Below are 56,562 nucleotides of genomic sequence, written 5' to 3'. Positions count from 1 at the left end.
CTCGGCCAAGCTCAAGCACACCCAGGCATGCCTCGAGGATGTGGTCTATGACGGCAGCCGCGGCCTTGACCAGCGGCTGGTCGCCACCCTGGCCAGTTGCGACTGGATCCGCAATGCTCAGAGCCTCATCCTGACCGGGGCGACCGGTGCCGGCAAGTCCTGGCTGGCCTGTGCGTTTGCCCAGCAGGCCTGTCGGCAGGGATTCTCTGCGCTCTATCTGCGGGTGCCGCGACTGTTCGAGGAACTACAGATCGCCCACGGCGACGGGAGCTTCACCCGCCGCCTGGCGCAGCTCGCGCGCATCGACGTCCTGGTGCTGGACGACTGGGGCCTACAGGAGCCTTCTGAAAGCGCCCGCGGCGATCTGCTTGAAGTTCTGGACGATCGCGTCGGTACCCGGTCAACCATCGTGACCAGCCAGCTCCCGATCGAACATTGGCACCAGTGGTTGAATGATCCGACGCTGGCTGACGCCATCCTGGACCGGCTGGTCCACCAGGCACACAAGGTGCCGCTCAAAGGCGAATCCATGCGCAAGCGCACGTCAACCGACGCCAAGAAACGGGCATCGTGATCACCTACGCTACAATCTCCTGACCGCGCAGTACCACCTTCCTTCCCTGATCACGTTCGCCGAAACCGCTGATCACCTTCACCGAAATCCGCACGCAGTTCGTCGAAGCAAGGACGATCGCCCCTTTATCGAGTCCTTCTTCCGGAACCTCGCAGGCCGTGGTTTTCAGCGTCTGTCCAACACGACGGGGGCGAAGTCCCTCGACAGAAAGGGCCGCGAGCCCGAAGGCGTCGCGCTGGCCAGTCGCTTCCAGTACGAGTATGCCGAGGAGCTTCTTGGTGTTCTGATCGCCAACTATAACGTTACCCCTCACCGCGGGATCGGCAACCGTACGCCGCTCCAATATGCCGCCTTCCTGGCCCAGCATTCGGGGGCGGCGTTACGCCGGGTGGACCCCGCTGCCATGGAAGGCCTTTTCAGCGTTAGAAGACGCTGTGTCGTCAGGGGAAGCGCAGCGATGGGGCGCGCACCTTATGTCACCTTCTACTATGGTCGTTACAGTAACGAGGTACTTCAGAACCGCCAAGACTTGGTGGGAAGCGAAATATGGGTGATCTCCCATCAAGAGGACGATTGTCGCGTTGCTCTCGCCTCGACGCTCGATGGGACCACCCTGGGTGTCTTGAGGGCAGCTCCACCATGGAACTTTTCCCCGCATAGCCTTGCGGTCCGAGCGGCGATCTGCAGAGCGTGGGCGCGAGGGCAGTTCGAAATGCCCTCCGGCGGCGATGCGATTGAAGCGTTCATTCAGTACGTAGAAAATCAGCCTCACAAGAAGCTGCCCGTGCACCCAGCGTACCTGGAGGCACGGCGCATACTGGCGGCCGCCTCAGAAACCTCGATCGGTGATGTGATGCTCGACGCAGCTCTTCAGCGCTCGGGCCGTGCTGAGGGATCGGAAGCAAGGCAACCTACTGCCATCTCGCCGAGCAAGCCAAGGCCAGACCAAAACGGCAGCAGCGCTAAGGCGCAGGATCGGAGTGTCGATTTACCACCGCCTCGCATGGCACGATCGGAGTAATTCGTGACCTTCTCTCTGCCCGAACGAATCGATCCACGACATTGCATTGTGACTAAGCAATACGCCGTCTACACGCCTCCCATGCACGCAATGATCGAACAGGTCGGCGAGTGGATCGATCAGCAGCGTCCTGGCGGGTATATCTATGGCGCATCCCGGCTAGGCAAGTCCCGATGCGTGCAGTGGTATGTCGGCAAGGTTCTGGAGGAGCGCTTCAGCTGCGTTGTGCCGCTGGTGATTTGGAGCCGACGACCCGATATTCACTCCAGCGAGGCGGCGTTCTGGCACCAAATCCTGATGGCGTCGCACTTTGAGTTTGTCGATCCTGCGAAGGCACCGAAGAAGGTGGAGAGGCTAAGCGAATGACTTGTATGGCCACCTAAAGCTGCCACAGGACGCCAAGGTGTTTCTGGAGCCCGGGTCGAGCAGCTGGACGCGGGCTTGGCTCGGTTGTGGGATGCTGTGCTGGTGTCGGATAGTTTCTTCCCGGCCTTTCAGAGTCGTTCCAATCGCATACGGCGCCTTCTATCGGCCGAGCAGCGCCTGCAGTGTTCGCAGGCAGTGACGAATGCCCGTACTGCGGTCCACATGGCCCCCCGGCGGTCGGTGCCCCCGCTGTGCGCGCCGGCAACTCCCGAGGCGCAAGCGAGGATGATGACAAGAACATAACGCGAGTCGAGGGCGCGACGTCCCCTTCGAGCTGCAAGATAAACGGGCCACCCATTGGTGACCCGTCCGCTATCGATGGAAAGCTGTGGCCTAGCGCGCAACACCTTCCGCAGACCGTGCGCCCTCGGTATAAGCGTCGCGCTCGGCAATGCGGCCGCCGTCGGTGTACGGATCGCGCGGGCGGTGGACTTGTCCCTGCGCTTCGTACGATGCATCGATCACGATGGGCGTCTGGCCTGCGACGGCCGTGGCGGCGATTACGAGCAAGGCAGTACCGGCGGCGAACTGGACGAAAGATTTCTTCATGGCGATTCTCGGAAGTTGAATGTTGTTTCTGGCAAAGCCTGGCTTAGGCTACGCATGCGACATGGAAAACAAATTGCGCGCGGATTACAGGTCGGTCATGGAATCCGGCGCCAGGAAAATTTCCTGTCGCGAGCGCGAAGGGAAGGGGGGCGGAGCGCCGTATATAGAATGTCCACCGCACCAAGAGATCGGAGATCTGGTCATGGCTGATATCGATAGTTGGTTTGAAAATGCAAGAAAAGTAACGCATGAGGCATCGAAAAATCTGGATCTTTCTGGTATCCAGCGGCAGATTGGGCGCGAGCCAACGCAGATGGTTATCGCCGCGCGCCACGACATCTGGCGTGCTGTCGCCTGCGCGGCTCTAGCCTCGCTGCTTGCATTCACTGCGATCGAGCGTCTGGCCGGCAGCCTGCTCGACAAGCCGCAGCCAACTTGGGTAGCCGCCCCATCCGCCGCTTCGCCGTTCAGCCTTCTGATCGGGAAATGATGAGATCGCGTACGCTTCGTTTGTCGCTTTCGACGCTAGCCGGTGCGCTGTTGGGTGTACTGGTCGCTATCACAGGCATCTATTTCACCCACGCGAACGAGGACTCGCACACGAGTCTCCATGAAGTGCTGCACGGCGCCGTGCCCCTGGATGCCAACGAGCGCGGCATCCTGCAACTGAAGGAGCAGGCGTTTGCCGAGCGCCGGCGCGAGATCGAGACCCGCCTGCGTGTCGCAAACGGCAAGCTCGCTGATGCCATTGCGAAGAACCCGCAATGGACGCCGGCGGTCGAGGCGGCCACCCAAGAGGTGGAACGGGCCGCCGGAGACTTGCAGCGCGCCACGCTCGTGCACGTGTTTGAAATGCGCGCCGGGCTGAAACCGGAGCACCGCGCGGCCTACGATCGCGTCTTAGTGGAAGCCTTGCGACGTGGCTCACAGTGACCGGAGTATCGACAGACAATTTCCTTGCGCGACGCGCCGCCGATGGCGACCAGCACGCCTTCGGCCAACTGGTGCAACGGCACGGGCGCGCCCTGGCGCAGGCCGCGCGCTCGTTCGGCATTCCTGAAACCGACATCGACGATGTCGTGCAGGATACGTTCATCGCGGCCTGGCATGCGCTGGACGAATTCGACGAAGAGAAGCCCTTTCGTCCCTGGCTCTTCCGCATCGGCCTGAACAAGATGCGGGACCTCCATCGCTTTCGGCGTGTCAGGCACTTCTTCTTCGGTGCGGCGGACGTTAACGAGGCAGCGTTTGCCGATGCGGCGCCCAGCGAGGCGCCCGGCCCGGAACGGGAGATCGGCGCCCGGCGCGAACTTGCGCATATCAACAGGATCCTCGGCAAGCTCGACCGCGCCTCGCGCGAAGTCATCATCCTTACCTCGTTTCTGGAGATGTCGCATCCCGAGGCGGCGTGCGCACTCGACATCTCCCCCAAGGCCGTGGAGAGCCGCGTGACGCGCGCGCGGGCGAGGCTTGCGGCACTGCTCAAGGCAAACGAGAAAAATAATTGACTGCATTGCGAGGGGGCTGCCCACCGGGCGCCGTATAGGAAAGTGGAGCAGCCAATCCCGGCTTCATCTTCTCTCGCAATGATTCAGGTGACTTTCTCATTACCCCAGCTGGCACGTCACGCGGCCGCCGTTGCAGCCCTGTGGCTGATGACCGGGGCGACGGCGCATGCTGCGGAAGCGCCGCCCTATGCCGATCTTCTGCGCCAGTCGCTGGCGATTGCCCCGACCATGGCCGCTCAGGCGGCAACGGTGCGCGCGGCGGGTGCCGACGCCGCCCAGGCGCGCGCTTGGCTCAACCCGCGTATCGACACGATGGTCGAGAACCTTGGCGCACCGGCGTCCGATGGCGTAAGCCAGCGGCAGAACACCTACACACTGAGCCTGCCGCTCGAGATCGGGGGCAAACGCGGCGCGCGGATCGCTGTCGGCGAGTGGAATTTCGCGGCCGCGCAAGGCGCTCGCATCGGAGAACCTAAGTCGTGCCAACGATGAACTCGCGGCGGCCCGGGCGCTAGTGCAATCCGGGAAGGAGGCGACGCTGCGTACGTCGCAGGCCCAGGCGAGTGTGTCCGCCGCGCAGGCCGCCGAAGCGGCGGCGCAGAATGACGCCACACAGGCGCTGGCGCGGCTGTCCGCCATGACCGGCGCCACCGAACCCTACACGAGCCTCGCCAGTTCGCTGCTGTCGGTCAAGCCGTCGCTGCCTAGCCAAGCCTTGCCCGCCGCCGACTCCCCGAGCGTGCTGGCAGCCGAAGCCGAGCGCAATGCGCTTGACGCGCAGGTCGCCGTGGAGCGTAAGCGCTGGATTCCCGATATCGCCGTGAGCGCCGGCGTGCGACGCTACGGCTGGACCAATACCAGCGGCTATGTGGTCGGCGTGACGGCTTCTATTCCCCTGTTCGATCAGAACCGCAATGGCGTGAATGCTGCCGTCGAGCGTGCATCGGCGGCGCAGGCCCGGCTCGACAATGCCCGGCTGGAGGCCGTGGCGGCACGCCGCTCGGCAATTTCGCAGGCTACCGCGACCGAGCAGCAGCTTGCGGCGGCCAGCGTGGGCGAGCAGGCCGCTGCCGAAGCCTATCGGCTTGGGCGGATCGGATACGACTCGGGCAAGACCCCGCTTGTGGAGCTGCTGGCCGTCCGGCGCGCGCTGGTCGAGGCGCGGCAATTGACGATTGATGCTCGCCTGGCGCGCGTGCGTGCGCTGGCGGCGATGGCGCAGGCGGACGGCCGTCTGGCATTTGAGGAATCACGATGATGACGAAGAACGAGCGTCGGCAGCCGAGCTGGCCCATGATCGCAGGGGTGGCCGCCGCGGCGGCGTTGGTTGGATTTGGCGCGGCACGCGGGCTTGGTTCCCCGTCGGGCGCCGAGGTATCGAAGCTCGCCGCCGCACCGGAAAAGGCAGCCGCCTCGGCGCCGGCCGCCGAGCCTGCGGAGGTCAGAATTCCAGGCGAATACCTTGCCGCGGCAAATATCGCGGTGGAGCCGGTATCGGCGGGTGGTGTCGGCTCGGTACTGTTGGCGCCGGCGTCGGTAGCGGCCGTGCCGGGCAGCGAGGCAGTCATCGCCTCGCGTGCGGCAGGCGCCGTGTTGCGCATCCAGCGCAAACTTGGCGATGCCGTACGTGCGGGCGATGTGCTCGCGCTGGTGGACAGTCCCGAGGCCGCCGCCATGGCCGCCGAGCGTAAGGTGGCGCAGGCCCGTGCGGACCTGGCGCGCAAGACATACGAACGTGAATCGAGCCTGTTTCAGCAAGGCGTGACGCCGCGCCAGGAGATGGAGTCGGCGCGCATGGCCCTGGACGTGGCGCAAGCCGAGGTCCAGCGCGCGGCAACGGTGGCTCAGGCTGCCAAGGTCTCGAGCGATGGCCGCTCGGTGGCCGTCGTCAGCCCCATCGCCGGCAGAATTACCGCGCAGTCGGTCACCCTCGGCGCGTATGTCGCGCCACAGGCAGAGTTGTTCCGCGTGGCGGGCTCCGGCGCGGTACAGGTTGAAGCCTATGTCACCGCTGCCGATACCAGCCGCATTGCCGCCGGCAGCGACGCCACCATCGTGCTCGCCAACGGCGCGCCGCTGGCTGGCCGCGTGCAGGCCGTGACGCCAACCGTTTCGGGCAGTGCCCGCGCCGCCACGGTAGTCGTGACGCCGGTCGATGCCAACAGCGGCCTGATCGTCGGCGAGGGCGTTCAGGTCCGTCTGCATACGAAGGCGGCCGATGCCAACGCGATGTCGGTGCCGGAGGATGCCGTGCAGAACCTCGATGGCCGCGATGTGGTTTTCGTGCGCACGCAGCAGGGCTTTCGCCCCAAGTCCGTGCTGGTTGGCTCGCGCAGCGGTGGTGTGGCGCAAATCCTCTCCGGCGTGAAGCCCGGCGAGCAGGTGGCCACCCGTAATGCCTTCCTGATCAAGGCGGAAATGAACAAGGCGGGCGGGGACGACGAATGATCGAAAGCATCCTGAGCGGCGCCGTCCGCTTCCGGTGGCTCGTGCTGTTCCTCACCGCCGTCGTCGGCGCGATCGGGGCGTGGCAGCTCAACCTGCTGCCCATCGACGTGACGCCGGACATCACGAACAAGCAGGTGCAGATCAACACCGTGGTGCCCACGCTGAGCCCCGTCGAAGTGGAAAAGCGCGTGACGTACCCGATCGAGACGGCCATTGCGGGCCTGAACGGCGTGGAGAACATGCGTTCGCTCTCGCGCAACGGCTTCAGCCAGGTCACGGTGATCTTCAAGGAGAGTTCCAATCTCTACTTCATGCGCCAGCAGGTGACCGAACGTCTCGCGCAGGCGCGTCCAAACCTGCCGGACGGCGTGGAGCCGCAGATGGGGCCCGTGTCCACGGGGCTGGGTGAAGTCTTCCACTACAGCGTCGAATATCAGTTCCCGGACGGCAAGGGCGCCACAGTCAAGGATGGGGAGCCCGGCTGGCAAAGCGATGGCAGCTTCCTGACCGATCGTGGCGAACGCCTTTCGGATCGCGTGTCGAAGCTCGCATACCTGCGCACCGTGCAGGACTGGATCATCCGACCACAACTGCGTACTACGCCGGGGGTGGCGGATGTCGACTCGCTGGGAGGCTACGTCAAACAGTTCGTTGTGGAGCCCGATACGGCGAAGATGGCGGCTTTCGGCATCTCCTACTCCGAACTGGGCCAAGCACTGGAAGACGCCAATCTCTCAGTCGGAGCGAACTTCATCCGCCGCTCCGGCGAATCGTATCTGGTGCGCGCCGACGCCCGCATCAAGACGGCGGACGAGATTGCGCGCGCAGTGGTGGCGCAGCGGGAGGGCGTACCGATCACGGTGAGCCAGGTGGCAACCGTCAACATCGGCGGCGAACTGCGCTCCGGTGCCGCCAGCCGTAACGGAGTGGAAACGGTGGTCGGCAGCGCGCTGATGCTGGTCGGCGCCAATAGTCGCACCGTGGCCCAGGCCGTCGGCGACAAGCTGGAGCAGATCTCCAAGACCCTGCCTCCGGGCGTTGTCATCGTCCCCACGCTGAACCGTTCGCAACTGGTGATGGCCACGATCGAGACTGTGGGCAAGAACCTGGCCGAGGGGGCGCTGCTGGTGGTGGTGATCCTGTTCGCACTGCTTGGCAACTGGCGCGCGGCGTTGATCGCGGCACTCGTCATTCCGCTGTCTCTGCTGATCAGCGCCATCGGGATGAACGGGTTGAATATCTCCGGCAACCTGATGAGCCTGGGAGCGCTCGACTTTGGCCTGATCATCGACGGCGCGGTCATCATCGTGGAAAACGCGCTGCGCCGGCTGGCCGAGCGGCGGAAGCACGAGGGCCGACTGCTGACCCTGAAGGAACGCCTTGAGGAAGTCATTGCATCCTCGCGCGAGATGGTGCGGCCGACGGTCTACGGCCAACTGGTCATCTTCCTGGTCTTCCTGCCATGCCTGACCTTCCAGGGCGTGGAAGGCAAGATGTTCTCGCCGATGGTCATCACGCTGATGCTCGCGCTGGCCTCCGCCTTCGTACTGTCGCTGACCTTCGTGCCGGCGATGATCGCCGTGCTACTGTGCAAGGAAGTGTCGGAGACCGAAGTCAAGGTCATCGCGGCGACCAAGCAGCGCTATCGGCCGTGGCTGGAACGTGCCGTGGCGCGTCCGGCGCCGTTCATCGGTGCGGGCGTCGCGGTGCTGGCGCTGGCGGGCTTGTCGTTCACCTTCGTAGGCCGGGAGTTCATGCCCACGCTCGATGAGCAGAACCTGAACCTGTCGTCGGTGCGTATTCCGTCGACGTCGATCGACCAGTCCGTAGCCATCGACCTGCCGCTGGAGCGAGCCGTGATGTCGTTGCCGGAGGTGCAGACCGTGTACTCGAAGGCCGGTACCGCGAGTCTCGCGGCGGATCCGATGCCGCCGAACGCGTCGGACAACTACATCATTCTGAAGCCCAAGAGCGAATGGCCCGAGGGCATTACCACCAAGGAGCAGGTCATCGAGCGCATTCGCGAGAAGACCGCGCCGATGGTTGGTAACAACTACGACGTGACGCAGCCGATTCAGATGCGGTTCAACGAGCTGATCGGCGGCGTGCGCAGTGACGTTGCGGTCAAGCTCTATGGTGAGAACCTAGACGAACTTGCGGTCACAGCCCAGAAGATTGCGGCGGTGCTGCGCAAGACGCCCGGCGCCACTGACGTGCGTGTCCCGTTGACTGGTGGTTTCCCCACCTTCGACATCGTGTTCGACCGCGCCGCCATCTCGCGCTACGGCCTGACCGTCAAGGAGGTTGCGGACACGATCTCCGCTGCGATGGCTGGTAGGCCGGCGGGCCAGGTCTTCGATGGCGACCGCCGCTTTGACATCGTGGTGCGCTTGCCGGGTGCGCAACGGGAAAACCTCGACGTTCTGGGCGCGTTGCCCGTCATGCTGCCGTCGGTCGACGGCCAGCCGCGGGCCTCGGTGCCGCTGCGCCAGCTAGTGCAATTCCGCTTCACGCAGGGCCTGAACGAGGTAAGCCGGGACAACGGCAGGCGTCGCGTCTATATCGAAGCCAACGTTGGCGATGGGCGCGATCTTGGCGGTTTCGTCGACGATGCGGCGGACCGTATAGCGGAGGAAGTAAAGCTGCCCCCTGGCATGTGGATCGAATGGGGTGGTCAGTTCCAGAACCTCCAGGCCGCCACCAAGCGCTTGGCGATCATCGTGCCGGCATGTTTAGTGCTGATCGCAGCCGCCTTGTATCTTGCCATCGGTAGCGCGGCGCTGACCGCCACGGTGTTGACGGCTGTGCCGCTGGCACTTGCCGGCGGAGTGTTCGCACTGGTGCTGCGCGGCATTCCGTTCTCGATTTCGGCGGCGGTCGGCTTCATCGCCGTGTCGGGCGTAGCCGTGCTGAACGGCCTGGTCCTGATCTCCGCGATTCGCAAGCGCCTGGAGGACGGCATGGCGCCAAATGCCGCCGTGATCGAAGGCGCGATGGAGCGGGTACGGCCCGTGCTGATGACCGCGCTGGTGGCATCGCTCGGCTTCGTGCCGATGGCCATCGCCACCGGTACGGGTGCGGAGGTGCAGAAGCCGCTAGCAACGGTGGTGATCGGCGGGCTGGTCACGGCCACCGTGCTTACGCTGTTCGTGCTTCCAGCGATCTGCGGGATGGTGCTGCGGCGCCGCGCCTCGTTGTCGCCGGATACCCGCCCGGTGCTGGAATCGTGCTGATGCGTCAATGGGAGCACGCTGATGCTTGAAGTCCTTGCAAATCGAACTTACCGGCACCTTTTTCTCGCGCAGATCATCGCGCTGGTGGGTACCGGGCTGGCCACGGTGGCGCTTGGGCTGCTGGCCTACGACCTTGCGGGGGCCGACGCGGGCAGCGTGCTGGGCACGGCGCTGGCCATCAAGATGGTGGCCTATGTGGGTATCGCGCCTGTCGTTGGCGCTTTCGCCAACCGGCTCCCGCGGCGCGCTTTCTTGGTGTCGATGGACCTGATCCGGGCGGGCGTGGCCATCTCGCTGCCATTCGTGACACAGGTGTGGCAGATCTACATCCTCATCTTCCTGCTGCAATCGGCATCCGCGGCATTCACGCCGACGTTCCAAGCCACGATTCCCGATGTGCTGCCGGAGGAGAAGGACTACACCCGCGCGCTCTCGCTGTCACGGCTTGCTTATGACATGGAGAGCCTGGCGAGCCCCGCACTGGCGGCCGCACTGCTGTCCGTGATTAGCTTCCACTGGTTGTTCGGCGGTACAGTGATTGGCTTCCTGGTTTCAGCCGGGATGGTGATGTCCGTGAGGTTGCCGCAGGCGCGCGCCGTCGAGCGCACGGGAAGCATTTACGCGAAGACGTTTCGGGGAATGTCGATCTATCTGCGCACGCCCCGCTTGCGCGGCCTGCTGGCACTGAACTTGGCTGCCGCGGCCGCCAGTTCGATGGTGATCGTGAACACGGTGGTCTACGTGCAGAGCAAGCTGCAGCGTCCGGCGTCCGACGTACCGTTTGGCCTTGCCGCGTTCGGTTTCGGTTCGATGCTGGCGGCCTTGCTGCTCCCGCGCCTGCTGAACGAGCGCCCGGACCGGCCTGCGATGCTGACTGGTGCAACAATCATGACGGCAGGGCTGGCATTCGGCGTCGCGTTGGCCGGATTTGCACCCGCCGTGGAATGGCCGGCGTTCCTGCTGACATGGTTCATCATCGGCATCGGCTACTCCATGACGCAGACGCCGAGTGGGCGCCTGCTGAAGCGCTCCGCCAGGTCCGCCGACCGTCCCGCCGTGTTCGCGGCGCAGTTCTCGCTCTCGCACGCCTGCTGGCTGATCACCTATCCGCTGGCCGGCCAGATTGGAGCGCGGTTCGGCATGACGGCGGCGTTCGCCACACTGGCGGCGATCTCCACCTTCGGTGTCGTGGCGGCATGGCGCTTCTGGCCCGCCGACGATCCTGATGTCATCGAACACCATCACACGGATGGCGATGCGGCGCACCTTGCAGAGGGTGACCGCACCGGCGACCTCAGTCATCGCCACCCCTTCACCATCGACGATGATCATCATCGGTGGCCCAATTCGCGCTGAACGCGGGAGCTGGAGTGGAAGAAGTGAATCGCATGAAGTTGCTTGTTGTCGAGGATGAGCTCAGGGCCGCCGAGTATCTCGTCAAGGGGCTTTCGGAATCGGGCTATAGCGTCGATGGGGTCGACGATGGTCTCGACGGCATCCATGCGTTCAAGGAAGGTGTCTACGATGCAGTCATCCTCGACGTCACGTTGCCGGGCGCGGACGGATGGTCCGTTATCCGCACCATCAAGGCCCTGAGCGACACACCGGTGCTGATCCTGTCGGCGCGCGACGACATTGCCGAGCGGGTAAAGGCATTCGAGCTTGGCGCCGACGACTATCTGGGCAAGCCCTATGCGTTTGCCGAACTGCTAGCCCGCCTGCGACGCTGCCTCAGGCAGACTTCGACCCGAGATAGCGAGCGCATGCAGGTCGGGGATCTGGACATCGACCTGCTCCGCCGGCGAGTGTACCGCAACGGACAGTGGATCGAGCTGACTAACCAGGAGTTCATGCTACTTCATCTTCTGGTAAGCCGGCAGGGCGAGGTGTTGTCGCGCGCGATGATTGCCTCGCAGGTCTGGGATGTGAATTTCGAGACCAACACCAACGTCGTCGATGTGGCGATCCGCCGTTTGCGGGCCAAGGTGGATGACCCGTTTGACGTTCGGCTTATCCATACCATCCGCGGAATGGGCTACGTGCTCGATCCGCATCGGGGATGACCGGATGGGTAACGTGAAACCATCTCGCAGCGCCGGCGTGAGCGCGCGCCTGCTTGCGTGGCGGGCCACACTGCTGGCGCTCGTGGCGGTCGCGATGCTGGTCGGCATGCTAAAGGCGCCGTGGCGCGGAGAGTCAGCCGCACATGACGCCTTGAGAATGCTTTCGGCGGCAGTCGAGGATGGCCACGCGAACGATCGCGACATGGTCACCGAAGGCATCCCTGGGCATGTGCACGGCCACGATGGCTCCGATCATCAGCATGACGCGATGCACCTTCCTCCGGTGGCGCATGGCGTGACAAGCCGGGTCGCAAACGGCTGGCATGCCGCGCATCCGCCAAAGGCACTACCCGAATCCATGGGACGCGTAGAGCGGCCGCCGCGCCTGCGCGCCCCTCTGGCTTGACCCTGGCCGCATTGCGGCCGCCTCCCCATCAAGAATTCTGGAGTCTTATGCTAATGCCGTTAACACCCGGAGGCTGGAATGCGTCCCTGTTGCGCCGCTGCCTCATGTTCGCGACCCTTGTGGTTCTTCTTCTGTTCATCTGGAGCGGCGGCGCCTTCGCCCACGCCGTTGCCGAAGGCGACAAGGGTTACATCCAGGAAATCACCGGCGTCCATGTGCTGCCCTTCATTTATCTGGGCGCCAAACACATGGTGACGGGCTACGACCACATCCTGTTCCTGTTGGGTGTGATCTTTTTTCTCTACAGGCTGAAGCACATCGGCCTGTATGTCAGCCTGTTCGCAGTCGGGCATTCCACCACCATGCTGCTCGGCGTTTACTTTAACGTCGGCATCAACAGCTACATCATCGACGCGATCATCGGGCTGTCGGTGGTCTACAAGGCATTGGACAACCTCGGCGCCTACCAGCGCTGGTTCGGCTTCCAGCCCAATACCAAGGTGGCAACGCTGATCTTCGGTTTTTTCCACGGCTTTGGGCTTGCCACGAAGATCATCGAGTACGACATCTCGCCCGATGGCCTGCTTCCCAACCTGTTGGCTTTCAATGTCGGCGTGGAGATCGGCCAATTGCTGGCGCTGTCCGCGATCCTGATCGTTATGGGCTACTGGCGCCGTACTGGCAGTTTTCTGCGTCATGCCTACACCGCCAATGTCGCCATGATGTCCGCCGGGTTCATCCTGATTGGATATCAGCTTACTGGCCTCTTCGTGTCCTGAGGATTCTCACGCATGTACAACACCAATATTCCTACCCGGGCAGAACTGCCCACTTCGGCGCAACTGTTTCGTTCCACTGCCATTGCCGCTGGCGTGGCCGTTGGCATACTGGTCACCATTGTTTTGCCATCGGAGTACGCCATCGACCCGACAGGCGTGGGCCGCGCGCTCGGCCTGACGCAGATGGGCGAGACGAAGGCGCAACTGGCTGCCGAGGCTGCCGCAGACGCCGCAGCCGCCCAGAAGGATGCCCAGGCCAGTGTGCGGCCAACGGTGCGGCCAGAGCTGCCTCACGACCACACATCGCCGGGCAGCCATTCGCACGATGCCTCGGCCGTCCCGTCCGCCGTGCAGCCGGAACCCGCGGCGCAGCCTTCCGTCGCGGCGGATCGGTCGGACAACGTCAGCCTGCTCCTGCGTCCAGGTCAGGGTGCCGAAGTGAAGATGACGATGAAGGCCGGCGCCAAGGCCTATTTCGATTGGACGGCCAACGGTGCAGTCGTCAACTTCGATGCCCACGGCGATGGTGAAGGCCGTTCCATCTCGTACAAGAAGGGGCGCCAGGTCGGTGGAGACACCGGCGTCATCCAGGCGGCATTCAATGGTTACCACGGCTGGTACTGGCGTAATCGCGGCACGAAGGATGTGACGATGACGCTGCGCACACAGGGAAATTACACGGAGATCAAGCGCGTGGAATGATCGAAGGGCCTGCGCAGAGCAGCCGCATTGCCGATGGTGTCGCGGTGATGCCTGCGCAGGAATCCATGTAATCGAGCGGCAATCACTTTTGTGCCGTGTCTCGCGGCCCGTATCGCAGTTGCGCCATGCGCACGCCGGTATAGCGAAACAGCGCCTAGATGGCGCGTTGGCGCATCACGGCCAGCGCCTCGTCTTCCTCCGGCACCGGGGTCGCGCACCAGGCGTCGCACGCCGCCAGCAGGGCCGGCGGCAGCACGCGCGTTGGAGCAAACCGGCGCGGGCCCACCTGTCCGCAGACAGGCCTGCGGCGGGATTGGCGTGCAGATAACCGGTGTCGTACCAATAGCGATAGAGGCTGCCACCACCGCCCGCGCGCGCGGGTGGTCTCGGCCAGCAGTGGCACCGGTCGCTACTGTCTGGCTGCAGGGCGTGGCGGTAGGCGAGCCGGTGCGGGCGCGTCAGGCCGGACAGCGGCCCGTGCCCGTGGGTCTCGTACCAGGCGCTCAGGGGACGCAGGTCGGTGTCGTAGGCGCGCAGGTGTGTGTGGAACGGCCTGCGCGGTCACGCAGGAAAAGCTCCAGCGCCTGTCGCATCGTCGCGGGCGTCCAGCGTGTTGGTAAGTGCATGGGGCTGGGCGAAGCATCCGGCGCGCGCCAGCCACGCCAGCATGCGCGCATCCGGAGTGGCGGGCCAGGGGGCCACGGTCGCAGGCGTCGACGCTTGGCTAGCAGGTGGCTGGATGGCGGATTTTGAAGGCGGCGCCGGGGTGTGTGGCAGTCGCGCGAGCCCTGAGTGCTCGAGCACAAAGCTATGCATCCACCGGTAACCCGCTTCCTTTGACTAGACAAAGACCGGCCTGCCCCGCAAGCAATTGCGCCGATTTTTTGGTGTTTCTGGCAAGGGCTTTTGGCCGTCATACTGGAGAGCATCGCACAAGCCGACACCCAGATTGCCATCGACGAGCAGGGCAAAAAAGGGCGTCTGTTGGGGCAGGCCCAGGGCCATCGGTGGGGACCTTAGGCCACGCGATCGTAAGGCGTCCGCGGCAAGATCTTCAACTGCGGCGTGGGCGCATCCGTTCCGCTCTCATTCTCCCCGGTCCGTTCGAATCAGGCTCCGGCTCCTAAATGGCGAGACGTTCTGCCTACAACGGCTCGCCAGAGCATTGTTCGAGGTCAAGGTGGGGGCGACACCTGCGCGGAATCCTCGTGCCATTACGATAAGTTTTCTTATCGTAATAGCCATTTCGGTGCGCTAAACTGGCGCCCATGAAATCGCGCCTGACCCTACCGAACTCCGCATCTGCCGCCAGCACGGGTATGGATACGGCCTCCGCCGATGCTTCCACGGCATTCCCCGATGCCGCCTCCCTGGCCGCGCTGCGTGCCTGGCATGCCGGCCTCAGCTCCCGGCAAGCCGTGGCGCAATACCTGGGGGAGGAGAGGGCGCGCGGCCAATCCTCGCGCGCCGTGCTGGGCCGCATTCGCCGCCGGCTCGCCTCGCTGGCACGCGAGCGCGGCCGCGACGATTTGGCCGCGTTGTTCGAGATACCGGCGTCGGAGCGGGTGGCGCAGGGCAGGGCGGCCGACCGTGCTATTGAGGTCTTGCGCACGCTGCCCACGCCACAGCCAGCGATCACCGACGACATCGGCCGCTGGCTGCCGGCCCGCGCCGTCGCCGCCTTGCGCGCCCACGGCATCGAGACGCTGGCGGCGCTGACGGTGCGCGTGCCCAGGCGTCGACGCTGGTGGGCAACCATCCCCGGGCTGGGCGCTACCGGTGCCAAACAGATCGAGGCGTTCTTCGCCGCGCATCCCGAGCTGACCGAGCGGGCCCGCGCGCTGATCGTGCAGGAGCGGCGCAGCAGCGTCGTGCCGTGGGAGCAACTACGCTTGCCCCATCAGGTCGACGGCTCCGAAGGGCGCTTTCGCGCCCCGCGCGCGACGTGCACCTTAACCGCGGACAACGACTACGAGGCGGTGCAGGCCTGGCTGGCGCTGCACGAGTCGCCGGCCACTCATCGCACCTACCGCAAGGAAGCGGAACGGCTGATCCTGTGGGCCATCGTCGAGCGTCAGCGGCCGCTGTCGTCGTTGACCACCGAAGACGCCGTGGCCTACCGCGCCTTCCTGCGCCGGCCCACGCCGCGAGAGCGGTGGGTCGGGCCGCCACGCCCGCGCTCGTCGCCAGACTGGCGGCCGTTCACCGGTGCGCTGGCCGCACGCTCGGTAGCCCATGCGCTGTCCATCCTTGGAGCGATGTTCCGCTGGCTGGTCGAGCAACGCTACGTACTGGCCAACCCCTTCGCCGGCATCAAGGTGCGCGGTGGCGGCCGCACCGCGGCGGTCGATACCTCGCATGCCTTCACCGACGGCGAGTGGAAGCTGGTGCGGACCATCGCCGACGGGCTCGAGTGGTCCCACGGCTGGGAGGCTGCCGCGGCGCAGCGCCTGCGGTTCATGCTGGATTTTGCCTATGCGACGGGGCTCCGGCCCAGCGAGCTGGTAGGCGTCACGCTCGGGGATATTTGGGTCGACGCGGAAGGCGATGAATGGCTCGAGCTGACCGGGAAGGGCAGGCGCATCGGCAAGGTGGCCTTGCCGCCGTTGGCCCGGCGGGCCTTGGAGCGCTATCTGTCCGAACGCGGTTTGCCCATAAGCCGGCGCTTGTGGCGTCCGGAGATTCGCCTGGTCGGTGACCTGAGCGACGAGTCCGGCTCAGGAATCACGAGCACGCGGCTATGGCAGGTCGTGAAGCGGTTCTTCAAGCTGGCCGCTGACATCATTGGTTCGGACCATCCTGCGGCTGCGGACAAGCTGCGCCGTGCCAGTCCGCACTGGATGCGGCATACGCACGCCACGCACGCTCTGGATCGGGGCGCCGAGTTGACCATCGTCCGGGACAATCTGCGGCATGCGTCGGTGTCGACGACTTCGGTCTACCTGCATAGCGATGAAGTCAAACGGGCTCGGCAGATCGGAGAGGCATTTGGGGCTTAAATGACACCGCAAGGGCGCCACAGCGGGCTGTACGGACGAACAAGGGGGGCGCAATCTTGCCCTTAGTTGCCGAGCGGTTCTGGCTCAAAACACGGAGTCCTTCAAGCCGAATCCCCTGGTTGGCATCACGGCGATCGTCATGCTGTCGGCGTGCGGCCCCGCCGCGCACAGGGCGATCGCGCGCCGTGCATGGTGACGGCTGCGCAGATCGACGAACTCGAGCATCAGAAAGGCCAAGCAGATGGCCGCCAGCACCAAACCGCCCACGCCGCCGGAAGTCTTGCCATAGGTGAATGCCGCGACGGCCAGGCTGAATATGGTCACGGTGCCGAAGCAAAATGCCCAGAAGCTAGGCGTCACCTGACCTGGTCGGAGCTCGACGTAAGTGGGCCCGGCGGTAAAGCCCAGGTCCTCATTGAACCGCAGATAAGGCCAACCGGAGGCCGCCCAGCGCGCCAGCAACAGCGCTGCCGAATGCTGCGCGATGTAGCGCAGTTGGGCGACCGAAAAGCTCCGGCCATAGGCTGCATACATCCGTCCGCAATCGGCCAGCGTCGGTGCGGCAGGGGCCATCACCTCCCACGCGCGCGCTACCGCATCCGGATTTTGCACACATGGCTCGCGCGCCAGCCAAGACAGTAATTGCACGCCCTGTGACCAGGGCACCGCCGAAGATTCCATGTCCGCCCTCGGTATTGTCTGCCACGCCACGGCAGTGTCCTAAAGTAACTTTGCGTCACTTTACACGGCTAGCAAAGAGGCCGACAACTCGGACAGGGGTATCTCGCAGGCGGGGGGCGCGAGCACGTGCAAACGGTAGAGAGAGCACACGGCGCTCCCGGCATAGTCGCCGGCTGTGCCGTCATCGAAACTGCCAGCCTCCGAAAGGTGAGCGCCTAGGGGCGGGTAACAAATTTATGCAAAAACGGGTAACAAATTTATGCAAATTAACGTCCACGCTATCGAATCGCTTAATCCGATAGCTTAATTTTACATAAGATAGATTATGCGCAAAAAGTACCAATTCTCCCGATGCGAACGGGGGTAATCGTACTTTTCGTGCAAAATCTGGCGGTTTCCCCACAAGGCCTTTATTCATAAGGCTCCCAGGTCTTTGTCGACAATTGTCTGCTGTCCTCAAGTGACTTCAGGAGTACGATGTTCGCCCGCGATTTCGGATCGCGCCACCTTGATGGGGGCTGAAGATGCCGGGCTTGGAATTTCGCTATGTGGGAAAGGACTCCTTGCCCACGCGGTTGTCAGAGTTCGACGTCGACCGCTACTTCGCGCTGACCGAGAGCGATATCTTCGCGATCAACCAGAAATTCCGGCGTGACGGCCGCGCAGGAGCCGCCATCCAACTGGTCTTTCTTCGCGCCAGCGGTCATACCCTCGACCAACTCAACACCCTTCCCCGGCAGTTGCTGCGCTATGTCGGCGCAAGGCTGGGGGTGTCGACGCCAACCATTGCTTCGCTGCGCACCATTTATCAGCGATACAAGACCCTTTACGAACATCAGGTTTGGGCATGCGACTACCTTGGCCTGACGCGGCTTGATGGCGACCAGTGGACTGGGCTGGAAGCCTGGATGCGGCAGGATGCCGCCGAATCGCTGACGATCGATGAGTTGCTCCAGCACGCTCACTTCTGGCTGTATGAGCGACGGATTCTGATCCCTTCTACCCGCGCACTGCTGGATATTGCCCGCTCCATTTGGGCCGGCATCGAGCGCGAATTGCTGGCCATGATTGAGGCGGTTGTTCCGCTAACGCAGATCGCACAGGCCGAAGCGGCTGTGTTCGTTCAGCATGCAACATCGGGTACGACCATACTCGAATGGCTCAAGACCCCACCAGCCCGGCACAGCCCGTCAACCATGACCGAGACGCTGGACAAGATCCGCTTCCTGAAGGATCTCGGCGCACATACCTGGGCATTCGATGCTGTCCCCATCGAAAAACAGCGCGCCTACGGCCAGCGCATCCAGGCTCGCCGCCCCGCCAAAGTCCGCGAACTGAAAACCTCCACGCGCACGATCGAACTGGTGTTCTTCCTGCGTGTGACCCTGCTGGAGCTGACGGATGCGATGGCCTACCAATCCGGGCGGCGCGTTTCCGACCTGGTCCGCCGGGCTTACAACAAGACCACGGCCAAGCAAGTGCGCTCGGCGGTTGAATACCGGCAGCAGTTGGTCGACATCAAAGCGCTGGTTGACGATACCCGTCGTTCAGCGGAAGACCGGCTGGCCGACATCGGCAAGTTGCTGGAGGGCTTCTCGACCAAACCACCCGCGAGCCACGCGGCCAGTGTGCGAGAGACGCTCACCGAAGACCCACACCGTATCCGCAATCTCCTGACTGCTCTGCGCGGCTTGGAGTTTGCCAGCAACGGCGCCGATCCTGCTGTGCAGCAGCTAGAGTTCGTCGGCAGATTGCATGATCGAGGGGCGACGGAGTTGCCGCCCGACTGCCAGGTGCCAGTCAGTGCCAGTTGGCGCGACTTGGTTAACAGCGAAGACCGTCAGCGCGCGATGCGCGCCATGGAAGCCAGCGCGATGCTGGGCTTGCGCCGAGGGCTGCGCCGCGGCACGGTGTGGATCAACCACAGCCTGTCGTTCCGTGAGCGCGATCAGTTGCTGATCCCACCTGCGCAGTGGGATGCCGAACGTGACCGGTATCTGTCCTCGCTCGGCTTGCCGAGCCAAGCGGACACCTATCTCAACCGGCTGACGGACCACCTGAAAGCGAGTCTCGCCGCACTGAACGAGGCCCGCGAAGCCGGCCACTTCACCATTGATGCAAATGGCGTGCTCCATCAGTCGCCGCTCGAAGCGGCGGACACGGACGGCATACCCACGCGCACCCGTGATCTGCTGTTCAAGGACATCGGCAACGCGCAGTTTGCCGACATGATCCTGGAGATGGATGCGCGTACCAATTTCAGTGAAGTGCTGCTGGCCCGCAAGGCCAGAGACTCGCAAGAACTGATCGCGCTCTACGCAGGGCTCATTGCCCACGGCACCGAACTGGATGCCAAGGGTGTGGCGGCCATGATCCCGCAACTGGACCCCGCTCACGTCTCAACCGCGATGCGCGCCCTGGAGATGCCTGGGCGGCTGCGCCGTGCGAACGAGCGGGTGGTGGAATTCCAGCGCACGCACCCGATCACCGAGCTGTGGGGAACGGGGCAACTGGCGTCGAGCGATTCGATGAGCCTGGATACCTCACCCCACCTGTTCTACGCTCGCGCCGACCCACGCCGCCGCACCCATGCTGTCGGGATCTATACGCACGTGCTGGACCAGCACGGGATCGTCTACAACCAGCCCATGGTGCTCAACGAGCGCCAGACTGGCGTTGCGATCGAAGGCGTGATGCGCCACAACGAGACCCGCGCCGACGGCGGGTTGCTCCGTCTTGCCGTGGATACCCATGGATACACGAACGTGGGGATGGCGGTAGCCAAGTTGCTCGGCTTCGATCTGTGTCCCTGGCTGCGCAATCTGTCGGAGCGCAAGCTGTACCTGCCGCGCGGCCTGCAGGTGCCAGACGGTTTGGAGGGTGCCGTCTCGCTCGACATCTCGCCCAAGGCGATCCGTGAAGGCTGGGATGGTTTGCTGCGCCTGGTGGCCTCCATTCACTCTGGGCGCGTGAGCGCAATCGTGGCGCTGCAGCGATTTGGCAGTGCTGCCCAGGGCGACCCGATCCACCGGGCAGCCGATCACCTCGGCAAGCTGTTGCGCACGCTGTTCCTGTGCGATTTCTTCAGCAACAGCGAGTTTCGGCGGGAGCTGCGCACGCTGCTCAACCGTGGCGAATCGGTACACCAGCTCCAGCGGGCCATCTACTCCAGCAAAGTCCAGCACGATCGTGGGCGGCGTCAGGACGAGATGATGGCGATTTCCGGATCGCTCACGCTGCTGACGAATCTGGTGATCGGCTGGAACACGCAACGGATGCAAGTCACAGTCGACGCATGGCGCGGTAAGGGGCAACGCGTCGACGATGACTGGCTCCGACGCATGGGGCCGGCACACTTCGCACATGTGAATTTCCGGGGCATTCTGAGCTTCCCGATCCACCAGTACCAGGACGCATTGTTGGAGGCGGCACCTCGGCGACGCGCAAGCCAAGCGTGACGGACAACTTGGTGCGGGTGCGGCGTCACGTCTCATGCGCCCTAGTCAACCCCAATCGTGCCCGTTAGCGGGTCATGCAAGGTCGCTTCGCCAAAGCAATTGAAGAGGTCCGCTTGATCGAACCTGTCAGCCTGCAATGCCCGGCGGCGGTGCGACCGACAGCGCTGCTTCGATCCGATGCTGTGCAAAGGGGTCGGCCGCGTCGATATAGCGCATGGCCGAGCGTACGTCCTTCCAGCCGACGTACTCCATCAGCATCTTGAGATCCCACTGGTTCGAATTCGCCCAGGTTGCAAAGCCGCGTCGCAGCGAGTGACTGCTGTAGCGGTCCGATTGCGGCAGTCCCGCGCGATGGAGCAGCGCGCGCAACAAAGGCACGATGCTGCTGGCCTGCAGTCCATCGGTGGCGATTCGGCTCCAGCGGTCAATCCTGCGGAACACCGGGCCCTCAGTCAGGCCGGACGCCGCCAGCCAGGCCTCGTAGGCGGCGACTGGGCACAAGCGCGACAACGTGGGCGCCTTGTGGGTCGTGCCGACATGGTTGCGATCCGTCTTGGTGCGCGGCAGGAAAATCGTCATGCCCCGGCCGGGCTCCACCGTGATGTGCTCGATCTGCAGCCGACTCAGTTCGTCCGACCGGAAGCCCCGCCAGAAGCCGATCAGCACCAGCGCCTTGTTGCGGGTATGCACCTGGAGTTGATGGGCGTTGCCCTCAGACGAGGCGGCGATCTGCGTATCCAGCCAGGCAACCATTTGCTCCAACTGGGCGAGCTGCAACGGCTTGGCACGCCGCTCCTGCGCTGGGTGCAGTGCCTGAATGCCCTTGAGCACCTTGCGGACATGCGGTGCTCGGGTGGGATCGGGAAAGCCCTGCGCAACATGCCATTGCGCGATCGCAGCCAACCGTTGGCGCAGTGTATTGATGGAGAGCACCTGCGCGTGCTCGGCCAGATAGCGCGCGATGCTGTCAGCGCTGGCCGGCAGGAAGCCACCCCATTCCCGCTCGAAATGACGGATGGCGGACTGATAGCTGCGCCGCGTGTGATCGCGGGTCGCAGCCTGCAAATACCTGTCGATATCCGCCATTGAACTGTCAAATACAGGTGGGGACTACGCTTTGCTCGATGCCTTCTGCGATCGTAGGTTATACGCGATGCTGAGCGCAATAATGAACAAGATCGCCACTTGTGCGATTACCGTCTGCACGGAGGGATAAATGCCGAGCATGTCGATGCGTGGCATCGAAATCGGCGTGATGTGCAGGAAGCCGACTTTCTGCAGTGCAGCGACCCCTTTTCCGATCAGCACCACCGCCAGGACAGCAACCAAGGCCGAACTGAAGGCAAAGAATTGGCGGATCGGCAGGCGCGCGGAGGAGCGCAGCAGAACGACGGCGATGACCGCCAGGATCGCAATCCCCGAACCCAAGCCGGCCAGCAGGTAGATGCCGTTCCCTTCGCTCCACAGCGCGGCGTAGAACAGCACGGTCTCAAACACCTCGCGATACACCGTCACGAACGACAGCACGAACAGCATGATCGCCGAGCGCTTGTTCAGCGCGGAGGACAGCTTCTGCTTCACGTAGGCCTGCCAGCGGCCGGCCAGGCTCTTCTGGTGCATCCACATGCCCACGCCGAGCAGGACCACGGCCGCAAAGATTGCCGAGAAGCCTTCGGTCATCTCGCGGCTGGCACCGCTCAGGTCCACCAGGTAGGTAGCGACGGCCCAGGTCAGCCCACCGGCGGCCAGCGCAACAATCCAGCCCGCATGGACGTACGGCAGCACGTCGGTGCGTTCGGCCTTCTTCAGGAAGGCCATCATGGCGACCACGACGAGCAGCGCTTCCAGGCCTTCACGCAGAAGGATCGTCAAGGCGCCCAGGAACGTAGAGAGCGGATCGTTAGTGCCACCCAGTGCATCCTGGGCTTCAGTCAGCATCGTCTGCAGATGCTGCGCGATGTCCCGTACCTGCTCGGCCTGACCGGTAGTGATCGCGTTGCGATACAGGCCCATCGTTTTTTCGATGTCCTGGAACAGTGCCTGGTTCTTGGCGGCCAAGGCGGGTTCAACCGGCTCGAAGCCATCGAGGTAGGCGGAAAGCGCTAGGCGTGAGGCAGTTGCCTTATCGCCCTGGCCGAAGGCGGCCACGCTTTCTTTCAGTTTGTCCTTGGCGATCGCGAGACTGTCTGTATTGGAGGCGCTCAGCACGTCCGGCGCGCTTCTCAAATACGCCGTCAATTGCCGTGCCGCATCCGGGCTGACTGTCTTGGCGAGCGACGCCTCGGGTGTCTGGCTGAGCTTGGCGAGTGTGGGCACTGCGCTATGCAGCTCCGGGCGGGACGCCCACAGTTTGGCGCCGGCTTGCCGATCCGCATCGGAATACGACAAGGTCGACGCGAAATAAGCCAGCGCCCAGCGATCGTCGTCAGTGAGCTGCGCGAAACTGGGCATGGAGGTGCCCTCAACACCGCGCGTGATGATCTGCTGGAGCGCGAAGACGCTGCGCTCCTGGGCCCGCTGATGGTCGGCCAGGGCAATGGGCGGCGGGCTTAGTTTGGCGGCCAGCGGGCCATCTGCGTGTCCGGAGCTGCCGTGGCAGGACGCGCACTGGCTTTGATACAGCGTGGCCCCGTGCTTGAGGTCCGGCACCTTGCTGGGCGCCATCGGCACCGGATAGGCGGCCAGCAAGCTGTCCGCGAGCTTATGTGCCTGTTCACCGACGACGGTGGGTGCGGCTTTGTCGGCGATGAGCGTGCGCAATGCCCCTGCATCCTTGAGCAAGGCTTGCGTCTGCGGCCCCGCCGGCAACTCGGCAATCTGACGTTCCGCCGCATGCGCAAACTCCTGCATTTCGGCGTACTCGTCGGCATTGGCCACCTGGCCGTCCTTGACGGAGCGACCATAATCGACCGCCAGATAGTCGAGCAACTGCCAGACTTGCTTGGTCTTGTCTTGGGTGGACAGCGTGTCGGCGTACGCGCTTGAGACCGATGTCAGCAGGTAAAACAGGATGAGGGAGACGACGCGCTGCAGTTGCATGAAGAGCCTACCGGCGAAGCGGGAGAAATGGCTTTAAATGAGAATGATTGTAATTCATGTTTCGCGACGCGGATATCGCGCTGACCGAAAAACAAGCGGCCGAGGTGCGGTCATGCTGCGAACCCACCTCGCCACACCCCCCCGTGTCAGTGCGGGTGCGTGACGTCTCCAGCGCATGCGCAGCCGCCGTCGGACAACCCCTGCAGGATTCCACAGGCTTCAGCGGCTCGCCCATCGGAACAGGTTTCACGCAGAACGCACAAGTGGCGCTTTAGAACCGTCAGCGCGTCGATACGCCGCTCGACTTCCTCGATGTGCTTGTCTAGGAGGGTGTTCACCGCGCCGCAATCCTCGTCTGGTCGCTCGCGGTAGCGCAGGAGCGTCCGCACGTCGTTCAGCGGCATGTCCAGCGACCGGCAGTGGAGGATGAACTGCAGTTGCTCGATGTGCCGCTCGCCATACAGCCGGAAGTTGCCCGAGCTGCGGTCCGGCGGGAGCAAGAGGCCCTCGCGCTCGTAATACCGGATGGTTTGAACCGAGCAGGCTGTGCGCTTGGCTAGCTCGCCAATCTGAATGCTCATGATGTCGGACAGGGAGATCTTGACTCTATAGTAACTATAGAGTGTGTACTTGAGTCCGATCCATTTCAAGCGACAAGGAGATGCTGTGAGTGATTGCGGCTCCAAGGGATGCGGTTGTGCTGCCGCCAACATGGTGACGCCGGCGGACGGCGATACGGCGGCTGTCGACCTGAAACGATCTCGCTACCGGATCGACAACATGGACTGCCCGACGGAAGAAGCGCTCATTCGCAATAAGCTGGCGGCGCTGCCGGGCGTGGTCAACCTTGAGTTCAACCTGATGCAGCGTTCGCTGGCCGTCCAGCACCGGCTGCCATCCCCGGCGCCGATCGACCAGGCGCTCTCAGCTATCGGCATGCGGGCGGTTCGCGCGGATGAAAGCCCCGCCGGGCAGAGCACGGTCCTGACCATTCGTCAGATGGACTGCCCGACAGAAGAAACGCTGATTCGCGGCAAGCTGACGGGTATGCCCGGCGTGTCAGGCATGCAGTTCAATCTCGTACAGCGCACACTCGCCGTTCAGCACGCTGCGGACGCGCTACCGCAAGTGCTGGCTGCCATTCAATCGCTCGGTTTCGATGCCGAGGTCCGTGACACCTCTGCTGCCGCACCCGCTCACGTCCAGGATGCTGCGCCCACCAAATGGTGGCTGCTTGCCATTGCCGGTGCGAACGCCGTGCTGGCAGAAGTGGTCTACTGGCTCAACGGCGGCAATCACTGGGTGGTGGTGATCCTGGCGCTGGCCGCGATCCTGACCGGCGGGCTGTCCACTTACAAGAAAGGCTGGATCGCACTCAAGAACCGCAACCTGAACATGAATGCCCTCATGTCGATTGCGGTCACGGGCGCGATGGTGATCGGCCACTGGCCAGAAGCGGCGATGGTGATGGTCTTGTTCGCGCTGGCGGAAGTCATCGAAGCCCGCTCGCTTGACCGCGCTCGCAACGCGATTCGTGGTCTGATGGATCTCGCGCCCGAGACCGCCACGGTTCAGCGTAGCGATGGGAGTTGGTCCGACGTTGATGCCAAGACCGTTGCGGTTGGCAGCCGGGTGCGGGTCAAGCCGGGCGAGCGTATCGCGCTCGATGGCTCGGTCCTGCAGGGGCGCTCCTCCGTCAATCAAGCGCCGATCACGGGCGAGAGCCTGCCGGTCGAGAAGGCTGAAGGCGACCCGGTGTTCGCCGGCACCATCAATGAGTCCGGGTCGTTCGAGTACCGTGTCACCGCGGCGGCAAGCGACTCCACGCTGGCGCGCATCATCCACGCTGTGGAGGCCGCTCAAGGCAGTCGTGCACCTACGCAGCGTTTCGTTGACCAGTTCGCCCGGTTGTACACGCCCATCGTGTTTGCGGTCGCGCTGCTGGTGGCGATTTTCCCGCCGCTCCTATTCGGTGCCTCCTGGTTGGATTGGATCTACAAGGCCTTGGTGCTGCTGGTGATCGCCTGCCCCTGTGCCCTCGTGATCTCGACGCCGGTGAGCATTGTCAGCGGTCTGGCCGCCGCCGCGCGGCGCGGCATCCTCATCAAGGGCGGGGCCTATCTCGAGGAAGGCCGCAAGCTGAAATGGTTGGCGCTGGACAAGACCGGCACCATCACACATGGCAAGCCGGCGCAGACCGACGTCGTGGCTTGGAGCGGTGCGGACACTTCGGCCGCCGAGAGGCTCGCCGCCAGTCTGGCGGTTCGCTCCGACCACCCAGTCTCCCAGGCGGTGGCCCGCGCGGCGCGGGACCAAGGTCGAGCCCTGCGCGACGTTACCGACTTTGCGGCCTTGCCCGGGCGTGGCGTACGGGGTTATATCGACGGTGCGCTCTATCACCTGGGCAACCATCGCCTGGTCGAGGAACTCGCGGTGTGCTCGCCGGCGCTGGAAGCCAACCTTGCCGCGCTTGAAACTCAGGGCAAAACGGTCGTGATGCTGATCGGTCCGGACGGCGTACGCGCGCTGTTCGGTGTGGCCGACACCGTCAAGGACAGCAGTCGCCAAGCGATCAAGGACTTGCATGCGCTGGGCATCAAAACCCTGATGTTGAGCGGAGACAACCCGCATACCGCAGAGGCGATCGCTCAGCAGGTCGGTATCGACGAAGCTCGGGGCAACCTGCTGCCGGAAGACAAGCAGCGCGAAATCGAGCAGCTATCCGCACAGGGGACCATCGGCATGGTCGGCGATGGCATCAACGACGCGCCTGCATTGGCCCGGGCCGATATCGGTTTCGCGATGGGGGCCGCCGGGACGGACACGGCGATCGAAACGGCCGACGTCGCGCTGATGGACGACGATCTGCGCAAGCTCCCGGCCTTTGTGCGGCTGTCCCGGTCTACGGCGGGTGTTCTGAAGCAGAACATTGCGCTGGCGCTCGGCATCAAAGCCGTATTCCTGGTGCTGACCTTTACCGGCCAGGCCACCATGTGGATGGCGGTGTTTGCCGACATGGGCGCCAGCCTGCTGGTGGTCGGCAATGGGCTGAGGTTGCTGCGCAAATGACTGGGAAGTTCCAACCAGCGACAACCGTGACACCGCAAAAGCTTCTGGAAGGACCTCTTTGATTGCGCCATGGTCATGCTTCATTCATCACGAACAGACGAGTGGCCGCGCTGGCTGTTGCTGGCGGGGCTGATCGCGCTGTTCGATCAAGCCGTCAAGCTCGGCGTGGCAGTCTTCATACCGCTCGGCACGCGTTTGGAGATCGCACCGTTCTTCAATCTCGTGCATGTGCGCAATCCTGGCGCGGCGTTCAGCTTTCTGGCCGGGGCCGGCGGTTGGCAACGATATTTCTTGATCGCACTCGCCTTCGCCGCATCTGCGTGGTTGATCTGGATGCTCCGCCGCAAGTTGCCTCGATTGGAATCTGTGTCCTATGCGCTGATTCTCGCGGGCGCTCTCGGCAATGCAGCGGACCGGATGGGGCGTGGGCAGGTCGTCGATTATCTGGACTTCTATTGGCGAGCGTGGCACTGGCCCGCGTTCAACTTGGCTGATGTAGCGATTTCACTTGGCGTGATCTGTCTCTTGGGGGCCACCAGGACGCAAAGTCGGTGCGCCCGGTCGGGCGCCGAGTCAAGTTGAACGATACCAAGTACTACCCTTTACACCCGTGCTTCAATTTTAGATTACCGCTAAGCCACACAGATGAACTTGCTACAGATTCTTGTCCTTGCCGTCATTCAAGGGGCAGCCGAACTCCTGCCGGTATCTAGCTCGGCCCATGTCATTGCGGCCGAGAAGCTGATGGGGCTGGATCCAACGGCGCCTCAAATGACGCTTTTGCTGGTCATGCTGCATACCGGCACGATGTTCGCGGTCATTGCCTATTTCTGGAAATCGTGGCGCACCACCTATTTCAGTTCAGGGCAGGCATTTCGCACTAACGCCCTGTGCATACTGGTTGCAACGCTCGCAACCGGTATCGTGGGGGTGGCGCTGCTGCAATTCATTAAGCACGTAGTGGTAGCTGATTCATCGAATTTCGAGATCGAACATCTGTTTGGCAACTCGCGTCTGATAGCCGCTGCCTTGGCTGCAGCCGGCCTGTTGATCATTGTGTCTTCCCGTCTCCAGGATCGGGGGATCGATAACCTCACCCTGCGCCAATCGGCATGGATTGGCGCCGTGCAGGGGCTGTGTCTTCCATTTCGCGGTTTCTCTCGTTCGGGAGCCACTATCTCGACCGGGCTTGCCTTAGGTGTGACGCGGCGGCGTGCCGAAGAGTTTAGCTTTGCGTTGGCCGTAGTATTAACCCCAGCAGTGATCGCCAAAGAAGCGTATCGACTCTACAAAGAATACGCAGCTACCACCACAGCAATGCACTCGGATGGACTCTTGCACCTCATGGGGCCAAGCATGATCGGCATGGCGCTGAGCTTCTTGGCAGGTTTGGTTGCGCTGCGGTGGCTGTCACGCTGGCTGGAGCAAGGCCGATGGCATTTCTTCGGCTGTTACTGCTTGTTGGCTTCGCTGTTGGTACTGTGGATTGGCTAACCACGTTTGTCATGTGCTTCTGCCGAATTGGAGCTTTTTCAGAAGGCTTCGATATTCGGCCTTTCGCTATAGCGAGGTCAGCCGGTTGAGTGATGTGAATCGACGCTCCATGTTACTTCGACGCGCCATTGTCATCGGGCCAGCGATGCTGGCCCTCTTGATCGCCATTGGATTCCTCACAGTGGCATGGCAGATTGTCAGTTACGGAGAGCAGTCGTTTAATGCTCCCGTGGATGCGGCTGTTGTTCTTGGCGCTGCAGCATGGGGGAATAGGCCGTCTCCCGTTTATCGGGAGCGGATTAACGAGGCGATTGCACGCTACCAGAACAAGCAGGTGAAATACCTGGTTTTCACCGGCGGGACACCGGGGGCAGGTTATCCCAGCGAAGGCGAGGTCGGCCGCGAGTATGCGATCAAGCACGGTGTTCCACCTGACGCGATCTTGGCGGAGACCACCTCGCGTACGACTTGGCAAAACCTTGTCAATGCAAAGAAATTATTAGACCCACTTGGGATTCGCACGGTTCTGTTGGTCAGCGATCCGCTACATTTGCGAAGAGCAACGGCAATGGCTAACGATCTTGGACTCCAGGCCCTGCCTGGGCCTACGTCCTCTAGCCGTTTCGAATCCTTGACCACTCGAGCGAACTTTCTGTGGCGCGAAATTTGGCTTTATCTCGACTACCTTGTCTTTAAAAAGCCGTCCTGAAAACCCAAATACATCCAGGTACGCCACGCATGACTCAGGGACAGCCACGTTGCTGCGACGGGCCATTGCTTTCCCTGTGGATGCCACGACAAGGCGCTTTCGTGAGCAGCCCACCCGACTGATCCCGCTCAGCCGGGTGGCGCACGACCGTTGGCCCGTACGCCGCCGACGGCTTACTTGCTCCGCAAATCGACGACGGTCGGCTGACCATCGACCGTATCAAAGACCGCCCACACAGCTTGGCCCTCCCTGAAATTCTTCAGCGACGCCTTGTCCTTGACGGAAAACGTCATCGTCATGGCGCCCATGCCGAGGTTGTCGATGGCGCCATGCTTGAGCGTGACCTTGCCGGTGTCGGGGTAGACCTTGCGGACTTCTGCTGAAACGGGCTTGGGTGCTTGCTGAGACTGCGCTGCCGGCTTCATATCCATACCTTCCATCGGCGTGGCGGCAAAGGCTGCGGGGGCGGATGCCAGCATCAGGGCGAATGTAAGAGCGGAAACGTATTTCATCGTGAGACTTCGTCATGAGAGGGTGGTTGGGAAACAGATGTTGTGTCTGGCCGATGGATGTCCGGGTCGCCGCACTCCTGACTCGAGCGCATGCCGCGATTTATGCGACTGGATGCTTCGAAGCGGCCCAGGCTTTACCCAATGGGGGCCGCAGGGCGGTGACTTACTTGCGGCGGCGGCTCGCGGTCTTGCGAGAACGCGTGCGCGCGCGGGCTTGTCCACGCGGATGACCGGTGCCATATCGTCGGCGCAGGTACCAAGCGAATAAACAGATCGCACAAAATGTCAGCGCCACGGCGACCAAGATGGTCACAATGACATTGAGCGGAAGATCGAAGACGGGGGCTCTATTCACAGTGAGTCACACGCATTGCGATTTGCATCGACGGTCGACTGAAAGCCAGGAACGCCTCAGCATCCCTTGCTTCTTCATCATGCAGTTGGCGGGACAGCGTCAGGCCGCTGATGTGTTCCGACCTGTCAGCGCGTTGCGGCCATCGGTGTACGGGTCGCGCGGATCGTTCACCGAGCGTGCGCCGTCGGTGTAGATATCACGCTTGTCTGCGATGTGCGCACCATCGTGGTAGGGGTCTACCTTCTGCGCGGCCATCACCACACCGGAGGTTGCGCCAAGAGACACCAGTACCGTGCTGGCGAGAATGATTTTCTTGATCGTTTGCATGATTTTTCTCCAATCGTGCGGATCTGAGTGGGCTGTGTCGCCATCGCTCAGGATCCCGTGCTTCTCATATCCAGTGATGCGGCGCGAAATGCGCCGGCCCCTGGGATTCCGTTAGCTCACCATGAGTTGATTTAGTGGCCGGCGTATAGGCTGGTGCCATTGGGATAGGCCCAGACGCCCTTGGCGGCAGGAATCTCCGGAAAGAGCGTGCTCAATTCGACCGCGGAGTTGCCCGGCCGCGCGGCAAAGGTCCACGTCGCTGAGCTTGAGCCGAAGTCGAAGCGCACCGTTTCGCCAGCGTGGACGGGAACGGCTTTCATCCCCGGGACGACGGCAACCGTGCGAGAGTTGGCGGACGTTGCCGCCCGCTCGCCGAACAGCGCAGCGTTCGCATTGCTCAGTTGGCCGTCCGACTGATGCATCATTTGCTCGTGCATCTTGTCTCCCGTTGCAGACATCTGCCCCATCATGGCGCAGTGGTCTCGCATCGCCTGATCGGACGCGTCGCCCGCACTCGCAACCCTTTGTTGTTGAGCGGCCTTGCGGGCGCTGTTGATGGCGTCCCAGTTTGGGCCTGCAAAGGCGGATGCACTGAGTGCGGCGAAGGTAATAGTGGAAAGAACTTGGATAGCTTTCATGATTGATCCCGAATGTTGACTGTCAGAGGCGCAGCACCACATGGCGTGCTTTGTTAGCAGCAAGGCGTGCGCGAAGTTTCTGCAATTGGCAGCAAGCAACTGCCGCCATTCGGGGTCAATCAGAGTCGTAGTCTGGCCGTCTGAAGATAGATCGGCGCAGATGCCACCGTGTAGAGCGACAGAGGACGCAACGAATCACTGCGTCCCGATATCTCCGGGCGGGGATAGCGGGCTTCCTGTACCGGTGGCCCATCGCCAACAGGCGGATGGCCTTTGTTGTCGGCCCAGAGGCGCCCGTCGCCAAACGAGTCGGCGCACAGCGCCAACTGGTCGCCGCCGGCATCCAGGCAGCCATCGCGCGACACCAGATTCTGGTGAGCGGGGCCGTACACCGATTCCATCGGGCACACATACCCTGCTACCGCCAGACGGGTGAAGAACAAGCTGGCCAGGACGACACAGCCGGCCAATCGGCGGAGGATCCGGCTTCCGGCTTTCATCGGAGCGCCCCCATTTGCAAACTTGGATCGAGGTTGCGGCCGTGGATGTCAAACCGGACGCACGCATGCCACCGCCTAGCAAAGCCAGCCGGTGTGGGGAGCATGTCCATGGCCTGAGTTCTCACGACGGGGATTCCGGTTTGGTAAACGAAGCGATGATTTCAAGATAAACCTTCCATTCGTGGGAAGGTCAAGGGTTGCGTCGCAAATATCCGAAATCCTGCAGCTCATTGTTCCCGGCCGTCCAAACGGCCGAGGACCTCTAGCGCAGGCAGACAACTGCCATCTCAAGTCAGTGGCTCAACCCTCGCATGTCTGCACGTGTCCGAGCCACTGCGCTCGGGAGGCACTCCCGTTCATGAACGGGAGTGCCTCCCGGTTTTTACTTACGCTGAATATCCACCACGGTCGGTTTGCCGCCAACCTTGTCAAACATCACCGAAACCGACTCGCCTTTCTTAAGGTTTCTCAACGCAGCGCGGTTCTTCACCGGAAACTCCATAGTCATGGCCGGCATGCCGAGATTCTCAATCGCAGCGTGCTTGAGGGTGACTTTGCCCGCCTGCATATCGATCTTCTCTATCTCCGCAGCAACCGGGCTGGGTGCCTGCTTCGATTCGGTCGACGGCTTCATGTCCATTCCATCCATGGTGCCGGCCGCAAACGCTGCCGGTGCGGCAGCGAGCGCAAGCACGATTGCGAAGGTCTTGCTGTGTTTCATGTTGATTCCTCTTGATGTGAGGGTTGGGTGGAAAGCGGTGACGATTCCGTCTGCCGACGGCGGATCAGCAGATACACGGCTGGGACAACGAACAGGGATAGCAACGGCGCAGTGACCATGCCACCGACCATCGGGGCGGCAATGCGCTGCATGATCTCGGACCCGGTGCCATGCGCCCACATGATCGGAATCAGGCCGGCCAGGATGACGGCGACCGTCATGGCCTTCGGGCGCACGCGCAGGACAGCGCCTTCTTGAATCGCTTCCAGTAGTGCTGCTGTGGTGTTCTGGCCGGCCTCCTGCCGTTCCGACCATGCCTGCTTGAGGTAGAGCAACATGATCACACCGAACTCGGCCGCTACGCCGGCCAGCGCAATGAAGCCGACGATCCCGGCCACCGACAAGTTGTAGCCCAGCCCGTACAGCAACCAAAAGCCGCCGATCAGCGCCAGCGGCAGCGTGCCCATGATGAGCAGCGCCTCGTCTATGCGGCCGAACACGAGATACAGCAGCACGAAGATGATCAGCAAGGTGAACGGCACGACGACCTTGAGCTTGGCGCTGGCCCGCTCCAGGTACTCGAACTGACCGGACCAGCTCAGCGCGTAGCCTGCCGGCATCGGCACCGCCTTGGTCACTGCCGCCTGCATGTCCTGCACCGCCGAGCGTAAGTCGCGCCCCCGGATGTCCACATACACCCAGCCGGAGAGGCGCGCGTTCTCGCTGCGCAGCATCGGCGGCCCTTGCACCACCTGGATACGAGCGACGTCAGACAGCGTGATCTGCTGGCCGCGGTCGGTGACGATCGGCAAGCTGCGCAGTTGCTCGACCGAGTCGCGGTAGTCCCGCGGGTAACGCACGTTGATCGGGAAGCGGGCCAGGCCATCGACCACTTCCCCCACGTTGTCTCCACCCACGGCAGACGACACGATGCTCTGCACGTCTTCGATATTGAGGCCATACCGCCCAGCGGCCATTCGGTCGATGTCGACATCGACGTAGCGCCCGCCGGACAGGCGTTCGGCCAGCGCTGACGTGACACCTGGGACGGTCTTAACCGCCGCCTCGATCTGCGTGGTCAGCCGGTCGATTTCCTTCAGGTCCGTGCCTGCCACCTTGATGCCAACCGGGCTCTTGATGCCGGTGGCGAGCATGTCGATGCGGTTGCGGATCGGCGGCACCCAGATGTTGGACAGGCCCGGTACCTTGACCACGCGGTCCAACTCCTCGACCAGCTTGTCGGTCGTCATGCCGGGCCGCCACTGGTCACGCGGCTTGAACTGGATGGTGGTTTCGAACATCTCGATGGGGGCCGGATCGGTGGCGGTGTCGGCGCGGCCTGCCTTGCCGAACACGCTGGCGACCTCAGGGACGGTCTTGATGAGACGGTCGGTCTGCTGCAGGAGTTGAGCCGCCTTGCCTGCCGACAACCCCGGCAGCGCCGATGGCATGTACAGCAGATCGCCTTCATCCAGCGGCGGCATGAACTCGCCGCCGATCCGCATCACCGGCCAAGCGGTTGCGATCAGCAGGACGGCGGCGATCGCTAGGGTGGCTTTGGGATAAGCGAGCACCTTGGCCAGCATCGGCTGGTACAGGCGGATCAGCCATCGGCTGAGCGGGTTGGACTGCTCAGTGGGAATCCGTCCGCGGATCATGTAACCCATCAGCACCGGCACTAGCGTGACCGACAGCCCGGCCGCCGCCGCCATCGAATAGGTCTTGGTGAAGGCCAGCGGCGAGAACAGCCGGCCTTCCTGCGCCTCCAGCGTGAACACCGGGATGAACGACAGCGTGATGATCAGCAGTGAGAAGAACAGCGCCGGACCGACTTCTGCCGCGGATTCGCCGATCACGCTCCAGCGCTCGTGCCCGGTCAGATTCAGGCCGGGATTGTCCGCATGCCAGTGTTCCAGATGCTTGTGCGCGTTCTCGATCATGACCACAGCCGCGTCGACCATCGCACCGACGGCGATGGCGATGCCACCCAGCGACATGATGTTGGCATTGACGCCCTGGTAGCGCATCACCAGGAAGGCGGCCAGCACGCCCAGCGGCAGCGACACGATCGCCACCAGCGCCGAGCGCAAGTGAAACAGGAACACCAGGCACACCAGTGCGACGACGATGAATTCCTCGATCAGCTTGTGCGTCAGGTTTTCTACCGCGCGGTTGATCAACTCGGAGCGATCGTAGGTCGGCACGATCTCGACGCCGGCCGGCAAGCTCTTCTGCAGCGTGGTCAGCTTGGCCTTGACCGCCTCGATCGTCTCCAGCGCGTTCTTGCCGGAGCGCATCACGATGACGCCGCCGGCGACTTCACCCTGACCGTCGAGATCGGCAATGCCACGTCGCATCTCTGGGCCGAGTTGGAGCGTGGCGACGTCGCCTAGTCGCACAGGAATGCCGGCATCGCTGGTCACCAGCGGAATCTGCCGGAAGTCGTCGAGCGTCTTCAGGTAGCCACTGGCACGGACCATGTACTCTGCCTCGCCCAGTTCCAGCACCGAACCACCGGTCTCCTGGTTGGCCGCCTTGAGCGCCGCCAGTACTTTGGCTTGGGACAGGTTGTAGGCGCGTAACCGATCCGGCATGAGGACGACCTGGAACTGCTTGACCATCCCGCCGAGCGAAGCCACCTCGGCCACATTGGGCAGCGACTTGAGCTCGAAGCGCAGGAACCAGTCCTGCAGCGCGCGCAATTGGCTGAGATCGTGTTGGCCGGTCTTGTCCACCAGTGCGTACTCGTAGATCCAGCCCACGCCGGTGGCATCCGGGCCCAGCGCGGGCTTGGCGGCGGCAGGCAGGCGGGATTGCACCTGGTTCAGGTATTCCAGCACGCGCGAGCGTGCCCAATACAGGTCCGTGCCATCCTCGAACAGCACATAGACGAAGGAGTCCCCAAAGAACGAGTAGCCGCGCACCGTCTTGGCACCCGGCACCGACAGCATCGTGGTGGTGAGTGGATAGGTGACCTGGTTCTCGACAATCTGCGGCGCCTGGCCGGGAAACGGTGTGCGGATGATGACCTGCACGTCCGACAGGTCGGGCAGCGCATCGAGGGGCGTGCTGCGCACGGCCCACAATCCCCACGCGGTCAGCATCAGCGTCGCCAGCAGGATCAGGAAGCGGTTGCGGATGGACGCCAGAATCAGCCGGGCAATCATGGCTTGCTCCCCTGATCCGCGCTGGCGGGCGCGACCGAGGACAGGACCGCCATGCCGTCCTTGTCCAGGTGGAAGCGGAACCGCACCCGGTCGCCCGGCTTGAAGCCTTTCGGCAGACCTGTTGGTGGCGCCGCGAAGTCCATCGTCATGGCACCCCACTGGATCGAGGGAATCGGCCCGTGCGAGATCGTCAGGCCCTCACCCGTGACGGCCTCGATCCGGCCGACGCCTTCGTGTTCGGTGGTGGCCGCTGCGGGTGCGGAGGCCGCAGCCGGGGCCGCCATGCGCTCGGTGGTGCCACGCAGGCTGGCTTCCGAATCGATCAGGAATTGGCCGGAGGTGACCACCCTCTGGCCAGCCTTGAGGCCCGCCAGGATTTCGACCATGCCGCCGGCCTCACGCCCGGTCTTGATCTCGGTGGCCACAAAGCCCGCCTGGCCACCATCGACCATGACAATGCTGCGCTGACCGGTACGGATGACGGCCTCCAGCGGGAGGGTCAGCACGTCCTGCTGCTCGCCGCTGTCGAAGCGGACCGTGGCGAACATGCCCGGCAACAGGTGCCGGCCCTTGTTGGGCAGGACGATGCGCACCTTGATGGTCCGCGTCGCCGGGTTGACGTCGGGTAACACGGTGTCGACCTTGCCGACCAGCGGCTCGGCTGCCCCGGTCGGCAGCACCTTGACCGCCAAGCCGGGCGAGATGGTGCGAGCCTGGCCTTCCGGCACCTCGGCAACCACCCAGACCTGGCTCAAGTCGGCCAGGCGGAACAGCGTCATGCCAGAGGAGACCGTCATCCCGTCTCGCACCGCGACCTCGGTCACGATGCCGTCGATGGGGCTTGTGATGCCTACACTGGGCTGCAGCCGTCCGGATGCCTCGACCGCGCTGACCTGACCCGACGTCATGCCGGCTTGCAGCATGCGCGCTTTGGCCGCACCGGCGAGATCGACCTGACCGTGTGCCGACTGGCGCAACACAGCCAGATACTCTTCTTGGGCCGCCACCCAGTCCGGCGAATACAGCGTCACCAGCGCTTGCCCCCGCCGCACGGGGTCGAGGGTCGCCCGGACCGCGACGTGCTGCACGAAAGCGTTCGTGCGCGCCTGGATCACTTGCACGCTGCGCTCGTCGATGGCGATATTGCCGGGCGCCTCCAGCACCGCGCTCAACCGGCCGACTTTGACTTCGGCCGTGCGGATGCCCAGGTTTTGCGCGACACGGCTATCGACCGTGATGCCGTTGGCACCGCCATCCCCCTCTGCGTAGACGGGCACCAGTTGCATGTCCATGAAGGGGGATTTGCCCGGCTTGTCGAAACGCTGCCCGGGCACCATGGGGTCGTGCCAGTACAGCACCTTCTTGCCGGTCTTGGGATCGACGTCGCCGGCCTTGAGACCGGATGCCGGGCTGGCCGGCATCGACGATGGTGCCGACCTGGCACCCTGCGTGACGCCGACGCGGTAGGCGCCATAGATGGCGGTCCCGGCAAGAACGAGTCCCACGGCCGCTGCAATGACCTGTTTTTTCATTTGCGTTCCTTGATGGCGGACTCGGTCTGCGCGGTGGGCAGCGGAACCAGGAAAGTCAGGTCCGCCCACAGCTTGGCCGTCTTGGCTTCCAGCGCGAGCCGCTCCAATTCCGTATCGATGGCGCGGTGATCGGCCTCGGCCACGGCCAGCAGCGATCCGGTATTGGCCCGGTAGGCGGTCAGGGCCGCTTCCGCCTGCATGCTGGCCAGCGGCAGGGTCTTCTCGTCATAGCGCTTGAGCCGCTCGAGATTGCGCTGCAGTTCGGCGAGCTTGGCGCCGATCATGGCCTGGGTATCGCGCCGGAGGATTTCGGACTTGGCACGTGCAGCCTGGGCCTGCGCCAGCTTGGCCGCGACTTCGCGGTCCTGCCGGCTGCCCTGGTCCCAAGGCAGCGGAAAGCTGACGTTCACGGAGCCCATGTTCGAGAATGCGGAGCCGCGCTGGCTATACATCAGCTCGACCGTGACATCCGGCTTCTTTGCTTGCGCAGCGGCCCGGATCTCGCTCTCTGCCAGACCCACCTCGCGCTGCGCGGCGGTAATCTCGGGCACCGCGTCCAACTCGCCGCGCGCCAGTTGCTCGACCGGCTGAGGAATATCGAGGCGCGGGCGCCCGGATAGCGGGCGGCTCGCAGCCGGGCCAACCCAGCGCTCGAGCGCGACGGTGCTGGTCGCCACGGCAGCGCGGTTTTCGTCCAGGCGATCGTGAAGCTTCTGGATTTCCAGCTCCATCGCCAGCACGTCGGCGCGCGTGCCCCGTCCGCTGCGATACGCGGCGGTCGCCGCCTGCAACGCAAGTTCCAGTGGGTGTCCATGGTGGCCCAGCAAGGTCCCCGTCTGCTCGGCATACCAGCGGTCCAGCCATGCGCCGACAGCGTTGCGCTGCACATTGGCCATGCTGACCTCGCGCTGCGCTTCGGCAGCGTCGGCTTCCGCTTCGAAGCGTGCCGCCTTGGCGCGGCGCTTGTCCGCACGCGTGAATTCCTGCATCACGCTGATGGAGCGCATGGTCATGAAATCCCGGCTGACCGAGAACTGGTCCGGGCCATTGACCGGCACGTTGTTGATGCCGAGCTTGAGTACGGGGTCCGGCAACTGGCCGGCGGCGACCGCCATTTGGGTCGCGGCGTCGATGGTGCCGCGCGAGGATTCGGCGTCGCCGGCATGCACGGTGGCAAGCGCAACGGTTTCCTCAACAGAAAGCGGAGGAACAGATTGCGAGGTCGCGGCATGCGACATCGCGATGCCGAAGGCAGGCGCGCAAAGCAACGCCAGCGTCAGGCGACGTGGAAAAAGCATAAAGCCTCCATGAACGACGACAGCTACCCCAGTCTAGAGAGGGCAGCACCGGATGACGTCGATCTGAAGGCTACGTTTGGAAACTGCAGTGAAGAATGGCCAGTGGCGGCGGTGGCGCGCGCGCTGTCACTTGAGCGCGCAGCACGGTGCGGAGATTGGCAAAAGCCACGGTGGCCGGTTCGATGACGCCCGTCAGCACCGGCAAGAATACCGGCAGTTGCGGTGCGACATGGTCGGCGCTCTTGGAGTCAGCCTGGCAGTGAGCCTGGCAAAGCGCGCCGTTGTCCATGTCCTGGCTGCTGCCCTGATCGGTCCCGCTGGCCATGTCGGCGCAGGATTCGGTCGGGGCGGCCTTCATGTTGTCGCTGCCCACTTGGTATCGGCTGCCGGCACAAGCGTACGCCGCCGCTGCCAGTTGGACTGACAGGAAGACCAGCAGGAGGATGCCAGCGAAGAAAGGATGCCGGCGCAGCGTGTGACGCAAGGGTTCTTTGCAGTGGCAGGATTTTCGCAAGGATACCGTGTTTTGCTCGCAATGCAACTGCGCGGAAAACAGGATCAGACGCCCGCATGGGCGTCGGGCAAAAGGACGATTGCGACGTCCTTGACCTTCCCACTTGGGAAGGGTGTAGCGTGAAATCGTGAAGATTTGGGCACGCGCCGGTTCCGTGAAAGATGCCACGAACACCGGATACCGAGGGGCTGTCTGAATTTTTGTGTTCAAGGCTTTTTATTCGGGCTGCCGTTTCAGACGAGCCCGGTGGACATATTACGCGGCCGGTCGTGTAAAGCGCTCCCCATAGGCGATGGCGAACTGGTTCATGGCGTCTTTCCACTGCCTGGCTGCTCGGCCCCAGTCAGCCGTGATGTTGCGCAAGGCCAGCCACAGCAGCTTGGTGGCGGCATCATCGCTGGGAAAGTGCCCCCGCGTCTTGATGATTTTGCGCAGCTGACTGTGCAGGCTCTCGATGGCATTGGTCGTGTAAATCACCTTGCGCACCGCCGGGCTGAACGCAAAAAACGGAATGACGCGCTCCCAGGCCCGGCGCCAGGCCGCCACCACCGTGGGAAACTTCTGCCCCCAGGGACCAGCTTCCAGGGCATCGAGTTGGGCCGCTGCGGCTTCTGCGCTGGGCGCCGTGTAGATGGGCTTGAGCGCCGCTGCCAGCGCCTTGCGGTCCTTCCAGCTGGCATAGTCCAGGCTGTTGCGGATCAAGTGCACGATACAGGTCTGCAGCGTCGTGGTCGGAAACACCGCCCCAAGCGCCTCGGCTATGCCCTTGAGGCCGTCGGTGACGGCAATCAGGATGTCGGCTACACCACGGGTCTTCAGATCGTTGAACACCTTCATCCAGAACTTGGCCCCCTCGGTGTTCTCGATCCACAGGCCCAGGATGTCGCGGGTGCCGTCGGGCAGCACGCCCAGCGCCAGATAGATGGCCTTGTTGCGCACCACGGCATCCTCGCGGATCTTGACCCGCAGACAGTCGAAGAATACGACCGGGTACATCGGCTCCAGCGGGCGTGCCTGCCAGGCGGTGACCTCGGCCATTACCTCATCCGTGACGCAACTGATGAATTCAGGACTGACCTCGGTGCCGTACTGCTCGGCCAGAAAGCCCTGGATCTCACGCACCGTCATGCCCCGCGCGTACATGGCTACGATCTTGTCGTCAAAGCCGGTGAAACGCCGCTCGTGCTTGGGGATCAGGATGGGCTCGAAGGAGCCTGCGCGGTCGCGCGGCACTTCGATGCGCAGCGGCCCGTCCTGAGTCAGCACCGTCTTGGCGGACTTGCCGTTGCGCTGGTTGGCTGCATCCTCGGGGCGGGCGCTGCCGGGCGGGTAGCCCAGGTGGTACGACAGTTCTGCGCCCAGCGCCCGCTCGATCAGCGCTTTCTTCAGCGCCATGGTGGTGGCGTTGATCTGTTCGGCCGTCATCGGCGTGGTGCCGCCGGTCAGTTGTTCAATGAGTTCGTGGGGAATAGACGGCAGCGCCGCCGTGCCGGCTGCCGCCGGTTTCTTCTTGCTTGGCATAGATGCTCCTTTCCAACATGCTATGCCTCAAACACAAAATTCCTGACAGGCTCGATACCGAAGGTGCCATGCGCACAGGAAGCGAGGAGCACGCCATGAATATCGGACAAGCCGCGAGCGTCTCCGGCGTCTCGGCCAAGATGATCCGCTATTACGAGAGTATTGGCCTGGTCGCTTCGGCTACCCGGAGCGAGGGAAACTACCAGATGTATCGTGAAAACGACATCCACACCCTGCGCTTCATTGGGCGTGCGCGGGCATTGGGTTTCTCCACGGCGCAGATTCGGGAGCTGCTCGGGCTGTGGCAAAACAAGCGCCGCGCGAGCGTGGCGGTGAAGGCCATCGCGTTGCAGCGCATTCAGGAACTGGACGCTCGGATTGCCGCGCTCAGCGGCATGCGGGACACCCTGCTGTATCTGGCGCAGCATTGTGATGGCGACGATCGACCTGCTTGTCCGATCCTGGAGGCCATCAGCAGCGCAGCCCCACGGCAATTGCCCGCACCGCAGGCCACAAGGCATTGAGGCACCGCGAAAATGCGCGACCAACAACCGCATCCGCATATGTCATCCGCCGCGCCCGGGCACGACGGCGAGCCGGAGCGAGCCCAAGCTGGGGGTCACCCGCATGCCACGGCGACGCGACTGACGCTCGTGACCGCCACTGAGGAACGGGACCCGGTGTGCGGGATGACGGTCAAGCCCAATACGCCGTACCAGTCAAGCTACGCGGGAACCCGATACAGCTTCTGTGGCGCAGCATGCCAGCGGAAGTTCGAGGCGGACCCCACGCGGTACACGCATCCTCATGCCACCTCCGCTGTAGACACTGCCAACGCGGCGCCGGACACCGTCTATACCTGCCCCATGCACCCCGAGATCCGCCAGGATCATCCCGGGAGTTGCCCGAAGTGCGGCATGGCGCTTGAGCCGGCGATGCCGAGTCTTGAGGCGGATGAGAATCCCGAACTCGCGGCGTTCCGCCGGCGCTTCTGGTGGAGCTTGCCGCTGACGATCGCTGTCGTAGCGCTGGTAATGCTGGGGGGGCGTGTCAAGGGAGTGGCTCCGGCGGCGCAAGGCTGGGTAGAGCTTGCCTTGTCCGCGCCCGTGGTCTTGTGGGCCGGCTTCCCCATCTATGCCCGATGCCTGCAGTCGTTCCGCAACCGCAGCCCGAACATGTGGACGCTGATTGGCCTGGGCACCGGCGCGGCCTTCATATACAGCGTTGCGGCCACTGTTGCGCCCGAGCTGTTTCCCCGCAGCTTTGTAGTGCATGGCCGCATTGCGGTCTACTTCGAAGCCGCTGCCGTCATCATTTCACTGACGCTGCTCGGCCAGATTTTCGAATTGAAGGCACGTTCGCAGACTTCGGCCGCCATCAAGTCGCTGCTTGGCCTGGCACCCAAAACGGCACGTCGCATCAAGCCGGATGGCAGCGAGGAGGATATTCCGCTCACGCACGTGCATGTCGGCGACTTGCTTCGAATTCGACCGGGCGAGAAGGTGCCAACCGATGGCGTCGTGACCGAGGGAGCAAGCGCCATCAACGAATCGATGATCACCGGTGAGCCATTGCCCGTTTCCAAGCGCCCTGGCGACCACGTGATCGGCGCCACGCTCAATACGTCGGGTAGCCTGGTAATGCGCTCGGAAAAAGTCGGTGCCCAAACGGTGCTTTCGCAGATCGTGCAGATGGTGGCCCAGGCCCAGCGCTCGAAGGCGCCCATGCAGCGCATGGCGGACCAGGTGGCCGGCGTGTTCGTGCTGGTGGTGGTGGCGATCGCCGTGCTTGCTTTCTTCGGTTGGGGATTGTTCGGTCCCGAGCCGAGCTGGGTCTTTGGGCTGGTCAATGCGGTGGCCGTGCTGATCATCGCCTGTCCATGCGCGCTGGGGCTGGCCACGCCGATGTCGATCATGGTGGCGAGCGGCAAGGCGGCGACCCAGGGCATCTTGTTTCGGGATGCGGCGGCCATCGAGCATTTCCGCAAGGTCGACACTCTGATCGTCGACAAGACTGGCACACTGACCGAAGGCCGTCCGGTCTTCGAGCGGGCGTTGGCTGTCGATTCGTTGGATGAAGCCGCGGTGCTGCGCCTGGCGGCGAGTCTCGATCAGGGCAGCGAACACCCGCTGGCAGCCACAATCGTTGCGGCGGCCCGTGACCGTGGCCTGGCGTTAGGGAAGGCTGAGCAGTTCGCATCGGACGCGGGCATGGGTGTGCGGGGCCGGGTTGACGGGCACCAACTGATACTCGGCAATGCCGCCCTGATGCGGCAGGAACAAGTCCCCATTGAATCACAGGCGTTGCGGGCAAATGTGCTGGGGCAGTACGGCGCCAGTGTCATGTACTTGGCCATTGACTGGAAATTGGCGGGGCTGCTGTTGGTCTCGGACCCGGTCAAGGCCAGCACCCCCGAAGCGCTTGCGGCACTCAAAGCGGCCGGGATTCGCGTGGTGATGGCCAGCGGCGACAGCATCGCGACAGCGCGAGCCGTGGCCGGCCCGCTTGGCATTGACGAGGTTCACGGCGAGGTCAAACCGGCTGACAAGCTGGCGCTGGTCGCAAAACTCCAGAGCGAAGGCCACGTGGTGGCAATGGCTGGCGACGGCATCAACGACGCGCCGGCACTGGCCAAAGCCGACGTCGGCATCGCCATGGGGACTGGAACCGATGTGGCGATGCATAGCGCCCAGGTCACGCTGGTCAAGGGCGACCTGCGCGGCCTTGCACGTGCGCGGGAACTGTCGCAAACCACGATTGCCAATATGAAACAGAACCTCGGATTTGCCTTCGTCTACAACGCGCTGGGCATCCCGCTGGCCGCGGGCGTGCTTTACCCGTTCACCGGGTGGCTGCTGTCGCCGATGATCGCGGCATTGGCCATGAGCCTGAGTTCGGTATCGGTGATTTCCAATGCGCTGCGGTTGAGAGCGCAGGTGCCTTAAGCGCCGTATTTGGGATGAAGATCATGTCCACCGCCTACCGTCCCCCATTCGCGCCCGGCTTGTGGTCAAGTTTTAGCAGGCCTAGACTGAACGCACTTGTTTGCAGGGATACATGAAGCATCACCATCACCCCTTCGCTCGGTTGCTTGCGTTCGCGTTGCTCGCGACGGTGCTGTTCACGCGCGTGGCGATTGCAGGATACGTTTGCCCGCCCGAGGCAGGGGCCATGATGGACGCCTCGACGATGGCGGTTGCCTCGAATTGCCAGGACATGGACGAAGCGCAGCCCGCGCTTTGCGCGGACCATCGGCACGATGGCCGCCATTGGGCGGATGCCAACGGCCATGCTCCCGATCTCGGCATGTTGCCCGCCGCAAGCGGGCTCGTGCACATTCTTCCTCCGACGCTTTACGCCGGACCAGCTTACCTGAAGGCCTCTCGGCCCGCTGCAGTACCTGGGCCCATCTACCTCGCAACCGCGCGCTTGCGAATCTGATCACTCCCCATACGCGGCAATCCATCGCCGCGAGCACTGATTTCAATCGCTCCCCCGGCAGGATGTCTGCGGACTCTGCCTGGAATGAGCCCGAAAGAAACCTTGTGTGGGGAATACCATCATGCACTCCGTTCTCAGAGTCGCCGTACTTGTTTTGTTCGGTGTCGCCGCTAGCGCCGCCTTCGCGGGTCCCAACTGGGATGTCATCAACAGTGCGCGCGCGGCAGCAAAGCATTCCGCCGCCGCTTCCGGCGCCGCATCGAGCAAAGAGGCGATACAGAAGCAGTGCGCTGAAATGATGAAATCGACGGATGCCCGCCCGGCAGACGGCGGCAGCCCGAAGGGCTTACCCGAAGCGAAATGAGCGTGTGTGCCGCGGCCGATGATCGAAGCGCCCGCGTCAGCGTGATGCGGGTGCTGAGAGACCAGTCGCCAGGTCGATGACACACGAAATCAGGTGAGCGCTATCCAACTCAATCGAATATGGAGATTGACATGAAGACGCAATCAGTCGTGGCCGCTGCGCTAGCGCTTGCCCTGCTTGGGGCTGGTGGCTGGAGCATGGCAGCCAGCCCCAGCCGCGGCTCTGACGGCACCAAGCCGGGTTCGCAAGACCCCATGCACTCCATGATGATGGACCACATGATGGGCGGCGGAGGCGGGATGATGGGCGGTTGTCCGATGATGGGGCAGCTGCCGCCCGGCAACGAGAAGCTCTCGATGCAGATGCATGGAGAAATGATGCAGGCGATGGGGGAAATCCTGCGTAAGTACGCGGACAAGATCCAAACCTCGCCGACCAAATAAGGATGCCGCGCCATATCGCAAGCAGCCGCATCCCGTGAAAGGAGTAGCGCTATGAAATGCAATACGAGAACCATGGTCACCATGGGTGTTGCCCTGGTGGCGATCCTGGCGATCGCCTACGCCATCTTCCCGCCAGTCCGCGCGTTCGTACTGGGTATCGGACCTTTCCTGCTGATCCTGATCTGTCCGCTATCGATGTGGCTGATGATGAAGGGGATGAATGATCAGGGGGGGCAACACCGTCCGACGCCAGAACAGACGCCAGAGCGGAAAGAGCCGTTTCGGATCGAAAAGTGAATCGTCAGTGAGGCCGCGCGCGTATCGCAAAGGCGGGTTCCAGCACGAGCCGGACAAGGGCCATAGGCCGGCACGGTGCGTGAATGATCAACGCGAGAGTGAGACGGTTTCCGGAGATGCGGGGCAAATCCAATCCCGTCGTCGGCGGGAGGTGTGCCATGGACATTATGAGCAGTTTCAGTGCGCACTACGGCCACTGGAACCTTGTCGCGATTTTGGTTGGGGTGGTGTCGTGGATCTTGTATCGGTACGTGGCGCCGCGAGGTTGGCGCGAATGGACTGGGGCTGGTCTCGTGCAGGCATTTGTGATCGCGCTGTATGCGGAAATGTACGGCTTCCCGCTCACGATCTATCTCCTGACGGGCTTCCTTGGAATCGACATACCGCTGACCGCCTACAGTGGGCATCTGTGGGCAACGCTGCTCGGTTATGGCATGGCAGGCGCAATGGTCGAGATGGTGATCGCTACTGTCTTCATCCTCCCGGGCCTCGTGTTGTTGATTTGGGGGTGGAGCACAGTCTATCGGGCAAGCCGCACCGGGCGCATCGCCCAAGAGGGGCCTTATGGATTCGTCCGTCACCCGCAGTACCTCGGCATCATGCTGGCAGTCTTCGGTCAGGTGGTGCACTGGCCCACTCTGATCACCGTGGTGCTGTTGCCAGTCATTGTGTTTGCATATGTCAGGCTGGCGCGCAAGGAAGAGCAAGACATGGTCGGCCGTTTTGGAGCCGCTTACGAAGCGTATCGGCGCAGGGTGCCTATGTTCTTACCGGGCCGCAGTCAATGGAAACAGCTATTCAGCACGCGCGTGGGCTCATGATTTCTCGCCTCACTGCCCTGGCTGCCGCGGTCGTACCTTGGTGATCGAGGAGAGTGTTATGAGTACCAAATGGATCATCGCCATCATTCCCACTGAACTGCTTGAGTCACTAGAGAGACAGCTTGCGACCGTCCACGCTCCTGGCCTGACGATCACAAAGGTCAAGGGGTACGGCGAGTACAAGAATTTCTTTTCCAGCGATCTGACTACCGTGCACACCAAGGTTGAAATCTTCGCGGATGAGGCCGAGGTCCAGGCCATCACCAACGCGATCGTTGAAGTCGGTAAATCGACGGTGCCGGGCGCCGGCATCGTGGCGGTTGTTCCCGTCGAGGCGTTCTTGCATCTTCACGTTCCCGCTGGGGAGTCAGCTGGCGCGGCGGAATGATCCCATCGTAGACGGCACGGGCTCGCGTGCCCGTGTGGCAGGCGAGGTATGAGGGCACCCCCAAGAGGCATAGCGCGATCGCACGGCGTGGTCGGTCATTGAGGTCAGGGAGCGATGTATGGGATGGAGCGTGGCAGCGACGCGCACGGGCGATGGCGGGCGAATACGACGCCTCGCCCCGGCGCAGCTCGTTTGGCTGCTGCTCGCTTTCACGTGGCTCTGCATCGCAGGCGCCGCTGGCGTTGCTCACGCTGCGGGCGAGCAGGATCTCCTGCCGCCGGAGCAGGCTTTCCGCTTTTCGGCGCGGCAACTCGACGACCGCTCCATCGAGGTGCACTTCGACATCGCCGACGGCTATCACCTCTACCGTGAGCGATTCGCGTTCGCAGCGCAGCCGGCAGGGGTCAAGCTCGGTGCGCCCGAGTTTCCGCCCGGGCAGGTCAAGTTCGACGAAGCACTCGGCAAGCAGATGGAGACCTATCATGCCGGCGTCACCATTCGCGTGCCGGTGGCGGTCGCGCCGGCAGACGGCGAATGGTCGCTGACGGTGACGTCACAAGGCTGTGCCGACAAAGGAATCTGCTATCCGCCGATGAAGAATGTGTACAAGGTCGGCGGTGGCCTGCTCGGTGGCCTATTCGATAAGCATCGGAGCAGCACACCAATGACGTCGCTCGTGCCGCCGGCGACGCCGACTTTGCCCAGTTTTGGGGAGGGGCAAACTCGGCTTGCTGTTCCATCAGCCGCGCCAAGGAAGGACAACGGCGACCGCATTGCCCGCGTGCTGGCCAGCCAACAGCTTGGGAAGATTGCCACGGTCTTCCTCGGTTTCGGCCTGCTGCTGACGCTCACGCCAAGCGTGCTGGCGATGGCGCCGATCCTGTCGTCTATCGTCGTCGGCGAGCACGTGACGCGCGGTCGCGCCTTGCTGGTCTCGTCAGCCTACGTGCTCGGAACGGCGGTGGCTCATGCCGGTATCGGCATGGCTGCAGGATTGCTCGGCGAGCGATTCTCGGCGGGACCGTGGGCGCTGGGAGTTTTTGCCGCGCTGGCGGTGGCCCTGGCGCTGTCGATGTTCGGGCTCTGTGAACTGGGGTGGCAACCCCCTATGGCGGCGTCCGCGAACCGGTGGTCGGGCGGACGGATTGCCATTGCCGCAGCATCGGGGGTGGTTGCAGCATTGGTCGTCGTTCGCAGCGTGCCTGCGCCGCTGGCGGGCGCGCTGGCCTACGCCGAGCAAACCGGTGATGCCGTTGGCGCTGGCGGCGCACTATTCGCTATGGCGATCGGTATGGGAGTGCCGCTGGTGCTGGTCGGCGTCGCTACCGGCTATCTCGTGCCGCACGCTGGGCACTGGCTGAAGGTGACGAAGCGCTTCCTGGGTTTCCTGTTGCTCGGCGAGGCGATCTGGGCTGTCAGCCCGCTTTTGCCACCCTGGGTATTGATGGCAGCATGGGCCATGCTGCTGCTGATTGCCGCCGCCTTCCTGGGTGCCTTTGATTCGCTTGGTCCCGAGCCTCGCAGCTTGGCCCGGTTGGGCAAAGGCATGGGCGTGGTGGCCGCGCTGGCAGGGGCGATCCTGCTGGTCGGTCTCGCGTCAGGTGGACGAGATCTGCTCCAGCCGCTGTCGCACCTGCGGGATCGCCAGGTGGCGCCTGCCTCCACGGCTGGCCCGGCGCTGGTGCGCTTCGAGCGCATCCGTTCTGTGGTCGAACTCGACGCGCGCCTGGTGCAGGCCGCCGCGGCCGGCAAGCCGGTGCTACTGGATTTCTATGCCGATTGGTGCGTCAGTTGCAAGGAGATGGAACGCTTGACCTTTAGCGATCCGAGAGTCCAGGCACGGCTGGCTGGTGTTGTACTGCTGCAGGCGGACGTGACCCGCAATACTGAGGAAGACCGCGCCCTGCTCAAACGCTTCGGCCTGTTCGGCCCACCCGGGATCATCTTGTACGGTGTCGACGGACGTGAGAGCCCGGTGCGGGTGATCGGCTTCCAGTCCGCAGGCCTTTTCCTCGACAGTCTCTCGACGGCGTGGAACGACAGCGGGAAGCGTTGAGGACTGCCCGATTCCCCATCCGCAGCTATACAACGGCATTGCCACCGCATTCCGGATGCAGCGGGTTGGGTGGCCAGTTCTTTTATGGGCACCGCCTTTGAATGAAGGCCGAGATTTCCTCAGGGCGTGCGAACACCACGGCGGCGCGGTCGCCCTGCATGCCTGTGTCGATCAGCACGGGTTGGCCGGCAGCCGGGCCCGCAGCGCTGCCATCCGTTTTGAATCGCAGGTTGAACTCCCAAAAGGCATGGGTCTTCCGGTCGGCGGTGGTCAGACGATAGGTATCGCCACAGTAGCGGATTGAGGTAACCCGCGACGCCGCATCGAGTTCCTTCAAGTTCGGTAGGCCATGATCGGGCACCTTCACGCGCCCCGTGGAAACTGCCTCAAGGTAGGCGACCAGATCGGCTCGCGTATGTGCATCGGCAACACCAGGAAAGGTCATCGTATTGCCTGGCACCATGGCCGCCGGATTCTTGAGCCATGCATCGAGGTTCCGTTTGTCCCAGACCAGACCTGATTGCTTGACGGCGTCAGAGTAGCGTGCAAAGCCGTTGGCTGTGCCTGCTTTGCGTCCCAAAACGCCCGCCAAGCTCGGGCCCGTTAAGTGGCGACCCGGTGCAAATGAATGGCACGCCATGCAAGTGCGGGCGGCTTGTGCACCACGCGCGGGGTCACCCTCTGCACGAGCCGGCGCGCCAAAGGCAAGTGAGGCCAAAGCGATCCCGATCGCATGAAGAGCAGGTCGTTGAATCATTGGGCCGCAGGCGCGAGCGCCACAACACCCGCTCCAAAGTGTCTTGCACCAGATCGTCCGCCCAGGTCCGGTCGCCGGTCTGCGCACGAGCATTGCACTGCAAATGCGGCAACCAGATGAGCAAGTCGGGGCTGGAAACACATATCCGACTGCCCTGTCGAGGCGGAGCGGTTCGCTCCGCGTCTTATACCGGCTTCCATGCGCCCCTCAAACGCGCTAGTCAAGGCCTGGCCACGTGCCACGCGCCGATGACGCCGTCGCCGGTGGTGTCGCCCGGCTTCTGGTCCTTGCTCCAGCGGTACAGCGGGTGGCCCTTGTAGGCCCACTGGCGCTTGCCGTCATCACGGGTGATGAAACTCCAGTCGCCGCTCGCCTTGTCATATGAATCGGCCAGCGCGGGTGGCCAGTTGGTCGCACACGTCCCGCTGCACGCGCTTTTGCCAACCGTAGTGTCTTTGTCGAAAACATACAGCGTCATCTTGTGCTCATCGACCAGCTTGCCTTGCATAACCTCGGGCGGCTCGGCAAGCGCCGGAAACGATGCGACCGCGCCCAGCGCCAACATCATCAGGGTACGCGACATAGTGTGCTCCTTGCGTTGTTGATCAATATCTACGCTAGCGTCGGGACGGCAAGCTGCTACCAACGACCTGGGAATCCCGGTTGTGTGAGATGAGTATAGGTGGTGAAAACCGCACGGCAATTGATGCTGTAGCACGCCGCGGTGTCGACGAAGAGGCGAAGCATGGATTTTACGGTGGAGCGCTTTGTGACGCCGATCCATCAGATGCCGACGAGGCCAGTTAGAGGGTTGGCCGGGAAATCAACGGCGCCGGGCGCCGGGATTGTGGCGGTCATTCCGGTTGAACGTTTTCTGCACCTGCACGTTTCAGCCGAAACAAAGGACCAGTGAACGCGCCCGGCAAAGACGGACGTCACGAGTGCACCTGCGAGATTGAGGTGCTACGCTCCTGGACAACGCGAGCGTGCTCGACGACCCTGACTGGGAGAGGGCCGCCGCGAACATGCGATAAGAAAAGAACCCCAAAAGGGGTTCTCCAAGCCACCGGGGAAGTGCAATTCCAGGCGATCTTTATTGATGGCCGCCGTCCGTGTACGGATCGCGTTTACCCATCGAATTCGCGCCATCGGTGTAGACATCGCGAGTTCCGCCCCTGCCATCAGTGTAGGGGTCGCGCGCTCCAACGGATTGAGCACCATCGGTATAGACGTCGCGCGGTCCAGGGCCGCCGGCCGCGCCGGCTACGTTCATGCTCAGCGTCAGCAATGCGGCTGCCACTAGGGCGGACTGTTTGAGGTAGTTCATCGCGTTCTCTCCTGCTTGAAGTTGAAACAAGGTCTTACTCTGCGTATGCAGTGTAGAGACTCGCGAATAACAGAAACGTGACCCTCGTATTACAAGTTCGTCAGGCCGATGCGCGATCGTGTGAGGTACCTCCATGCATCGATGGTGCGGTGTCTGAAAGGCCACAAACTCCCGTACCTGTCCGAATGGTAATCGGACCGCCATGTGTCGGTAATGTGCGCCGGCCCGAAAGGGTTCCCAAGCTAAGCGAGCGCATCGGCCACCTCGACCCGATGGGGTAAGCGAATGGAGAACCGGGTGCGCCCGTTAATACGTGACACGGTGATGGCGCCGCTGTGTGCCACGACGATCGCCTTGGTGATAGCCAATCCGAGGCCAGCGCTTTCTGACTCAGGCCGCGCGCGTGACTTGTCCACTCGGAAGAAGCGCTCAAAGATGAACGGCAGCAAATGCGGTGCGATTTCGTCGCCGTCGTTGTCCACTGAAATCATCATGCCCTCGCGGTCATCGCTGACCGAGACGACCACGTGACCACGTCGCGGGGTATGGCGGATGGCGTTGGACAGCAAATTGCTCAGCGCGCGGCGCAGCATGAGTCGGTCGCCCGTGACGTGACCATCCCCGCGCAATTCGAGCTGGACAACCTTGTCTTCGGCGAGCGCGTCATAGAACTCGAATAACGCGCGGATTTCGTCAGCGATATGAATGTCCTCGGCGCTCGGTAGTGTCAGGCTATGCTCCATCTTCGCGAGATAGAGCATGTCGGACACCATGCGCGCCAGGCGTTGCAGTTCCTCCGCGTTGGAGGTCAGCACGTCGCGATACTTGGTGCCCTCGCGCGGCTGGGACAGCACGACCTCAGTCTGCGTGAGCAAGTTGGTGATGGGCGTACGCAGTTCGTGCGCGATGTCGGTCGAGAAGTCCGACAGGCGGTGGAAATCGTTCTGGAGCCGCTCCAGCATGGCGTTCAGGGTGGCGGCAAGGTCCGCCATTTCTACTGGCACGGTTTCAACGGGCATGCGTTCGTCGAGCTTGTCGGCCGTCACCGTGCGCGCACGCGAGGCCATGGTGCGCAGCGGCGCCAGACCCCGGCGTGCGGCCCACCATCCGAACAGGCCCGTGGCCAAAGCTGCGACGGCGATGTAGAAGGCCAGCGTACCCCGGAACGTATGCAGGAAGTGGGCATGGATGTCCGTGTTGATGCCCAGCAGGATATCGAGGGCATCGGACGAACCATCGCGCAGCGGGATTGCCGCGTGCATGCCCCGGTACTGTTGGCCGCCTTGTTCCCAGACGAGGGCGTCGCTGTTGCGCCGTTGCTGTGCCAATGCTTGCATCGCAGTCTGAAAGTCGAAATCTTTGGACGCGTACAGAATTTGCTGGTCCGGACCCTGGATGCGCACAACGAGATCAGAGCGGTGCTGCAGCGCTTCGCGGATTCGCTCCGGCACCTGCTGGGCGGGGCTCGATTCGACGATTTTCTGGATGACACTGACGTTCTCACGCAGCGCGGTGTAATCCTCAACCGCGAAGTGCCGGTCCATCGCGAGTGCAATCACGACACCCAGGCCCAGCAAGACGGCTGCCGAGCACAGCGAGAAATACGCGGTCAGCCGCGTCGTGAGGGAGAACCGTCCCATCAAGCCGCTTCCTCTGGGGCTTCGAGCACATAACCCATGCCGCGCACCGTTTGGATCAGCTTCGGCTCGAAGTGGTCGTCGATCTTGGCGCGCAGGCGGCGGATGGCGACATCGATCACGTTGGTATCGCTGTCGAAGTTCATGTCCCAGACCTGGGAGGCGATCAGCGAGCGTGGCAGGACCTCACCACGGCGCCGGACCAACAACTCCAGCAGGGAGAACTCCTTGCTCGTCAGCGGGATTTTCTGGCCACCGCGTGATGCGCGGCGGCGGGCCAGATCCAGCACCAGGTCGGCCACCTGGATGCGGTCGGCCGAGACGGCCCCGATTCCACGGCGCAGCAGCGTGCGGACCCGCGCGAGCAGCTCGGCAAACGCGAACGGCTTCACCAGATAGTCGTCGGCACCCAGTTCGAGGCCTTTGACGCGGTCTGCCACGCTGTCGCGTGCGGTCAGGAATAGCACCGGCACTGCCTGTTCCGCGGCTCGCAACGATTGGACGATCTGCCAGCCGTCCACGTCAGGCAGCATCACATCCAGCACCAGCAAGTCGTAGTCACTCGTCATGGCCAGATGCCGGCCGTCGGTACCGTTGCGGGCCAGATCCACCACGAAGCCGGCTTCAGTCAGGCCTTGCTGCAGGTACTCTCCGGTTTTGGGTTCATCCTCGACGACCAACAGCTTCATATTGCGCCTGAATCACTTTCTATGGCTTGTATGGGCTGTAGAGTACCGCGCTGTGGGCCGCATCACACCAAGATGACTGATTTGTAATGTTTCGGTCAGGTCGGGGTAGCCTGGCACTGGGTAGCCTGCACGCAGCTTTCTGAGTCGGACACTACGTAAGGAAAACTCGATCATGCGCAGCAATCGTGCATCCGGCCTCGTACTACCAAATCTGCCGCGGCGGCGGTTCGTGCAAGGTTTGGCCGCCGGCGGGGTCATTGCCGGCCTGGGGCTGGGTGGTTTCACTTCGGCAGCATCTGCCGCGTCCACCGCGCTGGGGACGGCTCCGGTGTTGCGCGGCACCGAATTCGATCTGGTGATCGACGAGACACCGGTCAACTTCACCGGCAAGCCGGCCATGGCGACGACCATCAACGGCATGCTGCCCGGGCCTACGCTCCGCTGGCGCGAGGGTGATACGGTCACTCTGCGTGTCACCAACCGCTTGCGAGAGCCGACCTCGATCCACTGGCACGGCATCATCCTGCCATTCCAGATGGACGGCGTGCCCGGCATCAGCTTCCACGGCATCCCGCCTGGCGAAACGTTCACCTATCGCTTCAAGGTTCAGCAAAGCGGCAGCTATTGGTACCACTCGCACTCTGGCTTCCAGGAGATGACGGGGGTGTATGGCGGTCTCATCATCGACGCCGCAAACGGAGACCCGATCCGTGCCGATCGCGATTACACCGTCTTGCTGTCGGACTGGACCGATGAAGACCCCATGCGGGTTCTGTCCAAGCTCAAAACGCAGAGCGACACCTACAACTACCACCAGCCCACGGTGGTGGACTTCTTCCGCGACGTCTCCAACGATGGCTGGAAGGCGGCCATGGACAAGCGGAGCATGTGGAACCAGATGCGCATGAACCCGACGGATCTGGCCGATCTCTCCGCTGCAACGCTCACCTACCTGACCAACGGCGTCACACCTGCCGGCAACTGGACGGGCCTTTTCTCGCCGGGCGAGACGGTGCGGCTGCGTTTCATCAATGGGTCGGGCAACACCTTCTACGACGTCCGCATCCCCGGGCTGAAACTCAAGGTGGTGCAGGTCGACGGGCAGAACATTGAGCCGGTCACCGTTGACGAGTTTCGCTTCGGCCCCGGCGAGACGTGCGATGTGCTCGTTTCACCCAAGGACGACGCCTATACGATCTTCTCGCAGTCGATGGACCGCACCGGCTATGCCCGTGGGACGCTTGCGGTTCGCCAAGGTTTGAAGGCGGAGGTGCCGGCGCTCGACAAGGTGGAATGGCTGTCCATGGCCGACATGATGGGGGATATGGGTGGGATGGGCGGAATGTCCGGCATGGATCACGGTGACATGCAGATGATGGGCGATGGCGGCATGACCATGATGGACTCCGGTGGCATGACGATGATGGACTCCGGTGGCATGACGATGATGGACCATAGCCAGCATGTGGAATCCGGTGGACCGCCGGACAGCCTGAAGGTGCCAAGCAAGAAGGCGCGGCATGCGCGCACGGAATATGGTCCGAGCACCGATATGCACGTCGACATGGCGCGCACCAACCTGGACGATCCCGGCATTGGGTTGCGCAACAACGGGCGGCGTGTCCTGGTGCTGGCCGACATGCACACGATCGGCGGTCCGATGGACAAGCGCGGTCCGCGGCGCGAGGTGGAACTGCATCTCACCGGCAACATGGAGCGCTACACGTGGTCGATCGACGGTGTGGAGTTCGGCAAGTCGACGCCGGTGCATTTCCAATATGGCGAAAGGCTGCGGGTCATTCTCCACAACGACACGATGATGACCCACCCGATGCACTTGCACGGCATGTGGAGCGAGCTGGAGGCGCCGGATGGCACCTTCCTCGCACGCAGGCACACCCTGCCTGTGCAGCCCGCGCAGCGCATCAGCTTTCTTGTCACGGCGGATGCGCTGGGCCGCTGGGCGTGGCACTGCCACCTGATGTTGCACATGGACGCGGGCATGTTCCGCGAAGTGGTGGTGGCCTGATGCTCGACTTTCACAGCGGATCGATCATGCGCAAGCACGCAAGGACACTATTGACGGTGGCGCTGGCTGTCGCCGGCATTGGCGTCGCCTCGGCCCAGGACATCCAACTGATGAATGGGGAGACTGCTCCAGCGTCCCAGTCCGAGCATCAGGGCATGGGCAATTCAATGCAGGGAATGGACCACAGCGCGATGCAGGGAATGGACCATGGCTCGATGCAAGGCATGGACCACGGTTCCATGCAAGGGATGGACCATGGCAGCATGAACATGCAGGGCGGTTCCGCACCTCCCGACGCGCGCGACCCTGACGCCTATTCGGGCGGATACCAGCTCGGCACCGGCAAATACGCGCTGGGCGACCCCCGCCACATGATGATGATGGCGGATGAGCACAACTTTGGCTCCGTGCTGGTCGACCGGTTGGAGTGGGTGCACGGCAGCGACGCCAATGCAACGGCCTACGAGCTGCAGGCCCGGTTCGGCAGCGTGTACAACAAAGCTGTCCTCAAAGCCGAGGGCGACGTATCGAAGGGACGCTTTGAAGAGGCGCGCACCGAGTTGCTATGGAGCCATGCGGTGTCGACGTTCTGGGATACGCAACTGGGGATTCGGAACGACACAGGCTTTGGCCGGCCGGCGCGCAACTGGGTGGCGTTCGGCGTGCAAGGTCTGGCTCCGTACTGGTTTGATCTCGAAGCAACGGCGTATGTGGGCAACAGTGGGCGTACCGCATTGCGCCTGTCCAGCGAATATGAACTGCTGCTGACCCAGCGGCTGATTCTGCAGCCGCGCGTTGAAGCCAACTTCTACGGCAAGCGCGATCCGGACCTTGCCATCGGCAGTGGGCTTTCCAACGCGACGGCCGGCTTGCGGCTGCGCTATGAGTTCAGCCGCCAGTTTGCTCCCTATATCGGCGTCGAACGCAGCCAGTCATTTGGCGGGACGGCCAACATGATCGAAGCAGCGGGCGGGCGCCGTGGCGAGACCCGCTTTGTTGCGGGTGTGCGCCTCTGGTTCTAGTTTTCTCAACCCTAACCTCACGGGTATTCCTATGTTCACGTCTCGTTTTGCTACCAAGGCCATCATTGGCACGTCCCTGGCGCTCCTGGCTTCGGCAGCGTTCGCGCATCCCAAGCTTTTGTCTTCGACGCCCGCTGATCAGGCGGAAGTGACCGCGCCGGCGAAGGTCGAGCTGAAGTTCTCGGAGACCCTCACGACCCAATTCTCGGGGGCCAACCTCGTTATGACGGAGATGCCCGGCATGTCGGGACACAACCCGATGAAGGTTGCTGCAAAAGTCTCCGCCGGCGACGACGCCAAGACGATGATCATTACGCCCGCACAACCGTTGACGACCGGGACGTACAAGGTGGAGTGGCGCGCGGTCTCGTCGGATACCCACCCGATGACGGGAAACTTCTCGTTCAAGGTGAAGTAAAACCATGGCGGACGATTGGCTCAATATCGCCCTGCGCTTTGGGTTGTACCTGGACCTGACGATCCTGTTCGGGGTCTCGCTGTTCGGAGTCCAGGCGTTGCGGCCCGATCACCGGGCCTCGGCGATTGCGCGCCGATACGTCCGAGCCATCGGAGTCACTGCCGCTTTGGGCATCGTGCTGTCGCTCTGGAGCTTCGTTGTGATGGCCAAGGCGATGACGGGGGCCACCGACTACGCTGAACTGACCAGCCATGTCTTTGGCATGCTGCTGACCAGCACCGCGGTTGGCCTAGCCTGGATGGTACGTTTGGCGGCCCTGGCCGGATGCTTGGTCGCCGTTGCGCGTTTGCGGAAGCACCCAGCGCCTAACTTCGGCGTGTGTGCCGGGCTGGGTGCGGTGGCTTTGGTAACGGTCACTTGGGCCGGGCATGGGGCGATGGACGACGGTGCGAGGGGATACCTTCATCTCGTATTCGATATCGCCCACGTTTTGGCCGCTGGCGCCTGGGTCGGAGCATTGGCAGCGTTTGTGCTGCTGGCATCAACAAGGCAAGGGGCCTCTTCGGAAGCGGTGGAAATCCTTAGCCACACATCAAATGGCTTCGCGCGTCTTGGGACGCTGATCGTTGC

General features: G+C 63.1%; 54 protein-coding genes and 2 pseudogenes (2 of these 56 cut by a window edge). 34 read left to right on the top strand and 22 right to left on the bottom strand.

Features of this window, described 5'->3' with window-relative positions; all coding sequences use genetic code 11:
• Positions 1–574, top strand: partial view of an IS21-like element ISRme9 family helper ATPase IstB gene (istB, locus tag TK49_RS22625; protein ID WP_024569300.1) — the 3' portion only. The gene continues 182 nt to the left of window position 1, outside the view; the window shows 574 of its 756 coding nt (coding positions 183–756); the start codon falls outside the window, past its left edge; its stop codon occupies positions 572–574.
• A 4-nt stretch (positions 575–578) separates the two neighbouring features.
• Here the strand turns inward: istB and TK49_RS24670 are convergent, their stop codons facing one another.
• Positions 579–941: a hypothetical protein gene (locus TK49_RS24670; RefSeq protein ID WP_045220217.1), complete on the bottom strand. Its 363-nt coding sequence runs from the start codon at positions 939–941 to the stop codon at positions 579–581.
• 657 nt (positions 942–1,598) lie between these two features.
• On the opposite strand from TK49_RS24670, the gene TK49_RS22615 reads away from it, so the two are divergent.
• Positions 1,599–1,961, top strand: coding sequence for a hypothetical protein (locus TK49_RS22615; RefSeq protein ID WP_240480040.1), 363 nt, complete (start codon positions 1,599–1,601; stop codon positions 1,959–1,961).
• A 393-nt stretch (positions 1,962–2,354) separates the two neighbouring features.
• Here the strand turns inward: TK49_RS22615 and TK49_RS22610 are convergent, their stop codons facing one another.
• Positions 2,355–2,570 carry a hypothetical protein gene (locus TK49_RS22610; RefSeq protein WP_045220216.1) on the bottom strand — a complete coding sequence of 72 codons (216 nt, stop codon included), beginning with the start codon at positions 2,568–2,570 and terminating at the stop codon, positions 2,355–2,357.
• 202 nt (positions 2,571–2,772) lie between these two features.
• On the opposite strand from TK49_RS22610, the gene TK49_RS22605 reads away from it, so the two are divergent.
• The 13 genes and pseudogenes from TK49_RS22605 to TK49_RS22550 all read left to right on the top strand — a co-directional run bounded on the left by TK49_RS22605 (position 2,773) and on the right by TK49_RS22550 (position 16,708).
• Positions 2,773–3,060 carry a CnrY/NccY family anti-sigma factor gene (locus TK49_RS22605; protein ID WP_045220532.1) on the top strand — a complete coding sequence of 96 codons (288 nt, stop codon included), beginning with the start codon at positions 2,773–2,775 and terminating at the stop codon, positions 3,058–3,060.
• A 50-nt stretch (positions 3,061–3,110) separates the two neighbouring features.
• Positions 3,111–3,503: a periplasmic heavy metal sensor gene (locus tag TK49_RS22600; RefSeq protein ID WP_276203708.1), complete on the top strand. Its 393-nt coding sequence runs from the start codon at positions 3,111–3,113 to the stop codon at positions 3,501–3,503.
• Positions 3,500–4,078 carry an RNA polymerase sigma factor gene (locus TK49_RS22595; RefSeq protein WP_045220211.1) on the top strand — a complete coding sequence of 193 codons (579 nt, stop codon included), beginning with the start codon at positions 3,500–3,502 and terminating at the stop codon, positions 4,076–4,078. Before TK49_RS22600 ends, TK49_RS22595 begins: the two co-directional genes overlap by 4 nt.
• A 78-nt stretch (positions 4,079–4,156) precedes the next feature.
• Positions 4,157–4,667, top strand: a pseudogene (locus tag TK49_RS25130) (TolC family protein); the annotation flags it as partial.
• Between the two features lie 48 nt (positions 4,668–4,715).
• Positions 4,716–5,336 carry a TolC family protein gene (locus TK49_RS25125; RefSeq protein WP_476727117.1) on the top strand — a complete coding sequence of 207 codons (621 nt, stop codon included), beginning with the start codon at positions 4,716–4,718 and terminating at the stop codon, positions 5,334–5,336.
• Entirely contained in the window at positions 5,333–6,526 is a 1,194-nt protein-coding gene (nccB, locus tag TK49_RS22585) for a nickel/cobalt/cadmium efflux RND transporter periplasmic adaptor subunit NccB (RefSeq protein WP_045220209.1), read from the top strand. The genes TK49_RS25125 and nccB overlap by 4 nt, the downstream gene beginning before the upstream one ends.
• Entirely contained in the window at positions 6,523–9,759 is a 3,237-nt protein-coding gene (locus TK49_RS22580; protein ID WP_045220207.1) for a CusA/CzcA family heavy metal efflux RND transporter, read from the top strand. The genes nccB and TK49_RS22580 overlap by 4 nt, the downstream gene beginning before the upstream one ends.
• A gap of 21 nt (positions 9,760–9,780) precedes the next feature.
• Positions 9,781–11,115, top strand: a complete 1,335-nt coding sequence (locus TK49_RS22575; protein WP_045220206.1) for an MFS transporter — start codon at positions 9,781–9,783, stop codon at positions 11,113–11,115.
• 32 nt (positions 11,116–11,147) lie between these two features.
• A complete protein-coding gene (locus tag TK49_RS22570; RefSeq protein ID WP_045220204.1) occupies positions 11,148–11,822 on the top strand; it encodes a heavy metal response regulator transcription factor in 675 nt (224 codons plus the stop codon).
• A 37-nt stretch (positions 11,823–11,859) separates the two neighbouring features.
• Positions 11,860–12,228, top strand: coding sequence for a hypothetical protein (locus TK49_RS24665; RefSeq protein WP_157774033.1), 369 nt, complete (start codon positions 11,860–11,862; stop codon positions 12,226–12,228).
• Between the two features lie 104 nt (positions 12,229–12,332).
• On the top strand, positions 12,333–13,007 hold the full coding sequence (locus TK49_RS22565; protein ID WP_240480038.1) for a HupE/UreJ family protein: 675 nt from the start codon (positions 12,333–12,335) through the stop codon (positions 13,005–13,007).
• Positions 13,008–13,019: 12 nt separating this feature from the next.
• Positions 13,020–13,709 carry a hypothetical protein gene (locus TK49_RS22560; RefSeq protein WP_045220200.1) on the top strand — a complete coding sequence of 230 codons (690 nt, stop codon included), beginning with the start codon at positions 13,020–13,022 and terminating at the stop codon, positions 13,707–13,709.
• Between the two features lie 1,268 nt (positions 13,710–14,977).
• The gene (locus TK49_RS22550) at positions 14,978–16,708 is read left to right on the top strand and encodes a phage integrase family protein (protein ID WP_082076379.1); all 1,731 of its coding nucleotides are present in this window, start codon (positions 14,978–14,980) and stop codon (positions 16,706–16,708) included.
• Between the two features lie 84 nt (positions 16,709–16,792).
• Here TK49_RS22550 and TK49_RS22545 read toward each other — a convergent pair whose 3' ends face one another.
• The gene (locus TK49_RS22545) at positions 16,793–17,389 is read right to left on the bottom strand and encodes a hypothetical protein (protein ID WP_157774032.1); all 597 of its coding nucleotides are present in this window, start codon (positions 17,387–17,389) and stop codon (positions 16,793–16,795) included.
• Positions 17,390–17,913: 524 nt separating this feature from the next.
• Here TK49_RS22545 and TK49_RS22540 point away from each other — a divergent pair.
• Positions 17,914–20,847 carry a Tn3 family transposase gene (locus tag TK49_RS22540; protein ID WP_024979352.1) on the top strand — a complete coding sequence of 978 codons (2,934 nt, stop codon included), beginning with the start codon at positions 17,914–17,916 and terminating at the stop codon, positions 20,845–20,847.
• A gap of 126 nt (positions 20,848–20,973) precedes the next feature.
• On the opposite strand, the gene TK49_RS22535 is transcribed toward TK49_RS22540, so the two are convergent.
• The 3 genes from TK49_RS22535 to cadR all read right to left on the bottom strand — a co-directional run bounded on the left by TK49_RS22535 (position 20,974) and on the right by cadR (position 24,467).
• Positions 20,974–21,933, bottom strand: coding sequence for a site-specific integrase (locus TK49_RS22535; protein ID WP_045220193.1), 960 nt, complete (start codon positions 21,931–21,933; stop codon positions 20,974–20,976).
• A gap of 24 nt (positions 21,934–21,957) precedes the next feature.
• Positions 21,958–23,886 carry a cytochrome c/FTR1 family iron permease gene (locus TK49_RS22530; protein ID WP_024979354.1) on the bottom strand — a complete coding sequence of 643 codons (1,929 nt, stop codon included), beginning with the start codon at positions 23,884–23,886 and terminating at the stop codon, positions 21,958–21,960.
• A gap of 146 nt (positions 23,887–24,032) precedes the next feature.
• On the bottom strand, positions 24,033–24,467 hold the full coding sequence (gene cadR, locus TK49_RS22525; RefSeq protein WP_024979355.1) for a Cd(II)/Pb(II)-responsive transcriptional regulator: 435 nt from the start codon (positions 24,465–24,467) through the stop codon (positions 24,033–24,035).
• Positions 24,468–24,552: 85 nt separating this feature from the next.
• On the opposite strand from cadR, the gene TK49_RS22520 reads away from it, so the two are divergent.
• The 4 genes from TK49_RS22520 (at position 24,553) to TK49_RS22505 (ending at position 29,158) form a co-directional block, all read left to right on the top strand.
• Positions 24,553–26,955, top strand: a complete 2,403-nt coding sequence (locus TK49_RS22520; protein WP_024979356.1) for a heavy metal translocating P-type ATPase — start codon at positions 24,553–24,555, stop codon at positions 26,953–26,955.
• A 69-nt stretch (positions 26,956–27,024) separates the two neighbouring features.
• Positions 27,025–27,537 carry a signal peptidase II gene (gene lspA, locus TK49_RS22515; protein ID WP_064809139.1) on the top strand — a complete coding sequence of 171 codons (513 nt, stop codon included), beginning with the start codon at positions 27,025–27,027 and terminating at the stop codon, positions 27,535–27,537.
• Between the two features lie 63 nt (positions 27,538–27,600).
• The gene (locus tag TK49_RS22510) at positions 27,601–28,449 is read left to right on the top strand and encodes an undecaprenyl-diphosphate phosphatase (protein WP_024979358.1); all 849 of its coding nucleotides are present in this window, start codon (positions 27,601–27,603) and stop codon (positions 28,447–28,449) included.
• 109 nt (positions 28,450–28,558) lie between these two features.
• Entirely contained in the window at positions 28,559–29,158 is a 600-nt protein-coding gene (locus TK49_RS22505; RefSeq protein ID WP_037032491.1) for a YdcF family protein, read from the top strand.
• A gap of 173 nt (positions 29,159–29,331) precedes the next feature.
• Here the strand turns inward: TK49_RS22505 and TK49_RS22500 are convergent, their stop codons facing one another.
• The 10 genes from TK49_RS22500 to TK49_RS22455 all read right to left on the bottom strand — a co-directional run bounded on the left by TK49_RS22500 (position 29,332) and on the right by TK49_RS22455 (position 40,243).
• Positions 29,332–29,670: a copper-binding protein gene (locus tag TK49_RS22500; protein ID WP_024979360.1), complete on the bottom strand. Its 339-nt coding sequence runs from the start codon at positions 29,668–29,670 to the stop codon at positions 29,332–29,334.
• A 454-nt stretch (positions 29,671–30,124) separates the two neighbouring features.
• Positions 30,125–30,352 carry a hypothetical protein gene (locus TK49_RS22495; RefSeq protein WP_045220190.1) on the bottom strand — a complete coding sequence of 76 codons (228 nt, stop codon included), beginning with the start codon at positions 30,350–30,352 and terminating at the stop codon, positions 30,125–30,127.
• 131 nt (positions 30,353–30,483) lie between these two features.
• Positions 30,484–30,990, bottom strand: coding sequence for a CzcE family metal-binding protein (locus TK49_RS23800; RefSeq protein ID WP_052698571.1), 507 nt, complete (start codon positions 30,988–30,990; stop codon positions 30,484–30,486).
• Positions 30,991–31,109: 119 nt separating this feature from the next.
• On the bottom strand, positions 31,110–31,490 hold the full coding sequence (locus TK49_RS22485) for a hypothetical protein (protein WP_157773972.1): 381 nt from the start codon (positions 31,488–31,490) through the stop codon (positions 31,110–31,112).
• A gap of 382 nt (positions 31,491–31,872) precedes the next feature.
• Positions 31,873–32,211, bottom strand: a complete 339-nt coding sequence (locus tag TK49_RS22480) for a copper-binding protein (RefSeq protein ID WP_045220186.1) — start codon at positions 32,209–32,211, stop codon at positions 31,873–31,875.
• Positions 32,208–35,378 (bottom strand): efflux RND transporter permease subunit, encoded by a 3,171-nt coding sequence (locus TK49_RS22475; RefSeq protein WP_045220184.1) that lies wholly within the window; start codon positions 35,376–35,378, stop codon positions 32,208–32,210. Before TK49_RS22475 ends, TK49_RS22480 begins: the two co-directional genes overlap by 4 nt.
• Positions 35,375–36,910 carry an efflux RND transporter periplasmic adaptor subunit gene (locus TK49_RS22470; RefSeq protein WP_045220182.1) on the bottom strand — a complete coding sequence of 512 codons (1,536 nt, stop codon included), beginning with the start codon at positions 36,908–36,910 and terminating at the stop codon, positions 35,375–35,377. Before TK49_RS22470 ends, TK49_RS22475 begins: the two co-directional genes overlap by 4 nt.
• Positions 36,907–38,208, bottom strand: a complete 1,302-nt coding sequence (locus TK49_RS22465) for a TolC family protein (protein ID WP_045220180.1) — start codon at positions 38,206–38,208, stop codon at positions 36,907–36,909. The genes TK49_RS22470 and TK49_RS22465 overlap by 4 nt, the downstream gene beginning before the upstream one ends.
• 70 nt (positions 38,209–38,278) lie before the next feature.
• Positions 38,279–38,692 carry a hypothetical protein gene (locus tag TK49_RS22460; protein ID WP_024979368.1) on the bottom strand — a complete coding sequence of 138 codons (414 nt, stop codon included), beginning with the start codon at positions 38,690–38,692 and terminating at the stop codon, positions 38,279–38,281.
• Positions 38,693–38,977: 285 nt separating this feature from the next.
• Positions 38,978–40,243, bottom strand: a complete 1,266-nt coding sequence (locus TK49_RS22455) for an IS256 family transposase (RefSeq protein WP_045220114.1) — start codon at positions 40,241–40,243, stop codon at positions 38,978–38,980.
• 95 nt (positions 40,244–40,338) lie between these two features.
• Between TK49_RS22455 and cueR the strand changes: the two genes are divergently transcribed.
• From cueR to dsbD, 9 genes are all read left to right on the top strand, one after another.
• Positions 40,339–40,767 (top strand): Cu(I)-responsive transcriptional regulator, encoded by a 429-nt coding sequence (gene cueR, locus TK49_RS22450; protein ID WP_045220528.1) that lies wholly within the window; start codon positions 40,339–40,341, stop codon positions 40,765–40,767.
• 12 nt (positions 40,768–40,779) lie between these two features.
• Positions 40,780–43,188, top strand: a complete 2,409-nt coding sequence (locus tag TK49_RS22445; RefSeq protein WP_045220178.1) for a heavy metal translocating P-type ATPase — start codon at positions 40,780–40,782, stop codon at positions 43,186–43,188.
• Between the two features lie 112 nt (positions 43,189–43,300).
• Positions 43,301–43,684, top strand: a complete 384-nt coding sequence (locus TK49_RS23795) for a hypothetical protein (RefSeq protein ID WP_052698572.1) — start codon at positions 43,301–43,303, stop codon at positions 43,682–43,684.
• Between the two features lie 121 nt (positions 43,685–43,805).
• Complete coding sequence (locus TK49_RS22435; protein ID WP_154205932.1) at positions 43,806–44,048, top strand: hypothetical protein; 243 nt, start codon at positions 43,806–43,808, stop codon at positions 44,046–44,048.
• Positions 44,049–44,179: 131 nt separating this feature from the next.
• A complete protein-coding gene (locus TK49_RS22430) occupies positions 44,180–44,491 on the top strand; it encodes a hypothetical protein (protein WP_045220523.1) in 312 nt (103 codons plus the stop codon).
• 51 nt (positions 44,492–44,542) lie between these two features.
• Positions 44,543–44,788, top strand: coding sequence for a DUF2933 domain-containing protein (locus TK49_RS22425; RefSeq protein ID WP_045220174.1), 246 nt, complete (start codon positions 44,543–44,545; stop codon positions 44,786–44,788).
• A 158-nt stretch (positions 44,789–44,946) separates the two neighbouring features.
• Entirely contained in the window at positions 44,947–45,609 is a 663-nt protein-coding gene (locus TK49_RS22420; RefSeq protein WP_045220521.1) for a methyltransferase family protein, read from the top strand.
• Positions 45,610–45,667: 58 nt separating this feature from the next.
• Positions 45,668–45,997: a P-II family nitrogen regulator gene (locus TK49_RS22415; RefSeq protein ID WP_045220170.1), complete on the top strand. Its 330-nt coding sequence runs from the start codon at positions 45,668–45,670 to the stop codon at positions 45,995–45,997.
• Between the two features lie 118 nt (positions 45,998–46,115).
• Entirely contained in the window at positions 46,116–48,053 is a 1,938-nt protein-coding gene (gene dsbD / locus TK49_RS22410) for a protein-disulfide reductase DsbD (protein WP_045220169.1), read from the top strand.
• An 82-nt stretch (positions 48,054–48,135) separates the two neighbouring features.
• On the opposite strand, the gene TK49_RS22405 is transcribed toward dsbD, so the two are convergent.
• From TK49_RS22405 to TK49_RS22400, 3 genes and pseudogenes are all read right to left on the bottom strand, one after another.
• Entirely contained in the window at positions 48,136–48,633 is a 498-nt protein-coding gene (locus tag TK49_RS22405; protein WP_376717870.1) for a c-type cytochrome, read from the bottom strand.
• A gap of 193 nt (positions 48,634–48,826) precedes the next feature.
• Positions 48,827–48,955 (bottom strand): annotated as a pseudogene (locus TK49_RS25245) (hypothetical protein); the annotation flags it as partial.
• A gap of 75 nt (positions 48,956–49,030) precedes the next feature.
• A complete protein-coding gene (locus TK49_RS22400; RefSeq protein WP_045220165.1) occupies positions 49,031–49,393 on the bottom strand; it encodes a COG4315 family predicted lipoprotein in 363 nt (120 codons plus the stop codon).
• Between the two features lie 162 nt (positions 49,394–49,555).
• Here TK49_RS22400 and TK49_RS24660 point away from each other — a divergent pair, with 162 nt between their 5' ends.
• On the top strand, positions 49,556–49,723 hold the full coding sequence (locus TK49_RS24660) for a hypothetical protein (protein ID WP_154205931.1): 168 nt from the start codon (positions 49,556–49,558) through the stop codon (positions 49,721–49,723).
• A 180-nt stretch (positions 49,724–49,903) separates the two neighbouring features.
• On the opposite strand, the gene TK49_RS22395 is transcribed toward TK49_RS24660, so the two are convergent.
• The 3 genes from TK49_RS22395 to TK49_RS22385 all read right to left on the bottom strand — a co-directional run bounded on the left by TK49_RS22395 (position 49,904) and on the right by TK49_RS22385 (position 52,463).
• Entirely contained in the window at positions 49,904–50,137 is a 234-nt protein-coding gene (locus tag TK49_RS22395; RefSeq protein ID WP_045220164.1) for a hypothetical protein, read from the bottom strand.
• 242 nt (positions 50,138–50,379) lie between these two features.
• Entirely contained in the window at positions 50,380–51,777 is a 1,398-nt protein-coding gene (locus tag TK49_RS22390) for a heavy metal sensor histidine kinase (RefSeq protein WP_045220162.1), read from the bottom strand.
• Complete coding sequence (locus TK49_RS22385; RefSeq protein WP_045220160.1) at positions 51,777–52,463, bottom strand: heavy metal response regulator transcription factor; 687 nt, start codon at positions 52,461–52,463, stop codon at positions 51,777–51,779. Before TK49_RS22385 ends, TK49_RS22390 begins: the two co-directional genes overlap by 1 nt.
• Positions 52,464–52,635: 172 nt before the next feature.
• Between TK49_RS22385 and TK49_RS22380 the strand changes: the two genes are divergently transcribed.
• The 4 genes in view from TK49_RS22380 to copD are tightly spaced (at most 31 nt apart) and all read left to right on the top strand, a layout consistent with a single transcriptional unit that may run on beyond the window.
• The gene (locus TK49_RS22380) at positions 52,636–54,492 is read left to right on the top strand and encodes a copper resistance system multicopper oxidase (RefSeq protein ID WP_045220158.1); all 1,857 of its coding nucleotides are present in this window, start codon (positions 52,636–52,638) and stop codon (positions 54,490–54,492) included.
• Entirely contained in the window at positions 54,492–55,514 is a 1,023-nt protein-coding gene (locus tag TK49_RS22375; RefSeq protein WP_045220156.1) for a copper resistance protein B, read from the top strand. The genes TK49_RS22380 and TK49_RS22375 overlap by 1 nt, the downstream gene beginning before the upstream one ends.
• Positions 55,515–55,545: 31 nt before the next feature.
• Positions 55,546–55,932: a copper homeostasis periplasmic binding protein CopC gene (gene copC / locus TK49_RS22370; RefSeq protein WP_045220154.1), complete on the top strand. Its 387-nt coding sequence runs from the start codon at positions 55,546–55,548 to the stop codon at positions 55,930–55,932.
• 4 nt (positions 55,933–55,936) lie between these two features.
• Positions 55,937–56,562, top strand: the 5' portion of a protein-coding gene (copD, locus tag TK49_RS22365; RefSeq protein ID WP_045220151.1) for a copper homeostasis membrane protein CopD. 304 nt of this gene lie beyond the right edge of the window; the window shows 626 of its 930 coding nt (coding positions 1–626); it begins with the start codon at positions 55,937–55,939; the stop codon falls past the right edge of the window.

Origin of the sequence: Ralstonia mannitolilytica (assembly GCF_000954135.1) — a bacterium.
Lineage (GTDB): Bacteria > Pseudomonadota > Gammaproteobacteria > Burkholderiales > Burkholderiaceae > Ralstonia > Ralstonia mannitolilytica.
This window is presented reverse-complemented; position numbering and strand designations above follow the sequence as displayed.

Excerpts from the sequence above, each read along its gene's own strand:
- cueR (WP_045220528.1), top strand. The coding sequence starts at position 40,339 with ATGAATATCGGACAAGCCGCGAGCGTCTCCGGCGTCTCGGCCAAGATG.
- TK49_RS22415 (WP_045220170.1), top strand. The coding sequence starts at position 45,668 with ATGAGTACCAAATGGATCATCGCCATCATTCCCACTGAACTGCTTGAG.
- TK49_RS22375 (WP_045220156.1), top strand. The coding sequence starts at position 54,492 with ATGCTCGACTTTCACAGCGGATCGATCATGCGCAAGCACGCAAGGACA.
- nccB (WP_045220209.1), top strand. The coding sequence starts at position 5,333 with ATGATGACGAAGAACGAGCGTCGGCAGCCGAGCTGGCCCATGATCGCA.
- TK49_RS22475 (WP_045220184.1), bottom strand. The coding sequence starts at position 35,378 with ATGATTGCCCGGCTGATTCTGGCGTCCATCCGCAACCGCTTCCTGATC.
- TK49_RS22540 (WP_024979352.1), top strand. The coding sequence starts at position 17,914 with ATGCCGGGCTTGGAATTTCGCTATGTGGGAAAGGACTCCTTGCCCACG.
- TK49_RS22400 (WP_045220165.1), bottom strand. The coding sequence starts at position 49,393 with ATGTCGCGTACCCTGATGATGTTGGCGCTGGGCGCGGTCGCATCGTTT.
- TK49_RS22435 (WP_154205932.1), top strand. The coding sequence starts at position 43,806 with ATGCACTCCGTTCTCAGAGTCGCCGTACTTGTTTTGTTCGGTGTCGCC.
- TK49_RS22495 (WP_045220190.1), bottom strand. The coding sequence starts at position 30,352 with ATGCAAACGATCAAGAAAATCATTCTCGCCAGCACGGTACTGGTGTCT.
- TK49_RS22535 (WP_045220193.1), bottom strand. The coding sequence starts at position 21,933 with ATGGCGGATATCGACAGGTATTTGCAGGCTGCGACCCGCGATCACACG.
- TK49_RS23800 (WP_052698571.1), bottom strand. The coding sequence starts at position 30,990 with ATGAAAGCTATCCAAGTTCTTTCCACTATTACCTTCGCCGCACTCAGT.
- TK49_RS22510 (WP_024979358.1), top strand. The coding sequence starts at position 27,601 with ATGAACTTGCTACAGATTCTTGTCCTTGCCGTCATTCAAGGGGCAGCC.
- TK49_RS22425 (WP_045220174.1), top strand. The coding sequence starts at position 44,543 with ATGAAATGCAATACGAGAACCATGGTCACCATGGGTGTTGCCCTGGTG.
- TK49_RS22550 (WP_082076379.1), top strand. The coding sequence starts at position 14,978 with ATGAAATCGCGCCTGACCCTACCGAACTCCGCATCTGCCGCCAGCACG.
- TK49_RS22395 (WP_045220164.1), bottom strand. The coding sequence starts at position 50,137 with ATGAACTACCTCAAACAGTCCGCCCTAGTGGCAGCCGCATTGCTGACG.
- TK49_RS22455 (WP_045220114.1), bottom strand. The coding sequence starts at position 40,243 with ATGCCAAGCAAGAAGAAACCGGCGGCAGCCGGCACGGCGGCGCTGCCG.
- TK49_RS22575 (WP_045220206.1), top strand. The coding sequence starts at position 9,781 with ATGCTTGAAGTCCTTGCAAATCGAACTTACCGGCACCTTTTTCTCGCG.
- TK49_RS22545 (WP_157774032.1), bottom strand. The coding sequence starts at position 17,389 with ATGGAATCTTCGGCGGTGCCCTGGTCACAGGGCGTGCAATTACTGTCT.
- TK49_RS22445 (WP_045220178.1), top strand. The coding sequence starts at position 40,780 with ATGCGCGACCAACAACCGCATCCGCATATGTCATCCGCCGCGCCCGGG.
- TK49_RS22560 (WP_045220200.1), top strand. The coding sequence starts at position 13,020 with ATGTACAACACCAATATTCCTACCCGGGCAGAACTGCCCACTTCGGCG.
- dsbD (WP_045220169.1), top strand. The coding sequence starts at position 46,116 with ATGGGATGGAGCGTGGCAGCGACGCGCACGGGCGATGGCGGGCGAATA.
- TK49_RS22530 (WP_024979354.1), bottom strand. The coding sequence starts at position 23,886 with ATGCAACTGCAGCGCGTCGTCTCCCTCATCCTGTTTTACCTGCTGACA.
- cadR (WP_024979355.1), bottom strand. The coding sequence starts at position 24,467 with ATGAGCATTCAGATTGGCGAGCTAGCCAAGCGCACAGCCTGCTCGGTT.
- TK49_RS22605 (WP_045220532.1), top strand. The coding sequence starts at position 2,773 with ATGGCTGATATCGATAGTTGGTTTGAAAATGCAAGAAAAGTAACGCAT.
- TK49_RS24670 (WP_045220217.1), bottom strand. The coding sequence starts at position 941 with ATGCTGGGCCAGGAAGGCGGCATATTGGAGCGGCGTACGGTTGCCGAT.
- TK49_RS22610 (WP_045220216.1), bottom strand. The coding sequence starts at position 2,570 with ATGAAGAAATCTTTCGTCCAGTTCGCCGCCGGTACTGCCTTGCTCGTA.
- TK49_RS23795 (WP_052698572.1), top strand. The coding sequence starts at position 43,301 with ATGAAGCATCACCATCACCCCTTCGCTCGGTTGCTTGCGTTCGCGTTG.
- TK49_RS22385 (WP_045220160.1), bottom strand. The coding sequence starts at position 52,463 with ATGAAGCTGTTGGTCGTCGAGGATGAACCCAAAACCGGAGAGTACCTG.
- copC (WP_045220154.1), top strand. The coding sequence starts at position 55,546 with ATGTTCACGTCTCGTTTTGCTACCAAGGCCATCATTGGCACGTCCCTG.
- lspA (WP_064809139.1), top strand. The coding sequence starts at position 27,025 with ATGGTCATGCTTCATTCATCACGAACAGACGAGTGGCCGCGCTGGCTG.
- TK49_RS22485 (WP_157773972.1), bottom strand. The coding sequence starts at position 31,490 with ATGAAAGCCGGAAGCCGGATCCTCCGCCGATTGGCCGGCTGTGTCGTC.
- TK49_RS22580 (WP_045220207.1), top strand. The coding sequence starts at position 6,523 with ATGATCGAAAGCATCCTGAGCGGCGCCGTCCGCTTCCGGTGGCTCGTG.
- TK49_RS22470 (WP_045220182.1), bottom strand. The coding sequence starts at position 36,910 with ATGAAAAAACAGGTCATTGCAGCGGCCGTGGGACTCGTTCTTGCCGGG.
- TK49_RS22565 (WP_240480038.1), top strand. The coding sequence starts at position 12,333 with ATGTTCGCGACCCTTGTGGTTCTTCTTCTGTTCATCTGGAGCGGCGGC.
- TK49_RS22480 (WP_045220186.1), bottom strand. The coding sequence starts at position 32,211 with ATGAAACACAGCAAGACCTTCGCAATCGTGCTTGCGCTCGCTGCCGCA.
- TK49_RS25125 (WP_476727117.1), top strand. The coding sequence starts at position 4,716 with ATGACCGGCGCCACCGAACCCTACACGAGCCTCGCCAGTTCGCTGCTG.
- TK49_RS22500 (WP_024979360.1), bottom strand. The coding sequence starts at position 29,670 with ATGAAATACGTTTCCGCTCTTACATTCGCCCTGATGCTGGCATCCGCC.
- TK49_RS22465 (WP_045220180.1), bottom strand. The coding sequence starts at position 38,208 with ATGCTTTTTCCACGTCGCCTGACGCTGGCGTTGCTTTGCGCGCCTGCC.
- TK49_RS22390 (WP_045220162.1), bottom strand. The coding sequence starts at position 51,777 with ATGGGACGGTTCTCCCTCACGACGCGGCTGACCGCGTATTTCTCGCTG.
- TK49_RS22570 (WP_045220204.1), top strand. The coding sequence starts at position 11,148 with ATGAAGTTGCTTGTTGTCGAGGATGAGCTCAGGGCCGCCGAGTATCTC.
- TK49_RS22380 (WP_045220158.1), top strand. The coding sequence starts at position 52,636 with ATGCGCAGCAATCGTGCATCCGGCCTCGTACTACCAAATCTGCCGCGG.
- TK49_RS22505 (WP_037032491.1), top strand. The coding sequence starts at position 28,559 with ATGTTACTTCGACGCGCCATTGTCATCGGGCCAGCGATGCTGGCCCTC.
- TK49_RS22430 (WP_045220523.1), top strand. The coding sequence starts at position 44,180 with ATGAAGACGCAATCAGTCGTGGCCGCTGCGCTAGCGCTTGCCCTGCTT.
- TK49_RS22420 (WP_045220521.1), top strand. The coding sequence starts at position 44,947 with ATGGACATTATGAGCAGTTTCAGTGCGCACTACGGCCACTGGAACCTT.
- TK49_RS24660 (WP_154205931.1), top strand. The coding sequence starts at position 49,556 with ATGGATTTTACGGTGGAGCGCTTTGTGACGCCGATCCATCAGATGCCG.